This window comes from Tetragenococcus solitarius NBRC 100494, assembly GCF_001544195.1.
Lineage (GTDB): Bacteria > Bacillota > Bacilli > Lactobacillales > Enterococcaceae > Tetragenococcus > Tetragenococcus solitarius.
The window spans coordinates 1-57,671 of sequence record NZ_BCPY01000001.1; the positions used below are offsets into that span (position 1 = coordinate 1).

The window sequence follows — 57,671 nt, forward strand, 5'->3', positions numbered from 1 at the left end:
ACTAGGCCTAAACCTCGAACTTTATCAAAGTCCTCTTTTTTTGCTGAAGCAATCATAATAGGAAGTTGTTTTTTTAAACGAATTTGTTTGCATATCTCGAATCCATCCATGCTAGGTAGCATTAAATCGACAATGATCAGGTCGTACGGATAGTCTAGTGCAGATTGCAAACCCTTTTTACCATCGGTTTCAATGGTCACTTCCATTTCGTTGATTTCTAAATAATCTTTTTGTAAATTTGCGATACTTTCATCATCTTCAATAATTAATATCTTTTTCATTCGTTTTTCTCCTCCAATAAAGGTAGTGTAATCGTAATCGTTGTACCTTGTCCAAATTGACTGGCAACTTGAATCGTACCATTGTGACGTGCGACGATTTGTTTTACAATGCTTAAACCCAAGCCGCTTCCTTTAATGGTTGATGACCGTGCTTTATCTGAACGATAAAAGCGTTCAAAAATATTTGCCAAATCTTCTTTCAAAATACCTGTACCGTTATCAGAAAATATAACAACGATTTTTGATCCATTAGCAGCGACAGACACACAAAATTGTGGTGAATGTTGCGGGTGTTGGAATTTAATACTGTTCTGAATGAGGTTGCTAACGACACGGTTGAATTGGGCCGGGTCAATCTTTGCATAAATCGGTTGACTGGGGAAATTGGTAGTGACTTTAATTTCATCGGCCCATTGATATTCTTCTAATAAATGGTTTAAATAAGCTATAAAATCAATTTTTTCGAATGTAAAGGTAACCGCATTCAAATCAAGTTTAGAATATAAAAATAACTCGTCAATCAATTCATTAAGGGTCAAACTTTTCTCCTGTATCGTCTTTAAGTAGCTTAGTCTTTTTTCTTCGGTATTGGCAACCCCATCGAGTAGACCTTCTACATAGCCAGTGATGGAAGTAATCGGTGTTTTTAAATCGTGCGAAATATTGGAAATCAGTTCTCGACGATTGTCTTCGTATTTTTGTTGCTCTGCTTGTGAGAGTTGTAAATCAGTCCACATTTTAGAGAAGCTTTCTTGTAATTGTTGGACTTCTTTTGAGATTTTTTGTTCATTAGTTTCTACTATAAAAGGCGAAATTTTGTGGTTGCTTGTTAAAGTATGCGTGCTTTTCTCAAGGGCTAATAATGGTCGGATAGTTGTTTGAGAAAGCCTACGATTGATAAACCAGAAGGCAAAAATGGCGACACCTATAATCAAAAGAATGACCCAAATTCCCCATTGGAGGAAAAATTCAATTAAATTGCTTTCTCGCTTCAAGATAATAAAGCTGCCTTTTGAACCATCTGTATATTGAAAATCATTTTTTACATAATGGAAAAAATGACCGTCATTATCAATAGTTCCTGTGGGTTCAAAATTATTTAAATCGAAGTTTGGTGCATGTGCTTGTAGTGATTTTTCAACCAGTGGTGTTGAATAATAGGTAAAAGCATCGTCTTTACGAAGAACCACGTTTAAATTTTTCTCCTCGATGTCTTTAATTGTCTGCAGTATTTCTTGGTTCAAAGGCATTTCCAATTGATCCGGCGATTCTTGAAGATAAGCATTCACCGCGGCATAACTATCATTTTCGGTTTCTGTTAAAGGGCGCTGAGTCGTTAAAATACGATAAATTCTAGGAAAAGAAGGAACCTCTCCAAGCGTAGTATAAGTAATAATCGCAAAAATTAAAACAATCGAACCTAATGTAATAAGAATAGCACTCAAATAAGAAATTAAAAATCTATTTTTGATTGTCATAAATTGTCCAACTTTCATAAGCGTTTCTATATAGTAACCATACACTGTCTTTAACAAGAATGGAAGAAGAATTAATAACTATTCATATTCGTTCATTTTTTGTTTATAATTTGGCAAGTTGAAGTTTAGATTCGCTTGTTACTATAGGTGTATCAAGAAAGGAGCGAATACAATGAAAAAAAAATAAATTAATTGTATTAATGACAACAATAGCTTTAGGCGCATTTATTGCAGGGTGTGCGACAGAACAAAAAGATACAGAAGAATTATCGGCTGCACAGACAACTGAAACAAGCCAAGTAGAACAAACTGAACAAGAAGCAACAAATGCACTAGACATCCTGACAGATACAAATTGGCAAGGAACAAGTGTATATGACGCAGAAGACAATGATTTAACGGCTGAAAATCAAGAATTCATTAGTTTAGCTAAATTTGACAAAGAAACAGGATTTTACGAGTTCTTCGATCAAGAATCTGGTGAAACAAAAGAAGATGCGGGTACCTTTTTTGTGACCAACGATGGTCAAAAACGAATTTTGATTTCTGAAACACAAGATTATCAAGCAGTGGTTGACATCACGGAAATCTCAGAAGACATCTTTACTTACAAACGCATGGGAGAAGATGCAGATGGCAATGAAGTAGAAGTGTTTGTGGAACACGTTCCTTATGACACAACAGAACTTGAGTTTACGGAGAGTCGTGAAGCAATGGACGCTGAAACAGGTCTGATTGAAACAGATGTTGATGGTGATGAATTATTAGGTAAAACTTTGTGGAATGGAACAAAAGTTGTAGATAAAGAGGGTAACGATGTGACTGAAGCCAATCAAGAATTTATTAGTTTAGCTAAATTTGATGGGTAGACGAATAAATATGAATTCTTCGATTTAGAAACTGGCGAAACACGCGATGATTTTGGTTATTACAGTGTCCTATTTAATAATAAGCTTCGTGCGCATGTATCCATTGGTGAAAATGAATACGGTGCAGCTTTAGAGTTAACGGAGTTTAATGATGAACGTTTCACTTACAAACGTATGGGAGAAGATACGGATGGCGATGAAATCGAAATTTTTGTAGAGCATGAACCTTATACTGGAGAATTCACACCTGAGTTTACTTTTTAGATGAACTACTAGGTAAAAAATATTACTATAAAAGGAAAGGCTGATGGAATGAAAAATCATTTGCTGCTACTTATGAGCGTCCTCTTTTTATCTGCTTGTTCACAGCAGTCAGACACGACAGCCAGTCAATCGTCAGAAAGTGAAGCAGTTTCTGCAAGGACAAGTCAAACCGAATCTACAACTGTTGAAAGTACGGTGAAAACATCAGAAAGTGAGGGAACTAAGGTGGATTATCCATCAGGAAGTTTAATTCAAGCGGTGGAAAAAAATGACCTTGAACAAGTAGAGGCAATTGTTGAGACAGAGTACAAGCTCGATGAACAAAATGAACAAGGGGAAACACCACTGCTGATAGCAACACATAACAATCAAGTAGAGATTGCTGAGGCTTTGATTTTAGCAGGAGCAGATATTAACTTGCAAGATCATATTCAAGATAGTGCTTATTTATACGCTGCTGCGCAAGGAAAAACAGAAATTCTATCCTTAATGCTTGAATTTGGTCAACCGGACCAAGAAATTTATAATCGTTTTGGCGGCAATTCCTTAATTCCAGCTACTGAAAAAGGCCACCTTGAAAATGTTAAACTACTATTGCAAGATGGCGCAGTCGATATTAATCATCAAAATAATTCTGGTTATACAGCGCTTATTGAAGCTGTTGCTTTACGGGATGGCTCAAAAGTCTATCAAGAAATTGTCGCTGAACTATTGAAGTATGATGCGGATAAAAGTTTAAGAGACAATTCTGGTCGAACCGCAGAAGACTATGCAAGAGAACTTGGTTATCAAAACATACTGGAACAACTGCAATAACCTCCCCTCCCTTTTTACCAGTACAAAACAGAGCAAGGTTCTTATAAATTAGAACGCTGCTCTGCTTTTTGTAGGTAAAAAAATAATTAAGAAGTTTTCTTTTGTAGTAACGCAATAGTCTCCACATGATGGGTTTGCGGGAATAAATCAACAGGTTGAATACTGTCGGTAAAATAACCATTCACGGCAAATGTTTTTAAATCTCGGGCCATGGTTGCTGGATTGCAAGAAATATAGATAAATTTTTCTGGGTCCATATCACAGGCTGTCTCAATAAATGTTTGATCTAACCCTTTACGCGGTGGATCAACAAAGATGACATTAGGCTTGATTCCTTCTTCTTTCCATCGAGGCATAATATCCTCCGCTTTACCTGTGACATATTCTGCATTTTTTATACCATTCAGTTTGGCATTTTCTTGGGCATCTATTACTGCTTGTTTGATGGTCTCCATGCCATAAACATACGCTACTTGGTCTGCTAATGACAATCCAATGGTTCCGATCCCTGAATAAGCGTCAATGACAACATCTGATTTTTCTAAATTAGCTAACTCAAAGGCTTTTTGGTATAAAACTTCGGCTTGTTGCGTATTGACTTGATAAAACGATTTAGCTGAAATGCGAAAAGTTTTTCCTAATAATTGGTCGTAGATAAAACTTCGACCCAACAAGACTTTTTCTTGCTCGCCTAAGATGACGTTGGTTTGCTTGGGGTTAATGTTTTGTATGATAGAAACCACTTCTGGCAACTTTTCTTGAATTTTTTGAACAATTTTTTCACCTTGGAAAAAATGTTCTTTACGAGTGACTAAAACAACCATCATTTCATGCGTTTGATAGCCACGACGAATAACAATATGTCGTAAAAAGCCACTATTATCTTTTTCATTGTAAGCTTTTACTTCAAATTGCTGCAAAATTTCGCGGATAATCACGATAGCTGCGTCAATCTCTGGATCCTGTATAAAAAAATGGTCAAGCGGTATTAATTCATGACTATTTTTACGGTAAAAACCGGTCTGTAATACGCCATTCATTTTTCGTACCGGAATTTGTGCCTTATTACGATAACCAAAAGGTTCTTTCATGCCGATGGTATCTGTCACTTGAACCTCAGGCATTTTGGCTGTTTTTATAAGGACATTTTTCACTTGTTCTTGTTTAAATTTAAGTTGCTGTTCATATTGTAAATGACTAAGTGGTGCAATTCCCGTTCGTAATAAATCCTCATTTTCTATAGTTTGGCGATGGGGACTTGTTTTGAGAATCGAAAGCATTTTACCAAAGCCAAATTTTTTCCCTATCTTAAGAACTTTTACTTGTATTCTTTCTCCAGGTAAAGCATTTTCAATAAAAAGTGGATAGCCTTCGACTTTTGCAACCCCCATTCCTAAATATGATAAGTCAACCACTGTTACTTCTAATTCTTGATTTTTTTTAATTGGAATAATTTCCATACATTTTCTCCTTTATAAGCAAAATACCATGGAATTAAGACAAAAAAAGGTTGGAAGAAAGAATTTCAATAACGGTTCTTACTCGAATAATTAACTCCTTTTGACTTTCTAGCAGAGTTCATTGCAAAAGACGATTAGCTAAAAGTGTACAAAAGTTAACTTCTCGTGAAACGTTACTGAAACCACTGATCTTCCAGCCTCTTTTTAAAGATACTTATGAATTATTTTGATTCTCATTGTCATCATCTATTTCTTCGTCATTTAAACGTTCTACTTCCTTGATAAAACCTTCGCTAATTTCTTCTAATTCTTCTTCCGTTGAAACAGCACTATCAGGTATTTCATCTACATCAGCAAACATTTCAATATGTTGATGCAAATTTTCAAAGGTCATAGGTGCATCGCCACCATATTCGCCATCTAGATTGATCATTAATCGTTTTTGTGACCGTGGAACCAAAACTTCTAGTTTAGATGTTTTGGTATAGATAATTCGCGGATCTTCGACATGTTTCCCATTTCTAAGCATAATTGCTACCAGATGCAAGATTTCGAAGATATTTGCTGTTTTTACAATAATTAAAGAAAATTTGCCATCATCAAGTTTTGCGTCAGGAACAATTTGTTCAAATCCGCCAACAGAGTTGGTTAAACCTAAAAAAAACATAGAAGCTTTACCATCATATTCGCCATCATCAAATTTCAAGTGCATTTTAATGGGTCGGACTTGTGGGAGTAATTCTGCCCCCTTGGCTAGATAGGCCAAGTAACCAAAAACTCGTTTTAAATCGGAAGGTACTTCATAAGTTAATTCTGTTAAATGGCCTCCAGCTGCAATATTAATAAAATAGTTATTCGGCGTTTTTCCGACATCCATTTTTATGGTTTGATTTTTTAAAATAACTTCAGCTGCCGCTTTTATATTATCACGAGGAATTTTTAAAGCTCTAGCATAGTCATTGGTTGTCCCTCCAGGAATAATCGCCATTTTGGGCCGCTTTTTTAAAGGAGCTATACCATTGACAACTTCATTAATCGTACCATCACCGCCAGCTGCAACAATTAAATCAAAACCAGCTTGACCTGCTCTTCTCGCTTCATTTGTCGCAGAATAAGGAATAGAAGTTGTGGCATAAGCACTAGCTTCATATCCTGCTTTTTCTAAGACTGACAAAATGTCGGCTAAGTTTTTTTTCATAACTTCTTTTCCTGAAGTTGGATTGTAAATTACCCGCGCTCTTTCCATGATTACCTCTTATCGTTTCTCTAATTCTTCTTTTAACAATTTATTTACAACACCTGGGTTCGCTTTTCCTTTGGTGGTCTTCATTATTTGACCCACTAAAAAGCCAATCGCTTTGTCTTTACCGTTTTTGAAATCGTCGATCGATTGTTGGTTGTTATCTAAAACTTCGTTAATCATTGGCAGTAATTGCGCTGGATCTGATAATTGGATCCAACCGTTTGCTTCTACCACTTCTTTTGCGGTACCACCATTTTCAATTAATTCACGAAAAACTTTTTTTGCGATTTTTGAACTAATTGTCCCATCACTTACTAATTGTATCATGCCAGCTAAATTGCTAGCTGTCAATTTAGTATCCGCTAAATCTAATTTTTCACTATTTAAATAAGCTGAAACATCGCCCATTAACCAATTTGAGGCTTGTTTAGCATCAACACCGTAAGCAATCGTTTCTTCAAAGAAATCAGACATTTCTTTGGTTAAAGTAAGCACTTTTGCATCGTATTCAGGCAAACCAAGATCATCAATATAGCGCTGACGTCGATCTTTAGGTAACTCTGGCAATGATTCTTTTACTTTTTCAACCCATGCATCATCAATTTCAAAGTGAGGAATATCAGGTTCAGGGAAATAGCGATAATCAGAAGAGCCTTCTTTGACCCGCATCAATACCGTTTCACCTGTTGCTTCATCAAAACGACGGGTTTCTTGTTGTAAAGTCCCCCCAGATAGTAAGAGTTTTGTTTGACGTTTTTCTTCAAAAGCCAGTCCTTTTCTTACAAAGTTTAGTGAATTTAGATTTTTTAACTCTGTTTTGATACCAAATTCCTCTTGTCCTAATGGGCGTAAGGAAATATTTGCGTCACAACGTAAAGAACCTTCTTCCATTTTTACATCAGAAACGCCAGTAAATTGAATAATTGAACGTAATGCATCTAAATAAGCGTAAGCTTCCTCAGGGGAACGCATATCCGCTTCTGATACAATCTCAATTAAAGGCGTGCCTTGACGGTTTAAGTCAACATAAGAATATCCTCCGATGCCATGCATATTCTTTCCAGCATCTTCTTCTAAATGAACCCTTTCAATGCGAATTTTCTTTTTTTGTCCTTCCACATCGATTTCAATCCAACCGTCATATCCGATAGGATCATCTAATTGAGAAATTTGATAAGCTTTTGGATTATCTGGATAAAAGTAGTTTTTACGATCAAAGTGTGTTTGTTGTGAAATATTACAATTTAATGCTAAAGCAGCTTTCATCCCATATTCTAAAGCCGCTTTATTCATTACAGGCAAAACACCGGGATAACCCCAGTCGATAACATTTGTATTACTGTTTGGTTCTGCTCCAAAATGAGCAGGAGCAGGAGAAAAAATCTTCGTATTGGTTTTTAATTCTACGTGGACTTCAAGTCCAATCACTGTTTCGAAGTTCATTTATTTGCTCCTTTCAAATATTTCAGGTTTTTCATTATGAAAGTCCGTCACTTGTTCAAACGCATAAGCTGCTTTATAAATGGTTCCTTCTGCAAAGTGATTCCCAATTAATTGTAAGCCTATCGGAAGTCCATTAGAAAACCCACAAGGTAACGACATTCCTGGAAGTCCTGCTAAGTTCACCGGAATAGTTAACACATCGTTGGTGTACATCGTTACCGGATCGTCGATTTTTTCGCCTAAGCCAAAAGCAACGGTTGGTGTGGTAGGTCCAAGAATCAAATCATAATCAGCAAAGACATGAGCAAAATCTTCTCTGATCAACGTACGAACTTGTGCAGCCTTTTTAAAGAAAGCATCGTAATAACCAGCACTTAAAGAGAATGTTCCTAACATGATTCGACGTTTCACTTCATCGCCAAATCCTTCACTACGAGAATTTACATACACTTCTTCTAATGTATTGGCATTTTCACTACGGTAACCATAACGAATACCATCAAATCGTTGTAAGTTAGAGCTTGCTTCAGAAGAAGCAATAATATAATAAGCAGCAACACCATATTTAGAATGAGGTAAACTAACTTCTTCTACGGTTGCACCCAGAGAACGGAATGTATCAGCTGCTTTTAAGATAGCGTCTTTAATATCGTCATCTACGCCTTTATCTAAGTATTCTTTCGGTAAAGCGACTTTCATCCCTTTAATGTTATCACCTAAACCAGCTGTAAAATCAGGAACCGTTTGTCCAGAAGAAGTGCTATCTTTGACATCATAACCGCTAATGGCATTTAAAGCTAAGGCGTTATCTTTCACATTACGTGTAAGAGGTCCAATTTGATCTAAAGAAGAGCCAAAAGCAATTAAACCAAAACGAGACACCCGCCCGTAAGTCGGCTTCATCCCAACAATTCCATTAAAAGCGGCAGGCTGACGTATCGAACCTCCTGTATCGGTTCCCAAAGACAATGGAATTTGTCCACTAGCTACAGCCGCTGCCGAACCACCAGAAGAACCTCCAGGAACTTTACTTTGGTCCCAAGCATTTTTTGTCTTTTTAAAGTAAGAATTTTCTGTACTGCCGCCCATAGCAAATTCATCCATATTTAGTTTACCTACAGGAATCATATCTGATTGATAGACTTTTTCCATGACAGTCGCATCATAAATAGGTTCAAAATTGTATAAGATTTTTGAGGCAGCTGTTGTCAAAAGGTCTTTTGTCACAATATTATCTTTAATTCCTATAGGAATTCCGGCTAGAATGTCTTCTTCCGCTACCCCTTTTTCATCAAGTGCTTGTGCCATTTCTAGCGCTTTTTTTTCATTTAAGGTAATAAATGAATCTATGGTAGGTTCTACTTCTTTTATGCGATTGAATGTTTCTTGAATGAGCTCACTTACGGTTATTTCTTTGGAAACGAGTAAAGCATGTAATTCTTCTAATGTTTTACCATAAAGTTTCGTCATTATGCTTCACTCTCCTTGTTATCGATAATAGCGGGTACTTTTATGAAGCCATTCTCTGACTCCGGCGCATTCTTCATTAATTCGTCACGATTGGTACCATTTCGTGGCTCATCTTCTCTTATGACATTGATTTCTTGATTAACATTAGAAGTCAGCGCAATATCGGTTGTATCTACTTCTTCTAGAGTTTCCACTAGATCAATAATTTCTCCTAATTGATCAGTAAATTGGTGTAATTCATCTTCTGAAAAAGATAATTTTGCTAATTCAGCTACGTGCTTGGCTTGTTCTTCACTAATCGCCATAATATCCTCCTTAATTGTCTTTAAATATTAATTACAGATTATTTTCACTGTATTATATCACTTTATTGAAAATCATTGAACGACTTTCATGAAAGATTTACATCTTTGTTGATTTTTAAATTTATGTCGAACTATTTTCAAAAGCTCGTATCATTTGATCTTCGTCCCAAATAGTAATATCTAAATCTTGTGCTTTGGTCAATTTACTCCCAGCATCTTCACCTGCTACAACAATGTCAGTGTTTTGCGAAACACTTTCTGTTACTTTACCGCCAAGGTTCTCAATGCTTTTTTTAGCTTCTGAGCGCGTATATTGATTTAATTTTCCGGTTAAGACTACTGTCTTATCTTTAAATTCCGATTCAACTTCTGCTAACTCACTAGAAGTTTTTCCTAAATAATCAAAATTAACGCCTGCTTTTTCTAATTTATTGAGCAAGTCATCTACTTCTTTTTTGGAGAAGTAGGTAACAACGCTATCTGCAATCGTTTCTCCTAGGGTATAGAGCGAATGAATTTCATCAGCGGAAGCTTTTTCTAAATTTCGAACAGTTCTAAAGTGTTCAAGTAAAATTTTAGCAGCTTTAGCACCGACATGCCATATACCTAAGCCAAAAATTAGCCGATCACCAGAACGTCCCTTACTTTCTGAAATAGCATTTAATAGATTGTTGGCTGATTTATCTTTAATTTTATCTAAAGTCAGTAAGTCTTCTTTTTTTAGATAATACAAATCTGCGACATCTTTAACTAACCCTTTTTCATACATTTGGTTTAAAATTCGTGGGCCTAATCCTTCAATGTTCATTGCGTTTCTTGAAACAAAATGATTGAGTCCTTCTTTGATTTGCGCTGGACATTTTGGATTGATACAACGTAAAGCAACTTCCTCATCTAAATGAACGACTTTACTTCCACAAACCGGGCAATTTTCAGGAGTTTGATAAGCCTCACTATCTTTATCACGTTCTTCTTCAATAACATGAGAAACCTCAGGAATAATATCTCCAGCTTTATAGATTACGGCTTTATCGTTGATTCGAATATCTTTTTCTTTTATATAATCATCATTATGCAAACTAGCACGGCTAACAGTAGTACCAGCAACTGTTACTGGATCCATAATCGCAGTAGGTGTTAAAACTCCTGTGCGGCCTACAGTCCACTGAATATCGCGAATGATTGTCTGTGCTTCTTCTGGTGGAAACTTATAGGCAATCGCCCAACGAGGTGCTTTAACAGTGTAACCTAAATTTTCTTGCTGTTTAAAATTATTGACTTTGATGACAACGCCGTCAATTTCATATGATAAATCGCCTCTTTTTTCCTGGAATTCTTCAATATAGTCCCAGACTTCGTCGATTGAATGACACAATTTTCGCTCTTGGTTTGTCTGAAATCCTAAATCTTCTAGTTCTTGTAAAGCATCAAACTGCGAAGAAGATTTTAAAGAAGCCGTATCTGCTACAGAGTATAAAAATGTACTCAAATTACGCTTGGCAGTGATTTTCGAATCTAACTGACGCAAACTTCCAGCAGCAGCGTTTCTTGGATTGGCAAACACATCTTGTCCTTTTTCTTCTCTGTCCTGATTCAAACGTACAAAAGATTTTTTCGGCATATAACACTCACCGCGAGCTTCGATCGTAATCGATTTTTTTAAACTTAGTGGAATAGAACGGACAGTTTTGAGGTTTTCGGTAATGTCTTCGCCTACTGTTCCATCACCTCGAGTTGCCCCTTGAACTAATTTACCATTTTCATAGCGTAAAGAAACTGAAAGGCCATCGATTTTTAACTCACAAGTATAAGATACTTGTTGTCCTAAAGCCTTTTGTACTCGTTTATCAAATGCAATGATATCTTCTTTATTGAAAACATCGTTTAAACTGTACAAAGGAACATCATGGACGACTTTTTCAAATCCTTCTAATACTCTTCCACCTACACGTTGTGTAGGTGAATCCTCAGTGACTAGTTCAGGATGCTTATTTTCTATGTCTACAAGCTCTTGATATAAAGAATCATAGACAAAGTCTTCCACGCTGGGAGAATCTTTTACATAATATTCATACGAGTATTTATTCAGTTGATCTCTTAATTCTTCGGCCCTTTTTACAATGGATTTTTCGACCACCTTAACAACCTCCTTTAATTCACTTTTTCAATCGGTGCAAAAGCGGCTAATAAACGTTTAATTCCCATGTTTGGAAAAGCAATATCTAATTCCAAATCTTTTTTATCGCCGCTTACTTTGACAACCGTCCCAATGCCCCATTTTTTATGCTTAGCTTTATCCCCAATTTGCCAATCTTGGGTCTGAATAGCTGCAGGTTTTTTCGTTGAAATAGAGCTATTTCCTACTTTCTTTTTGTCAGTAAACCCACGATTATCTTCTCGGTCATTTGAAATTCGCTGATTCTTATAGACCACCGGTTGATCAGAAGTTAACAGGGCTGGATCGATTTCTTCTACAAAACGCGAAGGGCGGTTATATTGTGGTTTACCATATAACATTCTTGAAAAAGCATTAGTTAAGTACAACCTTTCTTCTGCCCGTGTAATTCCTACATAGGCTAGGCGTCGTTCTTCTTCCAATTCACTTTCTTCCATTAAGGAACGAGCTAATGGAAAAATATTTTCTTCCATTCCAATTAAAAAAACGACTGGAAATTCTAATCCCTTTGCTGCATGCAAGGTCATTAAGGTCACTTCTGAGCTTTCTTCTTCGTATTGATCTACATCGGATAGTAAAGATAGATCATTAAGAAAGACGGTTAGTTTATTTTCAGGAGCTTCTTTTTCTTCCTCAGGTAAATTCTCATACTGTTTATCAAATTCTTGTGTCACTGTGAGAAATTCTTCCAAGTTTTCTAAACGCGCTTGAGATTCTAAGGTATTTTGTGTTTTTAATTCATCATAATAACCACTTTTTTGCAGTACTTCTTCGGTTAATTCTGTGATGGACAGAAAAGGAATCATTTGAGAAAAATCAGCAATCATATCGCCAAAAGCTTTTAATTTTTTCATGACTTTACCGCTTATGTTAGACAACTCGACATTTTCGCTAGCCTCTAAAAGAGGCATGCCGTTAAAATCAGCAAAGTCAGTTAATTTTTCCAAGGTGCCAGGGCCAATTCCACGTTTTGGCACATTAATAATGCGAGCTAAACTTAGTGAATCATCAGGATTAGCAATCGCATTTAAATAAGCAAGAATATCTTTAATTTCTTTACGGTCGTAAAATTTATGTCCTCCCACCATTGTATAGGGGACGTTGGCTTTTAATAGCATTTCTTCGACGACCCGCGACTGCGCATTCGTTCGATATAATACTGCAAAATCACCGTATTTTTTTCCTTCTGTTTCAATTAACTGCTGGATGTTTTCTACGATAAATTGAGCTTCATCTCGTTCTGAATCGCCACGATAATACGTGATGGTTTCTCCACTTGCATTTTCCGTCCATAAGTTTTTGTCTTTACGGTTTTGATTATTAGTAATAACTTGATTGGCAGCTTGTAAAATATTTTGAGTGGAGCGATAATTTTGTTCTAATAAAATCGTTTGGGCATCCGGATAATCTTTTTCAAAATCTAAAATATTTTGCATATCTGCGCCGCGCCAGCCATAGATACTTTGGTCAGCATCTCCTACCACACAGAGGTTTTTCAAACGCTTGGCTAAAAGGTTTACCAAAATGTATTGCGCGTGGTTAGTGTCTTGATATTCATCTACATGAATGTATTGAAATTTGTTTTGATAAAATTGCAAAACTTCTGGATTTTTTTCAAATAACGTAATGGTATTCATAATTAAATCATCAAAATCCATACACTGGTTCTTATGTAATTCGTTTTGGTAAACTTCATAACAACGACCTACGATTTCTTCAAAATAGCTTCCTTGCATTTTTTGATATTCATCAGGAGCGAGCAAGGCATTTTTAGCATTGGAAATATTTCCTAAAATTGCACGTGGATCATATTTTTTTGGATCAATATTGAGCGTTTTTAATACATTTTTCATCAACGTTCTTTGTTCTGCTGAATCAATAATCGTAAAGTTTTTAGAATAACCAATACGCTCAACATCTCTTCTTAAAATACGCACACACATCGAATGGAAAGTGGAGACCCAAATGTCTTCTGCTTGCTTGCCAAGCAATCCTTTGACCCGTTCTTTCATCTCTTTGGCTGCTTTATTGGTAAAAGTAATCGCTAGGATGTTCCAAGGATTGACACTTTTTTCCTCAATTAAAAAAGCAATACGGTGTGTCAATACGCGGGTTTTTCCGCTACCGGCTCCGGCCATTAAAAGAAGCGGGCCTTCCGTCGTTGTAATAGCTTCTGCTTGTTTTTGATTCATATTTGCTAGTAATTCTTTTTGGGATGGCATGAAATAAACATCCTTTCTTTTTCAATCCATTTAATTATAGCATGTTCTTTTCGTTCAATAAACCGAACAACTTCAACTGTTCGACTTAAAAAATACAAGCTTTTCCATTTACAAAAAAACGATTGGAACATTCCTATATCGTAATTCACTCCCCTTTATAAATCAATTATCTAGCTGATTTTATTTGAAATTCATTCTATATAATTGTCGCTATTTTTTTAAGACTGTAATATAATTTTGTTGTTCTTTGCTGGAAATCGCGATAAGCTAATAATGAAGGTGAAAAAATGTTAAAGAAGTTATATGCAACAGATCAAACAAGACTGTTTTTTATTTTAAAAGGAGGGATCGTTGGGCTTGTTTCTGGCATTGTAGTTAGTATCTTTCGTTTAGCGATAGAAAAAATGACGGCTTATATTCAAGAGTTGTACCTTATAACTGTCGCTATTTTTTTAAGACTGTAATATAATTTTGTTGTTCTTTGCTGGAAATCGCGATAAGCTTAATAATGAAGGTGAAAAAATGTTAAAGAAGTTATATGCAACAGATCAAACAAGACTGTTTTTTATTTTAAAAGGAGGGATCGTTGGGCTTGTTTCTGGCATTGTAGTTAGTATCTTTCGTTTAGCGATAGAAAAAATGACGGCTTATATTCAAGAGTTGTACCTTTTCTTCCAAGAGGAACCTCTTTGGCTCATTGTCTGGGCGATCCTTTCTGTTCTTACCGCTATTTTTGTCGGTTATCTCATTAAAGCACAGCCACACATTTCTGGCAGTGGAATTCCACAAATCGAGGGTTTATTGCAAGAAGAAATTCATTACCGCTGGTTTCAGGTATTTTGGCGAAAATTCGTTGGCGGGATTCTTTCTATTGGTTCTGGTTTATTCTTAGGTCGCGAAGGTCCTTCTATACAGCTAGGCGCTTCTATCGGACAAGGAGCAAGTAGTTTTTATCATTCCCCTAAATACGAGCAAAAGATTTTAATTTCAAGTGGCGCAAGTGCCGGATTAGCAGCTGCTTTTAATGCACCCATCGCAGCAGTTTTGTTTGTTGTTGAAGAAATTCATCATACATTCTCCCCGCTTATGTGGCTAACTTCTCTTGTTTCAGCGATTATCGCTAATTTTGTTTCGTTATATGTTTTTGGTTTACGTCCTGTTTTATATCTTGGTCATATGCACAGTTTGCCTCTAAAATACTATAGTTTACTTCTCATTCTTGGCGTATTTTTAGGTATTTTGGGAAGATTATATCAAAAAAATCTGCTTGACTTGCCAAGATGGTTCAACAAGCTGCCCATGCCTTCTCCTTTTTACGGAGTCGTGCCTTTTTTGCTAGTGATTCCAATTGGATTTTATTTTCCGCAACTTTTAGGCGGTGGCAACCAGATTATTTTAAAATTAGAAGAAAGCGGATATTCTCTTTACCTGCTTTTACTTTTATTTTTACTCCGTTATATTTTTTCTATGATTTCTTATGGTTCTAATCTTCCTGGTGGGATTTTCCTCCCTATTTTGTCCTTAGGAGCTATTTTAGGCGCTTTATTTGGTGTGTTTGCTATGGAATATTTGGGACTTGAAGGCTATTACTTGAAAAATTTTATTATTATCGCAATGGCTGGCTATTTTACCGCAATTGGAAAAGCTCCACTTACAGCAATTATTTTAGTCACTGAGATGGTTGGTTCTATAAATCATTTGATGCCTCTAGGTTTTGTTTCATTAATCGCTTATATTGTGGTAGATTTACTGGGAGGCCATCCCATATATGAATCTTTGCTTGATCGTCTAGTCTCTTATAAAAAAGTAGCAAATAATAGTGAACAGATTATTATCGAATTTCCAGTTACTGCTGAAAGTATTTTAGACGGCATGTCTGTTCGTGATTTTATTTGGCCAAAAGAAACTTTACTTGTCACAATTAAGCGAGATCAGCAAGATATTTTGCCCCATGGAGACACTATTTTACAAATGAATGATCGACTTTTGATTTTAACAGACACAAATCATGCAAATGCCGTACGAAAAGAGTTAAGAAAGAAAACTCTAATTAAATAACTTTTTACTAGTAAGAAACACTCAACTGAAGTCAATATTGCTTTTCACAGATCACTAAAAGCAGTTTGAATCATTGGGTGTTTTTTATGTCATCGTAATTTGACAGATTATGCATGAATTTGATTGATATTGAATGAAAAACGTGCTAGAATGTCCCTGGAAGGATTGGTTGGAAATGCTTACAGAAAAGAGACAACAACTTATTTTAGATTTTCTGACTGAAAATGACGTTGTAACAGTCAACGAGTTGATGGAACCTCTTAAAGCCTCAGAATCTACCATACGACGTGACCTAAAAAATCTTGAAAAACAAGGTTTTCTTGCTCGGGTTCATGGTGGTGCTAAAAAGGTCCCTCATCTTAGTTTTGAGGCCACTATGGCAGAAAAAGAAGAGAAATTTCATCAGCAAAAAGTAGGAATTGCTAGGTTTTGCGCACAAATGTTAGATTCTGATGATGTGATTTACCTTGATGCTGGTACAACTACCATTGAAATGATTCAGTTTATTCCTCAGGATTTATCAATTAAGGTTGTTACTAATTCAGTGAAGCACGCTGCCCTTTTGATTGATCGACAAATTGAAACAATGATCTTAGGCGGTAGAATCAAATTATCAACGAATGCAACCCTAGGTTCCACTGCCATTGAACAGTTGGGTGAACTTCGTTTTAGCAAAGCCTTTTTAGGAATGAACGGCGCTGACCTAGAAGCTGGCTTTACGACACCAGACCCAGAAGAAGCAGCTGTTAAAAAGTGGGCTATAAAACAAAGTCAGCAAAATTATGTACTAGTTGACCATTCAAAGCTTCAACAAATTACTTTTGCTCAAGTCGCCCCTTTAAAAGCAGCCGAAATTATTACAGATAGTTGTCCACCGAAGTTCGTCAAGGATTTCCAAGATCAAACAATGCTAAAGGAGGTTAGATAATGATATACACGTTAACCCTAAATCCTTCAATCGATTATATCGTGCATGTAACGCAATTAAAAACCGGCGATGTCAACCGAATGACGGAAGATTTTAAACTTCCAGGAGGTAAAGGAATCAATGTTTCCCGTATTTTACAGCGAATTGGGTCCTCTTCTTATGCGCTTGGCTTTTTAGGCGGATTTACTGGCGATTTTATTGAAAAATGGTTGATTGAAGAAGGAATCCATAGTCAATTTACTAAAGTGAAACAGGATACCCGAATCAATGTTAAGTTAAAAGCTGAGGAAGAAACAGAAATTAACGGACTTGGACCAGATATAACTGAAGATGAAATCAAACGGTTGAAATTTACCTTATCTGAATTAGTTAAGGCTGGTGACATTGTTGTTTTGTCCGGAAGCACACCGGGTAGTTTGAGAAAAGGCTTTTACCAAGAATTGATCCAAATTATTAAAGAAAATGAGGCAGAATTTGTGATCGATACAACCGGTGATGACCTGCTCGCTGCTTTACCTGAAAAACCGTTATTAGTAAAACCTAATAATCATGAATTAGCTGAGCTTTATAAGACATCTTTGAACTCATTGGATGATATTATTATTTACGGTAAAAAGCTACTTGCTGATGGAGCTAAAAATGTTATTATCTCGATGGCTGGTGATGGTGCTTTGCTAATTACAGAAGATGGAACTTACCTTTCAAATGTTTTAAAACATGAAGTGAAAAATTCAGTTGGTGCAGGAGACTCTATGATTGCTGGTTTTCTTGGAGAATTTTCACAGTCCAAAGATCCATTAGAAGCTTTTAAATGGGGTGTTGCTTGTGGTAGCGCCACTACTTTTTCAGATGATTTAGCTACCGGCAACTTTATTAGAAAACTATTACCGGAAGTAACGGCAAAAAAATTATAGGAGGCTTATAAATGAATATCAATGACTTATTGATTAAAGAAGCCATGATCATGGATTTGCAAGCAACAGATAAAAAAAGCGCAATCGATGAAATGGTCCAAAAACTTTACGATATTGGTAGAATTACCGATATTGACCAATTTAAAGATGGAATTTTAGCTCGTGAAGAAGAAACTTCAACTGGCTTAGGTGATGGGATTGCTATGCCTCACGCAAAGAATAATGCTGTTAAAGAAGCAACTGTTTTATTTGCGAAAAGTAAGCAAGGTGTTGATTACGAAGCGCTTGATGGACAGCCTACTTACCTATTCTTTATGATTGCAGCTCCTGAAGGTGCAGATGACACTCATCTACAAGCTTTAGCTGCTTTATCTCGTCAGTTAGTCAACCAAGACTTTGTAGCAAACCTTAAAAACGCACAAACACCCGACGATGTCCAAGCTGCTTTTGCACAAGTCGAAAGCGAGGATGACGAAGATGAAGAGCAATCCGAAACAACGACTTCAGATACAGCTCAAACATCTGACCGTCCCTACCTCGTTGCCGTAACGGCTTGTCCAACTGGAATTGCCCATACTTATATGGCAGAAGATTCTTTAAAAAATCAAGCTAAAGACATGGGTGTAGATATTAAAGTTGAAACAAACGGTTCGGAAGGAGTTAAGCATCGTCTAACTTCAGAAGATATTGCTCGAGCAGATGGGGTCATTATTGCAGCTGATACCAATGTTGAAATGAACCGTTTCGATGGAAAACCATTAATTTCTCGTCCAGTTAGTGATGGAATCCGTAAATCAGAAGAACTAATCAATAAAGCCTTAAGTCCAGACGCTGCCATTTACCATGGAAATGATAATCAATCAAGCAGTGCAGATGACAGTTCAGAAGGAGAAAAAGTTTCTACCGGTCAAAAAATTTATAAAGACTTGATGAACGGTGTTTCTCATATGTTACCTTTTGTAGTTGCCGGCGGGATTATGGTTGCTTTATCCTTTATGATTGACCAATGGATGGGTGTTCCTCAAGATTCACTTGATCAATTAGGAAATTACAATCAAGTAGCTGATTGGTTCAATCAAATCGGTAATGCTGCATTTGGCTTTATGCTTCCTGTTTTAGCTGGATTTATCGCAATGAGTATTAGTGACCGACCAGGTCTTGTGACCGGTTTTGCTGCTGGTGCGATTGCCGAACAAGGCGGTGCTGGTTTTATCGGAGCTTTAATCGGTGGTTTTGTCGGTGGTTACGTAATTTCATTCTTACGTAAAGCCTTAAAAGGTCTGCCAAAATCATTAGATGGTATTAAAACCATTTTATTCTTCCCTCTTTTTGGTCTTTTAATTACCGGTTTTATCATGCTTTTAATTAATGTTCCAATCAAAGTCATTAATGACGGATTAAACAGTTTCTTATTAAACTTAAGCGGAGCCAACGCTGCACTATTAGGTGCATTACTAGCTGGAATGATGGCAATTGACTTAGGCGGTCCATTTAACAAAGCGGCTTATGTATTCGGAACAAGTACTGTTGCTACCACAGTTGCCGAAGGCGGAAGCCCAGTTATGGCAGCAGTAATGGCCGGCGGTATGGTTCCACCATTGGCAATCTTTGTAGCAACTCGTCTATTTAAAAATAAATTTACCGAACAAGAAAATCAAGCTGGCTTGACTAACGTAATTATGGGGGCTTCTTTTGTAACTGAGGGTGCTATCCCATTTACGGCAGCTGACCCATTGCGCGTGATTCCAAGTTTTGTTATTGGGTCTGCAGTGACTGGTGGTTTAGTCGGGGCTTTAGGTATTCGACTAATGGCGCCTCATGGTGGTATTTTCGTGGTTGCCTTAATTAACCGTCCATTCTTATTCTTGCTATTTGTTATTATAGGCTCCATCGTTTCTGGTGTTATGATGGGATTATTGAAAAACAAGGTGAAAGAATAAAATAATATTTATAAAAAAAGGATTCAAGTATTAACTGCTTGATTCCTTTTTTATAATCAAATCAAAAACATTGTTTATTTTTAAAATAGTTATTAAAATGATACAGTTTGCATGAAGTCTAGAAATATTCATGATAAACTATCTTTTAGTGGAGGTGGTATTATGGGCTTAAAATTTAAACAAGATAATATTTTAGAACAAAAATTCAATGATTTTGCCTTTCTACCCGATGAAGATAAAAAGAAAAAAGATGAAAAACAAGATTTAGAACGCTTCTTGGAGCCAGAACCTAAAGAAGAAAAAGACAAAACCGTTAAAAAAAGTACAGATTAAGAAAACTCCGAGTAACGTTGTATCAATCAACGTTACTCAGAGTTTTTTTTGTATCGTTTTACCTGTTAAATAAATGCTTCAATCGCATGCCAAGCTTCTTCTTTTCCCTCTTTTGTCACTGTTGAAAAAACAACAAAAGAGTCATTGTCATCAAAATCCAGCAGTTCTTTAATTCGACTTATTTGTTGATTTTTTTTATTTTTTGCTAATTTATCAGCTTTAGTTGCCACTAAAATAACTGGAAAATTATAGTATTTCAAAAAATCATACATTTGTATGTCCCTTTCTGTAGGATCATGGCGCATATCAATTAAAGAGACGACAGCTTGAAGTTGTTTACGGTTAGCAAAGTATTCATCAATCATCTCGCCCCACTTGGCCCGTTCTTGTTTAGAAACTTTAGCGTAACCATAACCTGGTAAATCTACAAAATGAAATTTATTTTCAATCAAATAAAAATTAAGGGTTTGGGTTCTTCCTGGTTTAGAAGAAGTCCGTGCTAATTTTTTACGATCAATTAAGGTATTGATAAAGGATGATTTACCAACATTTGAACGCCCAGCTAAAGCAATTTCGGGTAAGGCAGATTTAGGATACTGTTTTTTTGCGACAGCACTAATCACAATTTCTGCTGAATGAACTTTCATAAGGTCCTCCTGAATATAATTTTAGAAACAAAACCGGATAGAAAAGAACTCTATCCGGTTAATTATTTCAGCCTGCTTTTTTCTCTTTTTCGTAGGTAATTTCTGGTGCGCTGGTTCCGTTGACTGCACCTTCAGTAATATCTACTTTTCTAATCGACTCTTTTGAAGGCACATCAAACATTGTATCCATCATAATTTCTTCAATGATAGAACGTAATCCTCGTGCGCCTGTGCCACGTTCAATCGCTTTGTTAGCAATTGCTCGCAGGCTTCCTTCGTCAAATTCAAGTTCTGTATCATCTAGTGCTAATAATTTTTTGTATTGTTTTACTAAAGCATTTTTTGGTTCAGTTAAAATATGCACTAAATCTGTTTGTGTTAGTTTTTCTAGCGCAGCTGTCACAGGTAAGCGTCCAATGAATTCAGGGATTAACCCGAATTTCAATAAATCTTCAGGAATGATATATTGCATGACACTTTCTTCTTCTGAAATCTTTTGGTTATTTGCACCAAAGCCAATCGTTTTTTCCCCTAATCGGTTTTTAACAATAGCTTCGATTCCATCAAAGGCTCCACCAACAATAAACAAGATATTACTTGTGTCAATTTGGATCATTTCTTGTTGCGGATGCTTACGTCCTCCTTGTGGTGGAATACTTGCTGTCGTACCTTCTAAAATTTTCAGTAAGGCTTGTTGTACACCTTCACCGGAAACATCGCGCGTAATAGAAACATTTTCACTTTTACGAGCAATTTTATCAATTTCATCGATGTAAATGATTCCTTTTTCAGCTTTTTCAACGTTATTATCAGCAGCTTGTAAAAGCTTCAATAAAATATTTTCTACATCTTCGCCAACATAACCCGCTTCAGTGAGACTAGTTGCATCAGCGATAGCAAAGGGAACATTCAATGTTCTTGCTAGTGTTTGAGCTAAGAAAGTTTTACCAGAACCTGTAGGACCGATTAAACAAATATTACTCTTTTGTAATTCTACATCGTCTCCTTCTTCATCATCGGAGGCAACTTCTGCATTTACTCGTTTATAATGATTGTATACCGCAACAGATAATGCTTTTTTCGCTTCATCTTGACCGATCACATATTCATTTAGCGCGTCTAAAATTTCTTGCGGTTTGGGTACTTCTGTCAGTTCTTGATCTGTATCTTCGTAGAATTCTTCATCAATGATATCTTTACATAAATTAATACATTCATCACAAATGTAAACACCCGGACCGGCAACAATTTTTCTTACTTCTTCCTGAGTTTTTCCACAAAAAGAACAGCGAACCGGTTGATTTGTATTTGTGTTGTCCATCGTGTTCACTCCTTGTACAGCGATAACTTTATCTTTTCATTTGAAAGTTGTAAAAAATCGCTTAAGTTCAGCTGTTTTCTTTTGCACAGCCTTTAACCATTTTATCATAACTAATATAAAAGAAAAAGCTTTTCAGGCTTGATAGTTAAGGTTTCTTAAAGAAAAACGGTCTGCAAACATTCTGCAGACCGTTTGTTTTAGTTCACTTATTTTTATTCTTCAACAGCTGAAGAAGTGATTAAATCTACTGCTTTTTTCATATTAATATCATGTTCAAGCATGTCTTCTGACAAGACAGAACGAACTTGTGCTTCAGGCATGTTATAATTTTCTGCTAAATCTTTAATTTCAGAAGAAACTTCTTCTTCTGTTGCTTGGAAGTTCTCTGCATCTACAATAGCTTCAATCACTAAGTTTGTTTTTACCCGAGTATCCGCTTCGCCTTCAAATTGTTTATCCAAATCTTCTTCTGAAGTTCCAGTGATTTGATAATACATTTCTGGACTAATCCCTTGTTGTTGCATGTTATTCAAGAATTCATCTTTAGCACGTTTAATTTCATCTTGAATCATGACATCTGGTAATTCCACAACTTCTGCGTTATCAACGGCTTGTTTGATTGCAGATTCTTCTACAGCATCTTGAGCTGCTTTTTCTTTGCTTTCTTTAATTTCTTTACGATATTTTTCTCTTAATTCATCCAGAGTTTCAACTTCATCGTCTAAGTCTTTTGCTAGTTCATCATCTAGTTCTGGGAGTTCTTTTTCTTTGACTTCGTGAACTTTGACTTTAAAAATAGCTTCTTTTCCTGCAAGATCTTCTGCTTGGTAGTCTTCAGGGAAAGTAACCGTTACGTCCAAGTCATCGCCGGCTTTAGCGCCTACTAGTTGTTCTTCGAACCCTGGGATAAACGAATTAGAACCTAATTCAAGCGAATGATTTTCGGCTTTTCCGCCTTCAAAAGATTCACCATCAATAAACCCTTCGAAATCAATAACAACTGTATCGCCATCTGCTGCTGGTTCGTCTTCTTTAATGACCATTTCAGCGTGTTGTTCTTGTTCGCGTTTCAAACGATCTTCTACATCTTGATCTGTTACTTCACGATCTTGTTTTTCAACTTTTAAGTCTTTATATTGCCCAAGTTTCACTTCTGGTTTTACTGTTACTTCGGCTTTGATTACCCAGTCTTCATCTTTTTCCATGCTTTCAACATCTACTTTAGGCTGAGAAACTGGTTCGATACCCGTTTCTTGTACAGCTGCTTCGTAGTTACTTGGTAAAAGATCATTGATTGTATCTTCATACAAAGCTTCTTCACCATACATGCGGTCAAATACTTTACGAGAGACTTTTCCTTTACGGAAGCCTGGAACGTTAAGATCTTTTTTTACTTTATTAAATGTTTTTGTCAAACCTTTTTGAATTTCGCTTTGTGGAATCGAAAAAGTCAATACACCTTCGTTGGTGCCTGTTTTTTCCCAATTTGCAGTCATGTAATTCCCTCCGAGTTGATTAATAAATTTACATATGAAATAGTTTCATGCATACCTTTAAATAGTACACTAACGTTTTTAAATTGTAAACATTTTAAAAGCAAACTTCCTTAATTTCTGTCTGCTTTACTTAAACTTTCATAAATTTGACGAATTTTTCGCTTTTTATCTTGTATTTGTTGGTAGTTATCCAGCTGTTTAGCAGAAATATCTTCTCCAAACATTGCTCTATATTCTAAAAGATAACTTTGCGCCCAATCTTCTGCTTTACTTGCATCTGGTAAAAAAGGATACATCAAAGCAAAATGAGCTTTAATTTCTGGAAGAATCAACATTTGCAGTTGTGGATTATCCTGCGTTTTTTCCTCAATTGCTGTAATTGTTTTGACAAGTACCTCAGCATCTTCTGGCAAAGGCAAACCAGCTAAGTTAACCTTTTTACCATGGACATTAATCGTTTCCTTAGCACCGTCTTTGACTAATTCTTCAACAAGCTTAGGCGGTATAAATGGGTTTTTAGCATGAATTAAATACTCTTGGCAAAGAATGATAAAATCCTTTAAAGAAATGTCTTTAATGAATGACTGCCAATCTCTTGGGTTAAAGGGTTGCTTTGTCTTATCTAATTCTTCAAGTTGCCTTTTTTTGGCAGTCTTAAGATCAGCTGACAATAAAGAATGAGTCTTTTCTACTTGCTGTAATTCCTCTTCTAGTTTACCAAGCTTCTTTGCTGTCTTTATATAAGACAGCAACTTATGAGCTGTTAAAAATTGTGCATCTAAAAGCAGTAAGTGAAAATAAATAGTAAATCCTTCAGAATCATTCATAAACGCAGTGAAGTGGTCATCTGCTAATTGTAAAGCTCCGCTATAATCGCCTAAATTCTGCATTGCTAAAATCAATTTTTTGGCGTAAGAGAATGTAGGGGATAATTGATATAATGTTTTAAAATCCTTTTTAGCTGCTAGAAAATCCTGATTATTCATATTCTGATTTCCGCTTTTTAGTAATCGTTTGTTTCCATCAGGAAAATGAATGATATCTGCCATAATACCCTCTTCCTTTTACCTAAGCATTAGCTTTTTGATTAAATGCTTGGATTAAATTAATTGTTACAACGCTAGTGTCTGCAAAATAGTCTGCTAGATGCTGCTTTTTATGCGTGAAAACTGTGGGTAAATACCCTAAGTACAACAGCGGATTGAATTGTAAAATGAAACGAGCAAATGTTTCTCTAATAAAAACTGTTTTCCAACTCAAACTTTTTTCAGTTAAACAGATGACACGAATACCAAAAATCATTTTCCCGACAGTCTGACCTCTGTTTAATTTAGTCAATAAAGTAAAATAAGCTAGATAAATAAATAGAGAAAGCAAGCTATAAACGCTAAAAAATTCTGTCGAACGTGTCATTTCTAACCAACTAAAAGTGGTATCTAGAACAACAGTGGTAATCGCATGAATACAAAGTAAATCTATGACAAAAGAAAATAACCGAATCCAAAAGCCGGCAAAAAAATAATTAGGAAAATCATTGGCATAGTGTTTTTTGTCTGCTCTTTCTTCGTATTGTTTCCATTCAGACTTTTTTTGGGCAATTTCATCTTCCGTATATTCTTCTGCTTTAAAGGAAGTTAACACTTTTTGATAAAAGTTCTTTTGCTTTTTTCCGTTTTCGCCTTTGGCCATCTTATTCACCTCCATAGTAATACATCGGTTTAGGTGCTTCCGGTGTACCAATACGGTCAATTATATTGAGCATCCGTTCACTTTCTGATTGTTTGAACCCTTGTGTTTGGGCAATTTTAGCTCCTAACCAAGTACGATCAAAACCAGTACTAGCAACATCATATTCAAAAACTTGCGCGTTTTTCAGCTGTTCGTCTTTTTTTAACGCTGTTAAAGCATCTTCTGGAAAACCAATCTCATCGACTAAATGATTCTCTTTGGCTTGCTGACCATCGTAAATTCGACCATCGGCAAGCTTACGTACTTGATCTTGTGTCATATCTCGTCCATTAGCTACGATTTCAACAAAACGATCATAAGAATTATCGACATATTCTTGCATTACCTTGTCATCTTCTTCAGTTGGTTCTCTTACAGCTGAACCCATGTCTTTTAAAGGGCCACTTTTATAAGTTTGGTCTTCAATTCCTAAATTTTCCATCAGTTCAGAAAAATTCATGCCAAACATAATTACACCAATCGATCCGGTCAACGTTTCTGAAGTAGCAAAAATTTTATCTGCAGAAGCTGAAACATAGTAGCCTCCGCTTGCGCCCATATTTTTCATACTAACATAAACAGGAACATCATCAGATTGGATTGCTTGTATTTCCTTAGCAATTTCAGCACTTTCGTATACTCCGCCTCCGGGCGTATTAACTTCTAATAAAACAGCTGCTACTGTTGGGTCTTCTTGTACCTCTTTTAATTGGTCTAAGAAGAACTGATGATTGTATTCTTCTCCTGAGAAAAAGCTGTTTTCTCCTGTATCAGCAATTGTCCCATCAATGGACAACTGCGCAATCCTTTTTTCTTCATTTCCTTTTTCTACAATTTTTTCTTCTATTTCATTAGAACCAAACAATACCGCGTCCATCCCACTTAACGTCTCTTCATCTGAATCTTTACTCATAAATGAAGCAATTGTTGCAAATATAAACAATCCTGCAGCGATGAAGATGGCAACCCACCGTCTTTTATTCATTTAATCCCTCCTCATTTCCTTTTACAACAAAAAATAATACTTTCTTTATTCTAACGAAAATTTTCTGATTCGTATAGAAAAAACAAAAATTTATCTTTTTATCATCTAGACCAATTTTATTTCTATAAAACTTCTTGACTTAAAAACAATTTATGTATATCATTACCACTGTATTTCTAATTAATATACAACAAGGAGGATAGCTATACCATTATTGAACAGCGCCAGTTCTGTTTTTGACAGAAGACGAGGAAAGAGCTTATCGAAATATTCGGCGGGTGGCTCTAGGGTCTGCACTCTAAAGGTAAGAACAAATGCAAACTGCAAAGTTTGTCACAAAAAACTTACCAAGCAGTTAGAAATACGTAATGATTAAAGAAAGTAGGAATCTCATTATGTGTGGAATTGTAGGAATTGTAGGAAAAGAACATTCAGAACAAATTATAATCAACGGATTACAACGTTTAGAATACCGTGGTTATGATTCGGCGGGCTTATTTGTATCAGATGGAAAACAGGAACATCTGATCAAATCGCAAGGTCGAATTAAAAATTTACAAGAAAAAGTATCAGATGACGTCAATGGAACTATAGGGATTGGTCATACCCGTTGGGCAACACACGGCAAACCTTCAGAAGAAAATGCACATCCCCATACTTCACAAAATGGCAAGCTGCTTTTAGTTCACAACGGAGTTATCGAAAATTTTGATGAACTTTCACAAGACTATTTAGCAGATGAAACATTTTATGGCCAAACAGATACAGAAATTGTAGTAAATTTGATTGCTTCTTTTATGGAAAACGATAGTTTATCTACTAAAGCCGCATTTCAAAAGGCTCTTACAGTCATTCATGGCTCCTATGCTTTTGCTTTGGTCAATCAAGAAGACCCAGAAACGATTTACGTAGCTAAAAACAAAAGTCCTTTGTTAATTGGTTTAGGTGACGGTTTCAATGTGATTGCAAGTGATGCTTTAGCAGTTTTAGATCAAACACATGAATTTGTTGAAATTGCAGATAACGAATTAGTTACTGTGACTGCTGATAATGTCATCATTGAAAATCAAGCAGGCCAAACAGTTCAACGTGATTCATATAAAGCACAATTAGACGCTTCTGATATCGAAAAGGGAACCTACCCTTTTTATATGTTAAAAGAGATTGACGAACAACCCACTGTCATGCGGAAATTGACACAAGAATATCGTGATGACCATGGAAAAGTAAATATTGACTTAAATCTAGTGAATGAAATGGCAGACAGTGATCGGATTTATATTGTCGCTTGCGGAACGAGTTACAATGCGGGTTGGGCAGCTAAGAGCTTAATTGAAACAGTCACTCAAATTCCAGTTGAGGTACAACTTTCCAGCGAATTCGGCTATAACATGCCGCTTCTTTCTAAAAAGCCTTTCTTCATTTTCTTGACACAAAGCGGAGAGACGGCCGATAGCAGACAAGTATTGGTACAAATCAATCAACTGGGCTTTCCTTCACTAACAATTACAAACGTTGCGGGTTCGACATTATCGAGGGAAGCTAAATATACTTTATTGCTTCATGCTGGACCAGAAATCGCAGTTGCCTCAACCAAAGCTTATACAGCACAAATTGCTATGCTGGCTATTTTGACTCAAGCAATTGGAGAAAGAAATAAAACGAATACTTCTTTCGATGCTTTTTATGAGTTGTCCATTGCCGCAGCCGGAATGGAAGCGATGGTTGATGAAAAAGAACGTCTTTCAAGTTTAGTTGAGCAATATTTAAGTACCACACGCAATGCCTTTTATATCGGACGTGGAAATGATTATCATGTTGCTTCAGAAGCAGCATTGAAATTAAAAGAAATTTCATATGTACAAGCAGAAGGTTTTGCTGCAGGTGAGTTAAAACATGGAACGATCGCTTTAATTGAAGAAGGTACACCAGTCTTAGGGATTATCACTGACGCGAAAACGGGCCCTCATACGCGCGGGAACTTAAAAGAAGTTGAAAGCCGCGGAGCTAATACTATCGTCATTGCTTCAGAAGATTTAGCTCGAGAAGATGATCAGGTTATATTGCCTAAGGTTCACCCACTACTGACAAGTTTAGTTGCTGTTGTACCCACGCAGCTAATTGCTTATTATGTGTCAATGCAGCGCGGCTATGATGTGGATAAACCAAGAAACTTAGCGAAATCAGTAACAGTAGAATAAAATAAAAAAATCTTGCAATGATCTTTTTGACCTTGCAAGATTTTTTTCTGCTCAGTTAATCAAGAATAAAAGCGAAAGCACTCTCCTTTTGCAAGTGAGTAAGAATTTTGTTGACAACGCTAAAAAGTGTTCCCATTTTGTTTTTAAAACTTTAATCTTCTGTTGTAATAATTGAACTAGCCCTTAGCTACTCAACGGACTTTAAGATTATTGTAATATGAATTGAATTAACTTATTTGGCATAAGGAACGACAACATACGAAGCGTATGGGTAATCTCCGATAATTTTTGATACAGGGCAGCGCTTAGTAGCTATATCAATATAACTTCTTGCTTCTTCAAGACCTAAAGCATCAATAGCTGCGTATGCTCTCAGTTCGAAAAAATGTTCTTTAGTATTTTCATCTTCACAATAATTGATATGAACCTCTACCCGACTCTTTTTCTCAATACCTTTGTTTTTCAAAAGTAATTCAATAGTGGAATTAAAACAAGTTGCCCATGAAAGTCCGATAAGTTGTTCTGGGTTTGTGCCAGCTTCGGTGCTTGTTGGACTTGAGGTAACAACGGTTAGTTCGTGTTCACCTTTGACATAAGCTGTTCCTTTTAACCCTTGGTCGTTGACCACTTCGGTATGATAGATCTTTTTCATTCAAATCAGCCCCCTATGATTTATTATACCCCTATCTTAATTTTTAGAACATGAGAAATTAATATTTACTAAAATGCCTCGATTTATGATAAAATAGCCATGTCGACCAAATGTAGAAAGGAAATGTTATGAATACTATTACAAACTTTAGAGACCTAGGTGGCATTAAAAATCGCGATGGCCAAGTGATTGCCGCAAAAAAATTATTACGCTCAGGAGAACTTAGTCATGTCTCTTTGCAGGACCAAAAAGAACTTTTGGAAAACTATCATTTAGGGAAGATTGTCGATTTGCGTTCGACACAAGAAATTGAAAAACGTCCAGATGAAGAGTTTAAAAATGCGAATTATGTACATATTGATATTTTTAAAAATGTTGAAGGACAAGGAACGGGACTGGATGACTTCAAAGAGATCGAATCCCCTGAAGTAGCTCGTAATTATATGCACGAAACATATCGTACAATGGCAGTCAATCCTAGCGCACAGCGTGGTTTTCGTAAAATGATTGAATCTGCGCTAAGTATTGATTCTGATAAAAGCTTTCTCTTTCATTGTTTTGCCGGAAAAGATCGTACAGGAGTTTCAGCTGCATTATTACTAGAAATTTTAAGAGTGCCAAGAGAAACAATTTACAAAGATTATTTGGCAACAAATGCTATGCGAGTGCAAGAAAATGATGAAGTAATTGCTCAATTGATTAAAAACGGTACAGACAGTAAAACAGTGGATGCTTTAAAAATTGCCCTAACTGTTGAACCTTCTTTCTTAGATACCTTTTACCAAATGGTAAATGAAGAATTTGACGGTATCAAAAATTATTTATCAGATGAATTAGGCGTTACTTCTTCTATGCAAAAAGATCTCCGCTCCTTATATTTAGCAAATAATAAATAGTGGAGTATTGGAGGAATAAATATGTCTATTAAACGCTTTGTACAATTATTTATTTGTTATTTTATTTCGATTGTAATCGCAACATTCATTATACGATTATTTTCAATTTCAAATATCTGGTTAGCTACAACAATGATAGCAATTGTAGGCTATATTGTTTTAGTCATTCCCTTAACCATAATGACAATCTTAAAAAATAAACATTGACTATAAGTCAAAACAAGACGAAAATCCTCGAACTATAGAAAGATAGTTTTGCGAATACTTGTCATAAAAGAATGACAGTTCACAATTTCTATCAAACATAGTTCGGGGGTTTTATTATCAAAAAAAATTATATCACAAACTTTTTGATTTTATCTTCTATCATTTTGTGAAGAAAATACAGTATTTCCTTGGTAAAAGCTTGCGCAGACTTCTGATTGACGCGCTACAAATTCCGCACTACAAGAACTGTCAGCAAGGATAAAAGTCGCTTCATCGCCTTCTTGTAACCACAGTTTCTCTCCTACGGTCTTTTTCCCTGTTACAAGTTCCAAACAATCAGTTAAGCCGTCTTGTGTTGTTATCTTGAAGATTTCAGCATATCGACTTAATTTTTCTAGAATATTTCCATTGCCAAATGGTGACCAAGAATCATAGACGTTATCACAACCTAAAGAAACATTTACCCCATATTGCCGCAATTCTTCCAAAGGAGGAATAACACCATCTAACGGAACACTTGAAATGATGGAAATCTGTTGGTCAGCTAATTCTTGGAAAAATTCCTTGCGCTCTTTTCCAATAAAATCATTTAAACCAAAAGCATGACTAATAGCGACCTTGTTTTGCCATTTACTTTCTTTGGTTAACTTGAGCAATTCATAAAAAGTTTTTTTGCCATCTTCTCCTTGTTCATGGATATGAATGTCAATAGGAGCATTAAATTGAGTCGCTAAATCAAATGTTTGGTTTAAGGATTTTTCGGTATCGCCATCGAGCACTGTTGGATCCACGCCCCCGATAAGATCTGCTCCATTAGCTAACGCCGTTTTGATGTCTTGGTAAGCATTTGACAACAACATTCCATGCTGGGGAAAAGCTACCAACTGACAGGCAAACTTTCCTTGGTATTCTTTCAAGGTTTCAATGGTTTGTTGTAAAAAGCTCTGACCCACTTTAGGATGCACATCAATATGAGAACGGAAAAAGCTAACGCCATGTTGTCTTTCTTTTTCAATCAAATTTTTCATACGTTCTGAAAGAGAAAGATTTAGTGAATTTAATTGTGGAATTTCATTTGTAAAACGCTCAATAATTGAAGGAGCTGGAGTGATAGGTTCCCAAGGGACCCCTAATTTGCTTTTATCAAAATGACAATGTTTTTCTTGAATGCCTGGTAAAATTAGATAACCTTGTCCGTCGATTTTTTCATTAGAGTCATCAATTGTTTGATGTTTTTGTATCTTGCTTACTTTATCTTCTTCGATAAATAGATCTACCGCTTGTGTTTTCGTCCCTGAAACAAAATCACCCTTTTTTATATAAGCAGTTTCAATACGTACATTTTGCAACCATTTTCCCATTTACTAATCCCCTCTTATTTTAAATTTAATACTTGTTCTACATAGTTTGTCATTTGGTCAACTGAAATTTTATCCCGATGCTTAATTTCAGCCTTCTTTAACTCTTGTATACTTGCAGGTATTGGCTTTTTAGCAAGTTCGTAAAGCCTATTGATCATTTTGTATTCTTCACTAGATTGCGTTTCTTTAGTGATGGCTTGAAGTACTGCTTGCGGAAATTTATAAGGACTGGCTGTTGAAAGTACAACTGTTGGCAAGGACGATCCTTTTTTGTCCTGATATTTTTTAGCCACACAACTAGCGACTGCTGTATGTGGATCGATAACGTAGTTAGCTTGTTCATAAACAGTATGAATTGTCTTTTCCGTTTCATTTTCAGAAGCAAAATCAGCAAAAAAGCCAGACAAACCTTCTTTCATTTCAGAAGTAATCGTATATTCTCCTTTTTGAGTCAATTCATCCATTCGCTTCTTTGTTTGCTGACTATTTTCTTTTGTTAAATAAAATAGCAGACGTTCTAAATTACTAGAAATCAGAATATCCATCGAAGGCGAAGAAGTCACATAAAAAGGTCGGTTTCGGTCGTAATTTCCTGTTTGAAAAAAATCAGTTAATACATTATTTTGATTGGATGCGCAAATCAATCGTTGGATAGGGACGCCTATCTTTTTAGCATAAAAACCTGCCAAAATATTGCCAAAATTACCGGTCGGAACAGAAACATTTATTTTTTCTCCGTTTTTAATTTCACCCATTTTTACCAGCCGTGAATAGGCATAAACATAATAAACAATTTGCGGCACTAAACGACCGATGTTAATCGAATTTGCGGAAGAAAATATCTTTTTGTTTTCAGCCATTTTTTTACGCAAGTTTTCGTCATTAAAAAGTTGTTTTACCTTGGTTTGCGCATCATCAAAATTTCCTTTAACAGCCGCAACAAAAGTATTTTCTCCTTTTTGAGTTATCATTTGTCTTTTTTGGATGGGACTTACGCCATTTTCTGGATAAAAAACGATAATTTGAGTATCCTTCACATCGGCAAAACCTTCCATGGCAGATTTTCCAGTGTCACCAGAAGTCGCTGTAAGAATAACAATTTCTTTATCCATAGTATTTTTTTGTGCTGCTTTTTTCATTAAATGCGGTAATATTGATAAAGCTAAGTCCTTAAATGCTAAGGTTGGTCCGTGAAATAACTCTAAATAATACTGCTTCTTCTTTTTTACTAAAGGAGTAATTTCTTTATCATCAAATTTTTGGTCGTAAGCTTTATTTACGCATTCTTGTAATTCTTCTTGAGTAAAATCCGGCAAAAATAACTGCATTATTTGTACAGCTATTTCTTGATAACTTTGCTGTGCTAGTTTACTAAAATCTAATTTTGCCTTAGGAATTTCTGTCGGTACATATAATCCACCATCTACTGCTAAACCTTGTAAAATAGCTTGGGAAGCAGAAACCACATTTTTAGAATCCCTAGTGCTTTTATAAAGTAAGGTCATTGTTTATCTCCTCTATTATATTATTTCCTTTAAATATATCATAAAGCGGTGAAGTTAAACATATGTATTCCGATTTTTTAAAGTATGGTATAGTAATAAAAGAATAGAAGTTATGTGGATGAGGTGACAGGATTGTCAAGCTTAAAAGAAAAAATCATCACTGAAAGTAAACGATTAGGTATCGATAAAATAGGCTTTACCACCGCTGAACCATTTGATGAACTGAAAGAGTCTCTAGTGGCCCAAAAAGCGGCTGGCCATACTTCTGGTTTTGAACATCCAAATATTGATGAGCGTCTTTATCCGGAGTTAACTTTTGAAAACCCACAAAGTATTATCGCAATAGCGTTAGCCTATCCTACTAAAATTCATGAAAAAGTGCCTAGAGATGAAAAACGCGGACAATTTGCACGGGCTTCCTGGGGCGTTGATTATCACCATATCTTAAAAGATCGTTTAACTAAGTTGATCCATTTTATTGAAGGCTCAGCTGAAAGTAAAAAAGAAGCCGAAAACTGGCGTTTTGCGCCACAAGTTGATACTGGGGAACTCGTAGACGTAGCCGTGGCTCAACGCGCGGGTTTAGGTTTTATTGGAAGAAATGGTTTACTGATCACAGAAGAATATGGTTCTTTTGTTTATTTGGGCGAAATTATTACCAATATTCAATTTGAGCCTGATGAGCCTAAGCCTTTTGGCTGTGGAGATTGTACTCGTTGTATTACCCACTGTCCTACCGGAGCTTTACTAGGTGATGGTAGAATGGATGCACAAAAATGTCTATCCTATCAGACTCAAACCAAAAAAATGATGCCTCGAAAATATCGAAAACAAATTCATAATGTCATTTATGGATGCGACATTTGTCAATTAGTCTGTCCTTATAACCAAGGCAAAGACTTTCACTTCCACCAGGAAATGGCGCCTGCAATGGACGAAGTACGCCCGAAATTAGCGCCGATGTTATCAATGTCTAATAAAGAATTTAAAGAAAAATTCGGGCATTTAGCGGGATTCTGGCGCGGTAAAAAACCTTTACAACGAAATGCTTTAATCGCTTTAGCCAATTTAGGCGGACGTGAAAGTTTAGTAAAAATTTTTAAGTGCTTAGAAGATCCACGCCCCGTTATCCGAGGAACAGCAGTGTGGTCAATTGGTGAGTTAACCAAAAAACACCCGGAGCAGGCAATCGATTTGCTTTATGAATTACAAGAAAAAGAAACGGATGAGGCAGTCTTACAAGAACTGTCAGAAACTTTAACCATGCTTGAAGAACGAAAAAAACAGGCTTAGTCACTAAGCCTGTTTTTTTACTGTTTTTATAAACAACCGTTGAAAAATAGGACTTAAAATTAAATAAAAGACACCATTTCCTATAGCATGTAATAAATCAAAAGAGAAACCGACCAGATAATAAGGCCAAAACTGCGGCATACCATATACTTTCACATCGATAAGAGCAAAAATAAAGCCATACAAAAAACCTGCAAAAACACTAAAAAGAGCTTGTAATAATCGACTTTTTCTAAAAAGCATCGACTGACAGAACAAGCCCATCAAACAAATAATAAGCGAAAAAGCAAGAATCTGGGAAATTGTCCAAACGCCCATCCCTAAATAGATATTAGTAATAAGTACCGATAAGATATTAACTAAAAGGCCACGAAAAACGCCAAGTTGCAATGTAATAATCAAAAAAATGGCAGTCATAGGTTGAATGTTGGGTAAAAATTGAAATAAGAGTCTTCCTACCGTGCAGGTAGCAACTGTCATTGCTAGATAAGCTAATTCGTAAGTAGAAAAAAAGGAAAAAGTTTGCTTTTGTTTCATAGTATAGCTCCTTTAACTACGCAAAAAATCGATTTGGAACTGGGCAAAATACATAGGGTTATTACGGCTTTTATACCAAGCAAAAAGATTAAAAAGAAATGAGCCAACCAAATTGATCAACAGATCTCCCATGGTATCTTGTAGGGCTTTTTGGCCTGTAAAAATAGTTGCACCACTTCTATAGCGTTGTAAATTCATATCCAAAAGCGTATCCCAGCTCCATTCCCAAAATTCCCAGAAAATACCGCATACCCCAGCAAAAGAAAAGCCAAAGATCAGAAACAACCAAGGCGATAATTCTTCTAAATTTGGAACTTTTAAAAATTCAACTAAAATACCAAAACCTATCATCGTTAAAATCATCGGGCTTATCAAATGCAGTAATTTATCCCATAAAGGAATCAATGTCATAAAATGTAAACAAGTCCCTAAAAATACTGCTAGCCAGATAAAAAACCAGAAAAAATAAACAATAAAATTAGCAAATTTCAGATTAAATAGTTTATTTAAAATTTCTGGTGCATAAATCAGCAAAATTCCAGCAGCACATTCAATAATTTTGGTAAAAGTTGTGGCAGCTGCAGCAAGACCTATAAAGTATTCCCAGATAATAACAAGTAGGGTTAAAAATCCAAACAAAACCAATAGCCGCTGTCTTCTTATATAGACACTCATTTCAATTTTCCTTGAGCAACAAAATCATTGATTCCAGTTAAAAGTGCTTCTTCAGAAGAAAAGATGTTTCCGTTTAATTTAATTAAACCAACTGTATATAAATTTAAATAATGAAACTGGTTTTCAGCCACTGTTGTAAGTGCGTCTAATTTTTGCTGGTTGTCTGCCCCTTGTTGGCGAGAATCCGTATATAAACCAAGTATCGGAATGTTATTTGCATAAGCAATACCGATTTCAGAAGCAACACCATTATCAATGGTAATTCCATCCAACAGAGCAATCATCAGCTGACTTTCTTCTACCTTCTTTGTATCAGCCAAAGCGATCATTTTACTGTCGGCATAAGCTGTTTTATCATTAATTGCATCATTTTCTTGTGGCAAATAAACAGCGAACTTGGGATATTTTTGTCGTATTTTTTCGACTAAATAAGAATTATAAATTAACTCGCTTTTAGCAAACATAGGCGCAGCGAAATAAACTTTCATATTGACCCCTCCAATATATTGATAATGATACAAATAACCCTCCCTACTTTATCAAATTCATAAAGTAAATACTAGCTAAAATTCGTCTGCTCTTTTAAGCGAATCTTACAAAAAGCTTTTATTCTCTTATTGGGATTGGTATAATTAATAAGCTGAAGGAAAAGAAATGAGGAATGATTCCATGAAGAATTTAGAAGAAATGCAACAGCGACAAAAGATGATTCGGAATTTTTCAATCATCGCTCATATTGATCACGGAAAATCCACTTTAGCTGATCGTATTTTAGAACAAACACATACAGTAACTTCTAGAGAAATGCAAAACCAGTTACTAGATTCTATGGACTTAGAAAGAGAACGCGGCATTACCATCAAACTAAACACTGTTGAATTAAATTATAAGGCCAAAGATGGCCAGACTTATATCTTTCATTTAATTGATACTCCTGGACACGTCGATTTTTCTTATGAAGTTTCCCGTAGTTTAGCGGCTTGCGAAGGAGCGATTTTAGTCGTTGATGCAGCACAAGGCATCGAAGCTCAAACTTTAGCTAATGTGTATTTGGCAGTTGATAATGATTTAGAAATTCTGCCGGTTATTAATAAAATTGACTTACCTGCTGCCGACCCTGAACGTGTCAGAGGAGAAATTGAAGATGTGATAGGAATTGATGCCAGTCAAGCAGTACTAGCTAGTGCCAAGTCTGGTTTAGGAATTGAAGAAATTTTAGAACAAGTTGTACAGACCGTCCCTGCTCCAGCTGGTGATATCAATGCTCCTTTAAAAGCTTTAATTTTTGATTCAGTATACGATGCTTACCGTGGTGTTGTTTTAAGTATTCGTATTATCGATGGTGTCGTTCGTCCAGGAGATAAAATTCAGCTAATGAATACGGGCAAAGTATTTGAAGTAACCGAAGTTGGCGTCTTCTCTCCTAAGGCCATCCCAAGGGATTACTTAATGGTTGGTGATGTGGGTTATCTAACTGCTTCGATTAAAACGATTCAAGACACTCGTGTTGGTGATACAATTACACTAGCCAAACGTCCAGCTGAAAAAGCATTTCCTGGTTACAAACAAAAAAATCCAATGGTATTTTGCGGCATGTATCCAGTCGATAACTCACGCTATAATGATTTACGTGAAGCGTTAGAAAAATTACAGTTAAATGACTCTGCCTTACAATTTGAAACTGAGACTTCACAAGCTTTAGGCTTTGGTTTTCGTTGCGGATTTTTAGGTATGCTGCATATGGATGTTGTCCAAGAGCGTTTAGAGCGCGAGGCAAACTTAGAATTAATTACAACAGCACCCTCTGTTGTTTATCATGTGAAAAAAACAGATGGAACAGAAATCGATATAGATAATCCGGCTGATTTCCCTGAAACTTCCTCTATCGACAGTGTAGAAGAGCCTTTTGTGAAAGCAGAAATCATGGTTCCTAATGATTTTGTCGGACCAGTAATGGAATTGTGTCAACGAAAACGTGGAGGTTTTGTCACCATGGACTATCTAGACGATTATCGTGTAAATGTGGTTTATAACATCCCTCTTTCAGAAATTGTCTTTGATTTTTTTGATAAATTAAAATCAAATACCAAAGGCTATGCTTCCCTAGATTATGAAATGTCTGGTTATCGTACCAGCAAGCTTGTAAAAATGGATATTTTATTAAATGGGGATAAAGTGGACGCTCTAAGTTTTATTGTTCACCGCGAATTTGCTTATGAACGTGGCAAAGCCATTGTTGAGAAACTGAAAAGCTTGATTCCAAGACAACAATATGAAGTTCCGGTGCAAGCAACTATTGGTCAAAAAGTCGTTGCTCGTTCTGATATTAAAGCCTTACGCAAAAATGTATTAGCTAAATGTTACGGAGGAGATGTTTCTCGTAAACGTAAATTGCTGGAAAAACAAAAAGAAGGAAAAAAACGAATGAAGCAAATCGGTTCAATTGAAGTGCCTCAGGAAGCTTTCCTTGCTGTTTTGAAAATGGACGATGAAGATAATTAAATATAACAATAGAAGTCATTTTTTAAAAGCGGATCTTAAATGATCCGTTTTTTTTTATCAAATTTAAAAAAATGTTCGCTTTACTTTAAGAACGTTTGTTCGTATATTAAAAGTATACTTAAAGTTTTTAGAAGGTGAAAAAATGAGTACACTACATGATTATGTTGACCGTAAAAGATTAAAATGGATGGGATTTTATTTATCTGAACATACCGCCCAAATGGATCGTAGTTTTCAAGAAGAACATACGATAATCAAAGAAAAAAGTACTATGAACAACCAAGCAATCACAGAAATAATGGAAGAAGCCTTATTGAAAGAAAAAATGATTGCTGTACAAACCAATGAGCTTGTAGATCATAGTTACCGCCCTGATATCGTTGGGAAAATAAGAGGCTACAACGAGCAAGGAATTTTTGTTGGAGAAGCTTTTATAGCTTATGAAGCCATAAAACATGTTGAGTTTTATCACTATCACAAGTGGTCCGAAATTGATTAAAAAGACAACTTCTAAAAATTTACCATTTTTCAAAGAAAATAAACTCTTTAATTTGGACATAGACTTCACTTTCGTATGTCCTCGGCTTTATCTTAATGGCTAATGACCTGTAAATTAATGTAGGACAGAAGTCTGCATAAAACTTATCTCCTGTGCTTAATGACTATAAAATGAATTAACTACCAAATCGATTTTTTAAGATTATTTCCGTTTCGTTGTTTCCTTTTTTTGTACTTTCGTTTATGATATTAAGAGACATCATAATATCAGCTATGTTTCAAGCGAGGTGCATGCATTGCAAAAAATAAAGATTGACTGGAATTATTGGCTTACGCGTTTTTTATTTGTAATGGCAATAGTCGTCGGTTATAAACTCATTACAAACTATCAAATTTTAATGGATAGTTTATCCAATCTGATAAGTGTTTTATCTCCTTTTATTATTGGATTTATTTTTGCTTATCTTTTAAATGGCGCGCAAAAACGTTTGGAATTGCTTTTTCAAAATATCAAGCTCTCCTTTATAAAAAATCATAGTCGCGGGATAAGTGTTTTAGTTTTATATTTGATTATTTTCTATTTATTCTTTCTAGCTTTAAACTATGTTATTCCCCTAATGATTGATAATATTGTCGACTTACTTGGTCTGTTACCTCAATTTTACGACTACCTAATGGGAATTATTGCAAAGCTAGAGTCTGAAGGCGTATTTGAATCGTTAAACTTGGAAGAATTCTTACAAAGTTTAACTTCTGATTATTCACCTGAGAACTTATTACAACAATGGTCGCAAGCTCTTACCTCTTTAGGGGCAATTACAAGAGGACTCTCTTCTTTTGTATTTAATGGCTTTTTAGCTTTGATTATTTCAATCTATACTTTAGTTTTCAAAGATTCTATCTTGTCATTTATCGATAAATTAGGTAAAAAAACTTTGTCAGATAAAATTTATCAAAATAGTAAGATATGGTTACAAACAACCAATACCATCTTTTATAAATTTATCAGCTCACAATTTCTCGATGCCTGTATAATAGGTGTTTTTGCGACGATTATCCTTTATCTTTTAAATGTGCCGTTTGCATTGACCTTAGGTATTCTTCTAGGTATCTGTAACATGATTCCTTACTTTGGTTCCATTTTCGCTTCAGTTGTCACGACAATCATCACTTTCTTTAGTGCGGATTTACAATTGGCGATAACTGTTTTAATTTCTTTGCTTATTTTGCAACAAATTGATGGTAATGTGATTGGACCGCGGATTATGAGCGGTGCGTTAAACTTAAACCCGATCATTATTATTATCTCTATTACCGTAGGCGGTGCCTACTTTGGTGTCTTAGGGATGTTTTTAGCTGTTCCAATTGCTGCCATTTTAAAGATTGTTACTATGAATTGGTTAGATGATTTCAAAAAAGATACACTTTAATTCTTAAAAAAAAGCATCCGGAAGCACAGTTTTGTAAACTGCCTTCCGAATGCTTTTTTATTACTCTTCTTCCATTGGTTCGTTTTGGAATACCAAGTGATTATCGAGTAATTCAATAATTACTTTTGTTTTAGGCATTACACGACCAGAAACAATTTCTTTTGCTAAGGGTGTTTCTACTTCTCGTGTAATAAAACGACGGAGTGGTCTTGCTCCATATGCTGGTTCATAAGCATTTTTGGCAATCCAATCTTTGGCTTCGTCTGATATTTCAAGGAAAATTTCTTGTTCTACTAATCGCTGAGAAAGTTCATCGATGATTTTTTCAACAATTCCTTTCATATCATTTATGCTTAACGGTGTAAAAAGAATCGTGTCATCAATTCGGTTGAGAAATTCAGGTTTAAATTCAGCTTTTAATAAGTTCATAACTTGTTCTTTAGCTTGTTCCGAAATTTCTCCTTGCTCCGAAACGCCTTCGAGTAATGTTTGCGACCCAATATTACTTGTCATAATCAAAACCGTATTTTTAAAGTTGACTATACGTCCCTTAGAATCAGTCAGACGCCCATCATCTAAAACTTGCAATAAAATATTGAAAACATCTGGGTGTGCTTTTTCGATTTCATCGAGCAAAATAATTGTGTAAGGATTACGCCGCACAGCTTCTGTTAATTGCCCTCCTTCTTCATAACCTACATATCCAGGAGGTGCTCCCACTAAACGAGAAACCGTATATTTTTCCATATATTCACTCATATCAATACGAACCATGTGATCTTCTGAATCAAAAAGATTTTCAGCTAAGGCTTTTGCTAATTCAGTTTTTCCGACACCGGTAGGTCCAAGAAACAGAAAAGAACCTAATGGACGGTTAGGATTTTGTAATCCTGCACGTGAACGAATCACAGCGTCACTTACTGCATTAACGGCTTCATCTTGTCCAATCACTCGTTTATGCAGAGTATCGTTTAAATTAAGTAGTTTTTCTCTTTCACCTTCTACTAATTTTGTTACAGGAATCCCAGTCAAACGACCGACCACTACTGCAATTTCATTGGCAGTCACAGATTCTTGTACCATTTTTAAAACCACTTGGTCATCTTTATCTTCCAAAGCTTTTAAGTCTTTTTCTAATTGCGGAATCGTTCCATGTCTTAACACCGCTGCACGCTCTAAGTCATAGTTGTTTTCTGCATCTTCTAGTTCGTGTCTTGCTTTATCGATTTCTGCCCGTTTGTTCGAAACAGCGTTTACTTCCTCTTTTTCTGTTTCCCATTGTAACTTCATAGAATTAACTTCTTCGCGTAGGTCAGCAAGCTCTTCTTGTAAAGATTCTAACCGTTTCTTAGAAGCATCATCGGTTTCTTTTTTTAGAGCAGCTTCTTCAATTTCCAACTGCATTAGACGTCTTGTAACTTGGTCTAATTCAGTTGGCATAGAATTCATCTCAACTCGGATATTGGCACAAGCCTCGTCAACTAAGTCAATGGCTTTATCTGGTAAATAACGATCTGTTATATATCGATCAGACAGAGTAGCTGCTGCAACTAGTGCATTATCATGAATGTTAACCCCATGATGAATTTCAAAACGTTCTTTTAACCCTCTTAAAATAGAAATTGTATCTTCTACTGTTGGCTCTTGCACAATAACCTTTTGAAAACGACGTTCTAAAGCTTTGTCCTTTTCCAAATTTTCACGGTATTCGTCTAAAGTTGTTGCCCCAATGGCATGTAGTTCACCACGAGCTAGCATCGGTTTTAATAGATTACCAGCATCCATGCTGCCTTCAGTTTTACCAGCACCAACAATATTATGGATTTCATCTATAAATAAGATGATACGTCCTTCGGATTTTTTTACTTCTTTTAAGACAGCTTTCAACCGCTCTTCGAATTCCCCACGATACTTCGCACCAGCAACTAATGCTCCCATATCTAATGAGAAAACCGTCTTATCTTTTAAGTTTTCAGGAACATCTTTTTTTACAATACGTTGGGCCAACCCCTCAACGATTGCGGTTTTTCCAACACCTGGTTCCCCAATTAATACTGGATTATTCTTCGTTTTACGCGATAATATACGTATAACATCACGGATCTCTTCATCGCGTCCAATAATTGGATCCATTTCGCCATTTTTTACTTCTTGAACTAAGTCTACGCCGTATTTTTCTAGTGCCTCATATTGTTCTTCTTGGTTTTGTGAGGTGACACGTTCACCTTGTCGCATGTTTTCAATCGCTTGTTTTACTTGTTTTTCATTAACACCTTGGTTTTTCAAAAACTTTGTTAAGCGATGATTTTTTAATTTCATTAATGCAAGTAATACAATTTCAGTGGATAGGAATTCATCTTTAAAATCTTCGGCTAATTTATTCGCTTCAGTTAATAAGTGATATAAGTTTTGGCTAATACTTTGACCATACTGTACATTCCCACCTTCAACACTTGGCAAAGAGTCCATTGCTTGATCGATTTCACGTTCAAATGCCTGCAGATCAACCCCTAAATCTTTATAAAAGTTTCTAGCGAATTGATTTGGTTGTAAAAATATTTTCCATAAATGAGCAATATCAATTTCTTGTTGTCGTCTTGTGATCGCAACTCGTTGCGCTTCAGCTATAGCATTTTGTAAAGTTGTGGTCATTTTTTCATTATTCATTTGTTTTCCCCCAATCAGGTAAATTTGAGATTTATATCTCCATTAATAAGTATATCCTATTGGTCAAAATTGGTCAAAAGATAACTATTGAATATTTTCATTTTCAATAAAAAACGCATGAAACGATAAAGACTGTTTCGTGCGCTTATTATAATTATTAAGGGGCCTCTTCAAGTTCCTGCCTAATTGCTTTTCTACGTTCTGTAAGAAAGACCAGAAAGCCTAATAAAAACGGCAAAACAAAACTAGCAAAACGATATAAAAGCAACGAAGAGACCGTATTAACGGTGCCAGTTAAAGGCTGAAACATAAATAAATAGACAAAATCAAAAGAACCAATACCAGCAGGCGAAGGAATAATGCCCGACAAAACTAAAGTAAAACTAATCAGTGCAAACGTTAAGAAAAAGTTGAGATGATCAGTTTCCTCCTGCAAACAAATATATGGAATTGCATACCAAGCACCTACTTTTAATAAATTAAATAGATAAATCTTTAAAATAGTCATTTTGTTTTTAAAAACTGTCTGCATAGCTTCATGGAGTGCGTTAATTTGTAAATTTGCTCGATCAATGTGATTGCGTAGTTGTTGATTATGAACAAATCGATTACAAAATAGCAATACCCCTACTTGAAGGTTTAAACTTAAGGATAGTATGACTAAGCTAATAATCAGTAATAAAGTTAGAAGAATCCCTATGATAATTAAACTAATTAATCTCGGGCGCTGAACTAATAATAAAGAGAAGTAAAGTATCAAGTTCAATACAGCATAAGTGACAATCGCCGTTTTATAAGCAATCATATGCAAGGCAGAAGCCCCTATTCCATGACTAATTTTAATTCCTTTTTTCTTATAAAAAGCCAGCTCGGCCAATAATGTGCCCGCTCCAAAAGTAATGATTCGATAAAAAGCACTATAAAAAGAAGTCATCATGCCATCAAAAATTGTAAAATTAGGAGAAAAACCATGTACTGTTTCTTTGATACCACAACCTTCAAAAAATTGATGCAGTAACCCTAGAAAAAGAACACTAACTAAAACTTTCAGTTGAGTTTCTTTTAGTTCTCTGAAAATATCACGCATTGAATTTTGGATAAAATAAAACATGATACCCAAAATGACTAAAAGTAAAATCAAGTTCAGCACGATTTTCCATTTTGCGTTTTTTTTCATTCATTTCTCCTTACTTTAACAATGAACTAGAAGAACAAAAAAGCAGCTTTCTTACAATTTTCCTTTATTTTGCATTTAATTCAGCAATTTTTACAATTAATGCTGCGGCTTTTTCCATCGTCTGTAATGAGACATACTCAAAACGTCCATGCATATTTTCGGCTCCAGCAAAGATATTAGGGGTAGGCAAACCCATATAAGAAATCTTAGAGCCATCCGTTCCACCTCGTACGGGTTCAATAATAGGTTCGATGGCTAGTTCAAGCATAGCATTTTTAGCTAACTCAACAATACTCATATCTTTTTCGATAATTTCTTTCATATTGTAATATTGGTCGTACATATCAACAAATATACGTTGTTGTGAGAACTGCGCATTCATCTTTTTTTGAATATCATAAATATTTGCTTTACGATTTTCGAATTTCTGACGATCATGGTCACGGATAATATAAGTCATTTTTGCTTCTTCAGGCGTTCCGCTCAAACTCATTAAATGGAAGAAGCCTTGTCTGCCCCCAGTCTTTTCTGGAACTTCATCTTGGGGAAGTTGATTTTGAAAATCAACGGCCAATTGCAAAGCGTTGATCATCATATCTTTGGCTGTCCCTGGATGAACATTTTTTCCTTTAATGTTAATTTCTGCTTGAGCCGCATTAAATGTTTCGTACTCTAATTCACCAAGAGGACCGCCATCCATTGTATAAGCAAAATCAACATTGAAGTCTTCTATATCAAATTTATCAGCTCCAACACCAATCTCTTCATCTGGGCCAAAAGCGACCTTAATTTCGCCATGCGAAATTTCAGGATGGTTTAGTAATATTTCCATTGCGGTCATAATTTCTGCAATTCCAGCTTTATCATCCGCACCTAAAAGCGTAGAGCCGTCTGTTGTAATTAATGTTTGCCCCTGATATTTCTTTAAACTAGGAAAATCTTTAGGATCTAAGCTATATTCTCCTTTTTCATCCAATGGAATTACAGAAGAGCCATCGTACTCTTCAATCACTTGAGGCTGCACATTTTCCGCGTTGAAATCAGCTGTATCCATATGCGCTATAAATCCAATGCTAGCTACCTTCTTTTCAATATTGCTTGGTAACGTCGCAATAACATAACCATTATTAACGTTGTAATGGACGTCAGATAAACCTAAATCTTCAAGTTCTTGCTGTAAAGACTCAGCAAAAGCAACCTGTGTTTGAGTTGAAGGCGTCGTATTACTTTCAGGATTGGAACGCGTTTGAGTTTTAACATAACGCAAAAAGCGTGGTAATAAATTTTTGTACATATTTTCTCTCCTCTATCTAAATTGGAACGGATTGGTATTTGTAGTAGAAGGAAGAAAGTCAATTGACCAATTCTCTTCTTTTTTCCATTGTTCCATTTTTTCTATAAATTTGTTCACACAAACTACTTCAATATTATGCCCAGGATCGATTGCCGTCAAGCCGCTAGCCTGCATGTCGTGTGCTGTATGATAATAGATATCTCCAGTAATATAAACATCTGCTTGCTTTTTTAAAGCATCCGGATAAAATTTACCACCAGACCCGCCACAAATTGCGACTGTTTGTATCATATGCTTTGCATCTTTTGGCTGGATTAAGCGTAGACCTTCTAATTGAAAAGTCGTTTTTACTTTTTGTACAAAGTTTTCTATTTCCATCGGTGCTCTTAACTGACCAATACGTCCAATACCAAAGGTTTGCGGCAGATTTTCTAAAGGCAAAAGATCGTACGCTGGTTCTTCATAGGGATGAACCTGATACATTGCTTGTAATACATCCGCTTGTAAATTTTCTGGGAAAATTACTTCAATTCGCACTTCTTGGACCTGCTCTTCTCGATTGCTAGAACCGATGGTTGGGTGTGCCTTTTCATTAGGTGTAAACCTTCCTGTTCCTACCATCGAATAGCTAGTATTGCGATAATTTCCTTGTGTTCCTGCACCAACAGCTCCTAAGGCTTGTCGCATTTTTTTCCCATCTGCTATCGGAACATAGACGGCTAGTTTTTTTAAAGGTATTTCATGCGTTTTAACTAAATAGTCGCTTACATTTACATCTAGCATTTCACAAAACCAGTCATTTAGCCCGCCCCACATAATATCCATATTTGTATGGGCAGCATACACCGCAATATCATGCTTTAACAAATCGATATACATCTTAGTTTGTGGATCATCTGCGTTTAAACGCTCAATGGGTTTAAAAATAGGAGGGTGTTTGGCAACGATTAAATCGATATCTTTTTTAATGGCTTCTTCCACCACTTCGGGTCGAACATCTAAGGTCATCATCACTCGATCGATTTTTTTGTCTAAAGTACCAATATGTAACCCGCAAGGATCGCCTTCTTCAGCTAACCAAAGGGGACAAAAGGTTTCAAATTTTGTAATAAATTCTTTTGCAGTAAGACTCATTTTAGTACCTCCTTGATCCACGCGATTTGTTGTTGAACTTCCTCTATTTTACTTTTTTGGGCTGTACGTGCATTTTGTAAGTTACTTAGTACTTTCTGTTTTGTCTGCAGTTCTTTTTGCCATTTCTTTTTAAAGGCGAGATTTTTTTGCTGTATTAGAACCGGTCCAAAATAGATTTCCTTTTTCGTATAATGGCAATCTGTTTTGTAATAAGCCACAATGATTTCATAAAATTTTCCATGTTCCTCGACAATCTGCTCCTCATAAATTTTATAGTGCTGAGTCGCAAGCCAATGGCGAACACTTTGTTCATGATTATTTGGTTGCAAGATTAACCGTTGTTCTTTTGTCAAACGTCCTTCTTCTTTTCCCTTGGTTAAAATAGTCGTCGTTAAAATTCCTCCCATACCGGCAATAACGACAGTATCGATTCGATCTTCTGGTTGAATAGCCATTAGTCCATCTGCTAAACGAGGAATAATTTCGTTGGTGTAACCATACCTTTTAATTTGTTTACTGGCTGCTTTTAGCGGCCCTTGCGCAATTTCTCCGGCAACAGCATAATTTATGCTTTTATTTGCGACTAAATAAATGGGTAAATAAGCGTGATCAGAACCAATATCTGCCAGACGAGCATATTTGGGAACAAAAGCAGCAACTTGAGCTAATCGTTTAGATAAAATTTGACTGTTCAAAACAAGAATCCTTTCTTACAAATTGAAAAACGTTGTAAAAAACAAAGAGTGTAGATTCGTCTTTTACAACGTCGTTTTACTTAAGTGTTTCGTCGATTTCTACCCGTCATCTCGATTTCTTGAGATAAGTAACGGATGCGCTCCATTAAGCGTTTAGCTTTTAGCGGCTCTTCTTCTCCACGTTGGGTTACTGATAGGTGCTGTTCTAATTCATTCATCGTAAAATTAGAACTAAAGAAGGTCGGTAATTGTTCTTGCATGCGATATTGTAAGATAACACCAAAGATATCATCTCGAATCCAGCTGCTCATAGCATCTGCTCCTACATCGTCTAACATTAAAATAGAAGCACTTTTAACCGCATCTAATTTTTCTCCCACTTCGTCTTTTTTTATGGACTGCTTCATGTCTACTGCAAAAGAAGGAAAATGAAGTAAAGTCGACGTATAACCTGCTTCAGCTAAATCTCTAGCGATCGCTCCTAATAAATAGGTTTTTCCGACGCCAAAACTACCGACTAAATAAAGGCCCTTATGAAAAGACCTAGGCGCATCCTTGTAAGCATTGATAAAATCAATGGCTCCCATAAATGCTTTAGCCCGTCCAGTTGTTCCTTCATAATTGGCCATCTGGGCTTCTTGAATATCTTTTGGCATGTTCAACGCTTGAATCCGATGGCGAATTTCTTCTTGCTCTTGTTTTTTAATCAATTCTTCTGTTGGAATATAGGTAACATCCACAGAATGATAGTTCAGCGCTAACTGAGGCTCGTATCCTGGAGCAATCATTGTCGGGTCGTTCAATTCAAATTTACGTTTTTCTTGGACAAATTCATATAACTTCGCATAACTACGCTCGATATCTTCTTCTGATAGTTCTTCTTTATGCTCATCCAAAAAATTTTTTACATCTTGGTCCTTTAATACTTCAGCCATCATTTCAGAAAAACGCGTCCGGTAGTTTTTTTGATTCATTAATTTATTTAAATTCTTTCCGACATCTTCCATTAGTTTTCACCTTCTTTGCGTTTCAAGTAATCTTGCAGTTTTTTATTAATTTCTTCTTGGACCGCTGGATCTTCAACTTCTTCGCTAGGATTATCCACCCAGTCTGGTAATTTTTCTTTGCGTATAGGTCGTTGTTTTTTCGATGCAGCATTCGACTTGTTGTTTGTCCGATTTTTAGCGTCTTTGACTAAATCACGTACGTGCTTAATCGCCTGTTCAGGGCTATTAATCTCTAATTCTGACCAATTTGTCGCAATTTGGTTGACAAAATTCGCTTGCAAAAAACTATTTTTCTTAATTACCAAAATATAATGAACCAACACATTAATGACACTATTCGGTAGAGGACTACGTTCTACTAATGTTTTTAAAACCCAAGCTTCTGGGTCAGCTACATAGCTATGCTTTTCATTTTTAATCGCTTGTAAAAAATCCATAGGCGCTGAGTTTTGGGCAATTTTTATTAACTGGATATCATTTTCAGAAAATCCTGTCTGTCTTAAGGTGTTAAAACGACGCGTCTGTGCATCAGACTGTTCTTCATAATTAGCGGGCTGTTTTTTACTTTTTACATTTGTCTGTTTTCTAATCGTTTTATCTAATTCTTTTCGGTCCACTACCCCATCAGATAAAGAAACAGCTTCAGCCATTAAATCTACCAGTTTCATTTCATCAAAACCGTATAAATTCGCATATAAAGTCAATTGTTGTTTAAAGGTTTCATCAAAATTTTCTTTAGCGATAAATTTGCGCTGGGCTAATTCGTATAAAAAAGGCCAATCGATTTGCTCTTCATCTAACTGAATTTTATTTGTTGCATTTTGCTGATAATCTTTCGAAATTTTTTCTAAATTTTGCGCATTACGGCTAAATAAACGTTCATCTAAAGCACCGTAAACTTCACGAAACGTACTTGTTACTTCTTTGTAGCCAGATAAGTCAGGCTTTTCTGGCAGAAAGCGTCGTACCATTTGCCGAAATTTTCGTTCACCTACCGTATTTAATAGTAAGAAGCTGTATGTTTCGTCTTGAAAAAAAGCTTCTGGATGAATAGGTTCTTCTAGTCGATAAAGAAACATTTTTCCAAAGTCTGTATCTTCTTTAGTAAATACCGACAGTAGCCCCATACCTTCTAATTGTTTACGCGCCTGTAAAAAATCTGGTAATCCAATATTTAAAGCATCCAGCATATCAATATGAGCAAATTCATTCTCGAAAGGATCGTCCTTGTCTCCTATGAAACCATAGTATAAAGCCAAGGCTGTTTGACCAATAATAGGAAGATAAAGATAAACAAGTCCATTGTTTCCTTCTTCAGTTAGAGGAAAGCTTTTAGTCACTTGATAAATTTGATTTGGTTGTACTTCATCCCAAGCGCTATGCAAAAGAGTTCCTCCTTGTCTTTTTTATTATTTTGAATCGTTGGCTTTGCCAACAATGTCTTCTAATTCTTTTAAAAATACAGACATGTCTTTAAACTGACGATAGACACTTGCAAAACGGATATAAGCAATTTCATCTACATCTTTTAAGTCTTCCATAACATACTCGCCAATTACATTCGATGAAATTTCACTTTCTCCTGATTCACGTATCCGTTTTTCGACGTGGTCAACGATTTGTTCCATCTGCTCCATTGCGACAGGGCGCTTTTCCGCTGAACGAATTAAACCGCGCAATATTTTTTCTCGGTTAAATTCTTCACGCGCACCATTTTTCTTAATCACTAAAAGCGGAGCTTCTTCAATGCGCTCGAAAGTTGTAAATCGGTAACCGCAGTTTTCACATTCTCTTCTTCTTCTGATCGCTCGACCGTCATCTGTCTGACGACTATCAATAACACGCGAGTTATTATGATGACATTTTGGACAATGCATGTTTTTCACCTCATTTGTGTTTATTCCAATAAAATTTCAATTACTTTTGTAAAATACTTATGAATATTATAACACGAAATCTCCCTATTCTAATAGTTTAAGGACGAAAAAACTCTAGAAAACTCTAGAGTTTTAAGGTTTTATAGGAATTGATTTTCTTTTAACCAGGAAGTGACTTGCTGGAAAATAGATGTCAGATCCTTTTGATTATCAAAAATAATATCAGCACGTTGCTTTTTTTCTTCAATCGAAAGCTGACTAGCTATTTTTTGTCGAGCTTCCTGTTTTGTAATCTGGTCTCTTTTAGTCAATCTTTGTAGCTGTACGTCCTCAGGGATATAAACCACCGCTACTTGATTTACATCTTTATCATACCCGGCTTCATAAAGCAGTGGAATGTCTGCAATCACTAAAGAAGATTCTTTGGCTTTTTTTTCAATTTGTTTGATAATAGCTTCTTGTAAAAATGGCGCAAGTAGTTGATCAAGCACTTGTTTATTTCTAGGATTAGAAAATATTAATTTTCCTAATTTAGAACGGTTCAATGCCCCATCTGTTTGTAAGATATCTTTTCCAAATATTTCGGTGATTTTTTTTAAAGCAGGGGTATTAGGCTCAACCACTTGTCTTGCAATAACATCTGCATCTACCACCGGAAAACCGTAATGTCTAAATACATCAACCACTGTGCTTTTTCCTGTAGCAATCCCACCAGTAATACCAAGAATAAAACTCATGACTGTCTCCTCCTTAGCTTTTGGCAATGGGGACAAAGATGAGTGCCTCTTTGTGCAACTTTTATTTTCTCAATCGGAGTTTGACACCTTGGACATGGTTCATTGGTTTTGCCATAAACTTTTAACTCGATTTGAAAATTTCCTGCTTTTCCTAGGGCATTTTTATAAGTACGTACAGTTGTGCCGCCAGCTCGAACAGCTTTTGCTAAAACATCAATAATTGCCTGATATAAACGTTTGCTTTCTTTTTTATTTAAGGTTTGAGCAGGTTGTTGCGGATGAATTTTGGCTAACCAAAGTACTTCATCTGTATAGATATTTCCTAAGCCCGCGACAACCTTTTGGTTTAACAACAAGGGTTTGATAAAAGAAGAAGAATGTTGCAGCTTTTCTTCGAAATTACTCAAGGAAAACTCTTCTTCTATCGGCTCTGGCCCCAATTGTTGAATTCCCTTATAAAGTAGACCCTGGTCTTTTTTTACTAAAACCATACGGCCAAATTTACGTACATCATTATAATGTAGTTGACTGCCATCTGAAAAATTAAAAATAACGTGAGTATGCTTATCCGGCTGTACACTAACATTTTCTGGAAAGAACTCATACTTTCCTTCCATACGTAAGTGAGAAATTAAATCAAAATCCGTTAATTTAAAAAGTAAAAATTTCCCTCTACGTTCAATTGTTTCGATACGCTGACCAGTCAAATCCTGGCAAAAAATGTCAGCTGCCGGGTACTCAATAATCTTAGGCCATCTAACCACAACTTCAGCGATGGTCTTATGTTGGACCAAGCGAATAAGCCCACTTCTCACTGTTTCAACTTCAGGTAATTCCGGCAACTGTCTTCACCTCTTTATTTTGCATCATACCAAGTTTTTCCCCAGCTGCTCTCAGTAATCAAAGGCACATCTAATTTTACTGCTTTTTCCATGACGTCTTTTACTAATTTGTCTAATGTTTCCAATTCGCTTTGCGGGACTTCAAAAACTAACTCATCGTGGACTTGTAAGAGCATCGCTGCTTCTAATTGTTTTTCCTTTAGTTGTTTATCTAATTCGATCATCGCAATTTTTAAAATATCAGCTGCACTACCTTGTATCGGTGAATTAATCGCGGTACGTTCTGCAAACGATCGTAAGTTGAAATTACTAGAATTGATATTTTCAAGATAACGACGACGGTTATATAAAGTCTGTGCATATCCTTTTTCTTTTGCTTGTGCTACAGAGTCATTCATATATTTTTTTACCCCAGGATATCGCTCAAAATAAGTATCAATATAGTTTTTAGCCTCTTTACGAGAAATACCCAAGTTTTGTGATAAACCATAATCAGAAATCCCATAGACGATGCCGAAATTTACTGCTTTTGCTTGACGGCGTATATTTGGTGTGACGTCTTCTGGTTTGCTAATATCAAATACCCGCATTGCTGTACTGGCATGAATGTCTTGGTTTTCATTAAAAGCTTGTTGTAAGTGCTCGTCTTTTGAAACATGAGCGAGTACACGTAACTCAATTTGTGAGTAATCCGAAGAATAAATTACCCAATCTTTTTGTCTAGGCACAAAGGCTTGACGAATTTTTCGTCCTTCTTCTAAACGAATAGGAATATTTTGTAAATTCGGATCAACAGAACTTAAACGCCCAGTTTGTGTCAAAGTCTGTAAGTAACGAGTATGCACTTTTCCATCTTGTAAAATCACTTTTAACAAGCCTTCAACATAGGTGGATTGAATCTTGGCAATTTGACGGTATTGTAAAATGTTTTCAACAATCGGAGACTTATCTTTTAACTGTTCTAACACATCAACTGCTGTTGAATAACCTGTTTTTGTTTTTTTAATTACGGGTAAATTCATTTTCTCGAATAAAATATGCCCTAACTGTTTAGGAGAATTGATATTAAATTCTTCGCCTGCTTGTTCATAAATCTTTTCTTCAATTTCGTTTAAACGCTGAGCAAATTCATCTTTCATTTCTGTAAGTCGTTGTGAGTCCACTGTAATTCCTGTGATTTCCATTTCTGCTAGAATAGAAGATATGGGTGCCTCTAATTTTTCATACAAATCAAGCTGATCTTTTTCTTTCAATTCGCCATGTAATTTGGGCGTGAGCCACTGTATTGCTTTGATTTTCCGAGCTAGATGAGCAAAAAATACTTCGTCATCCTCAGGGAGACCTTTTTTAGCTCCTTTACCATATACTGCCGTGTCCGTTTGTATATCTTGATAATCGTAATGGGCACAAATTCCGGCAATGTCATCTGTATTATCCGTATTATCAAGTAAATATGCAGCAACTAAAATATCAAAAGAAAAACCTTGAGGCATACCTACGTAACGGTTTAATGCTACCTGTGTTTTTTTGGCATTGTAAACTCTTTTATTAGTATTTTTATCCATCAGCCAGTTCTTAAACGTCTCATTTTCGAAGATATTCTCATTTTTTGAGACATAAATCTTCTTCTCATTTCCCCAGGCAACGCCAACAATATCTTCTACATGATAATTTTCACCCAGCATTTCCACATATAAAGCCATATTGTCAGTAAACATTTCTTGGGTAGGTTCATCTACAGCTTCAAACAAGATGTCGTCCATTTGATTGTCTTGTTCTTCACCGTCTAGATTTTCTAAAAACGAGCGAAAGTTCATTTCTTTGTAAAATGGAATTAATTTTTCCAGATTATTCCCTTCATATTTTAATGAATCAATCGATACGTCAATAGGAGCAGAAGTGTTAATTGTAGCTAATTTTTTTGAAAGCAAAGCTGTATCTTTATCGTTAATCAGATTTTCTTTCATTTTACTTTGCTTCATTTCATCAATATGTTCATAAATCCCTTCAACAGAACCATACTGCTTCAGTAATTTAATAGCAGTTTTGTCGCCTACTTTAGTGACTCCTGGAATGTTATCTGAGGCATCTCCTGCTAAACCTTTCATATCAATAATTTGTTTAGGTTTTAATCCATCATACTTTTCAGCAATATGTGCTGGTGTATAGTCTTCAGTATCACTGACGCCCTTTTTAGTGATTGCTACTTTAACCTCTTGTGTAGCTAATTGAGTCAAATCTCGGTCACCTGTAAGTATGGTTACATCAAATTTCTCTTTATCTACTTGTTCAGCCAGCGTCCCAATAATGTCATCTGCCTCATAATTTTTTAATTCATAATAAGAGATACCTAAGCCGTTGATTAATTCGCGGATATAAGGAAGCTGCTCATTCAATTCTCCGGGCGTTTTGGCGCGACCGCCTTTATAATTTTCATACATTTCATTACGAAAGGTCGTTTTTCCCGCATCAAAAGCCACTAAAACATGAGTGGGTTTTTCTTTTTCCATCACATTGTCAAACATTAAATTAAAGGCATAAATTGCGTTTGTATGAAGTCCGCTTGGATTTTTAAAACGTTCTAGCGAGCTATGTAAGGCATAGAATGCACGAAATGCCACGCTATTACCGTCCACTAGTAATAATTTATTTTTGGCCATTTTTAATCTCCTCACTCAGATTCTATGTTTCTATTTTAACAAAGTATACGCACGAAAGCGATCATTTATATTTTATAAATTGGAAGATAGATAATACAACCATTTAGTTAAAAAACAACAAAAAAGCTGCAAACAAGTAAACTTTTGTTCACTCTGTTTGCAACCCTTTATTATTACATAATTGATGATATCTAATTTCTGGAAAAGATACGTAAAAACGACAAGAATAAATTCACAAAGTCTAGATAAAGTTGTAAGGCCATAAAAGCCGCAAATCCGGTGTTATCTTGCCCCAATGTTGCAAAATATAAATTGCGAATTTGCTGATTATCATAAGCAGTCAATCCCAAAAAGATCGCCACTGTTAAATAAGATAACAGGTAATCAACAGCTGAACTTTGTAAAAAGAAATTGATGAGTGTAGCTACGATAACTCCGATTAACAAACCAATTCCTGCCCGTCCAATACCGCTCAAATCACGTTTTGTCATTGCACCATATAAAGCTAATGCCAAGAAAGTAACTGTGGCAGTTGTAAATGCCCTCCCTACTAATGCTGGCGTATATAGCGATAAAGTAATCGACAAAACAAGACCATTCAATAACGAGTAGACAATAAAACCGGCGACCGTTAACGACGGATTTTTTTGAGCTTTTGCACTAAGCAAAACAACTAAAATAATTTCAGCTAACCATATACCGGTTAATCCTAATGGGAATCGATCGATAAAAGAAATCGTTTGTTCAAAAAACATCGTCATTGCAAGATAAGCTGAAACAGCACTAATTCCAAGTCCTAAAGCAAAAATACCATAGACTTTGGCATAAAAATGATTAACGCCCTTGGCTTCAATTACTGGGTTATTATTCATTATTTTCCTCACTTTCTTCATATAACATAGGGGGCTGAACCATTACCACTGCGTCTAACACCCTTTTTTCTTTGATATTAACAGCTTCCACTGAAAGAGTTACAATATCTTTGTGTTTATCTACTTTAATAACCTCAAACAAAAAGGTCAAAGTCTCATAATGATAGACAGGCTCGACAAAATTCACTGAAAAATTGACAACATGCGAACCAGGTCCTGGAAAATGTTTGGAAATCGTACTTGTAACAATCCCCATTAATAACACAGAAGGAACGATTGGCTTTTTATAAATGGTCTTTTGTGCATAATCATGTTGGATATACAATGGATTCGCATCATTCGTCAACCCTAGATACAACAATATCTGGTTGTCTTCAATCGCTTCAGTCACAGACATCGACTGTCCTTCTTCAATTTCATCGATCGCTTTTCCTAATTTATTTAACTTTCCTATATCCAATCAACTAGCCTCCATGTTTATGTCTTTTTATTATTTTATCAGATATACAAAAAAGTAGAAACAAGATACAGTGTTTTTACAATACACTACGTGTTGTATTACTTAATAGATTTTCATAGCTTTGTTCAAACTTTTGAACATCTCCAGCGCCCATAAAAATAACTACACCGTCTTTGTGGTTTAAAAGCGGAGACAAGTTATCTTCCTGCAGGACTTCGCCGCCTTTATCAATTTTTGCACCAAGATCTTCAATTTTTACATTGCCGCTTTGTTCCCGCGCAGAACTAAATATGTCACATAGATAAACGCTATCGGCCAAATTAAGTGCTTCAGCAAAATCGTCCATTAAAGCGATAGTACGTGAAAAGGTATGTGGTTGAAAAACAGCTACAATTTCTTTATCAGGATATTTTTGACGAGCACCATCAATCGTCGCTTTGATTTCTGCAGGATGATGAGCGTAATCATCTACAATAACCATGTCAGAAACTTTCTTTTCACTAAAACGGCGCTTAACTCCTGAAAATGAATTCATTTCTTCGGCAACTTTTTCCATATCAAAATTTTCTAGATAGGATGCCGCAATGACACCTAGAGCATTATTGATGTTGTGTTGCCCAAATGCAGGCAAATTAAAATGCCCAATAAATTCCTCATGGAAATAAACATCAAAAGCAGAACCCTCGGTGGTACGTGTGATATTTTCAGCACGAATGTCATCTTCTTGGTTAACACCATAATAATAAATAGGAACATCAGCTTCTAACTTACGCAAATAAGGATCATCGCCAAAAGCTAAGATTCCTTTTTTCACTTGTTGAGCCATGGTTTGAAAAGCAGAAAATACGTCCTCAATACTCTTATAATAATCTGGGTGATCAAAATCAATATTTGTCATAATCACATAGTCTGGGCTATAAGCTAGAAAATGGCGTTGATATTCGCAAGCCTCAAAAGCAAAAAACTCTGCATCAGGACGTCCATGTCCGGTACCATCGCCAATTAAATAACTTGTAGGCACAATCCCGCTTAGTACATGAGCCAATAAGCCGGTTGTACTTGTTTTCCCGTGAGAACCAGTCACAGCAAAACTGGTAAAGCGCTGAATGAAGTGTCCGATAAAATCATGGTAACGAATCACTTTTAAGCCTAACGCCCGTGCTTGTACTAATTCCTCATGATCATCTGGAAAAGCATTCCCAGCGATGATAGTTAAACCTTCTGTAATATTATCTGCATCAAAAGTATAAATAGGTATCCCTGCTTTTTCTAAACCCATTTGAGTAAAAAAGTACTTTTCTACATCTGAACCTTGAACTTGTTCTCCTTGTTCATGCAATATTAATGCTAAGGAACTCATTCCTGAACCTTTGATTCCTACAAAATGATAGATTGGTTTATTTTGATTTGTCATTATTTAAAATCCTCTTTTCTCGGAAAAATTGGTAATAATCCGAAAAGACCACTACCAAACTGTAATACATTATCTAATAAAAGAGAAAAAATAGCAAAAGTTTTATTTTTTACTTCTTTTAGTATATGTATACTCGTAAAATAACTTTCCTCCGCAATGTCCACAAACAAAACGCTTTGTGTTAATCCTTTTTCGTCTAGTGATTGACAATTGACATTTTTGACATTTGTATACATGAAGGTTACGATTTTTTTGAATATCTGGAGCATAGCGCAAACCACCTGTTCTTGTCAACAATTCTTTAAAATCAGCGTCCTTGTGACGATAACCCTTATTTTCAATATGCAAATGGTAATGGCATAACTCATGTTTGATAATTCCGATAAAAGTTTCACGACTCAAAGCAGCCATTTTGGGATTAAAATCCAAGTGATGATCTGTAAGATGATATCTGCCAGCTGTTGTTTTTAAACGAGAATTAAAAAAAGCTTGATGCTTAAATGGTTTATTGAAAAAATTCCAAGAAGTTGTCTCAACTAATAGTTGCAATTGTTCTTCGGTCATTTTGCCTCTCCTGGATCAACCATAGTTAAACTAATGCGTCCTTTGTTTAGATCCACTTGTTCAACCCAAACGGTCACAACATCTCCGACTGATACGACATCATTCGGATGTTTGACAAATTTGCTGCTTAACTTTGA

51 protein-coding genes and 1 pseudogene (1 of these 52 running past the window's edge) are annotated in these 57,671 nt (G+C 35.8%); 15 read left to right on the forward strand and 37 right to left on the reverse strand.

The window, feature by feature from the left end:
• Together TS1_RS00005 and TS1_RS00010 are read right to left on the reverse strand one after the other, a co-directional pair.
• Positions 1 to 281, reverse strand: a 281-nt coding sequence (locus TS1_RS00005; protein WP_157061619.1) for a response regulator transcription factor, incomplete at its 3' end; no start/stop codon positions are given.
• Positions 278 to 1,759, reverse strand: a complete 1,482-nt coding sequence (locus tag TS1_RS00010; RefSeq protein ID WP_083498210.1) for a sensor histidine kinase — start codon at positions 1,757 to 1,759, stop codon at positions 278 to 280. The genes TS1_RS00005 and TS1_RS00010, both read right to left, overlap by 4 nt.
• Before the next feature lie 200 nt (positions 1,760 to 1,959).
• On the opposite strand from TS1_RS00010, the pseudogene TS1_RS00015 reads away from it, so the two are divergent.
• Together TS1_RS00015 and TS1_RS00020 are read left to right on the forward strand one after the other, a co-directional pair.
• Positions 1,960 to 2,892 (forward strand): annotated as a pseudogene (locus tag TS1_RS00015) (DUF4822 domain-containing protein).
• Between the two features lie 48 nt (positions 2,893 to 2,940).
• The gene (locus TS1_RS00020) at positions 2,941 to 3,708 is read left to right on the forward strand and encodes an ankyrin repeat domain-containing protein (protein ID WP_068706546.1); all 768 of its coding nucleotides are present in this window, start codon (positions 2,941 to 2,943) and stop codon (positions 3,706 to 3,708) included.
• Between the two features lie 86 nt (positions 3,709 to 3,794).
• On the opposite strand, the gene rlmD is transcribed toward TS1_RS00020, so the two are convergent.
• From rlmD to pcrA, 7 genes are all read right to left on the reverse strand, one after another.
• The gene (gene rlmD / locus TS1_RS00025) at positions 3,795 to 5,168 is read right to left on the reverse strand and encodes a 23S rRNA (uracil(1939)-C(5))-methyltransferase RlmD (protein WP_068706547.1); all 1,374 of its coding nucleotides are present in this window, start codon (positions 5,166 to 5,168) and stop codon (positions 3,795 to 3,797) included.
• A gap of 214 nt (positions 5,169 to 5,382) precedes the next feature.
• Complete coding sequence (locus TS1_RS00030; protein WP_068706548.1) at positions 5,383 to 6,414, reverse strand: diacylglycerol kinase; 1,032 nt, start codon at positions 6,412 to 6,414, stop codon at positions 5,383 to 5,385.
• 9 nt (positions 6,415 to 6,423) lie between these two features.
• Positions 6,424 to 7,854, reverse strand: a complete 1,431-nt coding sequence (gene gatB, locus TS1_RS00035) for an Asp-tRNA(Asn)/Glu-tRNA(Gln) amidotransferase subunit GatB (RefSeq protein ID WP_068706549.1) — start codon at positions 7,852 to 7,854, stop codon at positions 6,424 to 6,426.
• A complete protein-coding gene (gene gatA / locus TS1_RS00040; protein ID WP_068706550.1) occupies positions 7,855 to 9,324 on the reverse strand; it encodes an Asp-tRNA(Asn)/Glu-tRNA(Gln) amidotransferase subunit GatA in 1,470 nt (489 codons plus the stop codon).
• Positions 9,324 to 9,629 (reverse strand): Asp-tRNA(Asn)/Glu-tRNA(Gln) amidotransferase subunit GatC, encoded by a 306-nt coding sequence (gatC, locus tag TS1_RS00045; RefSeq protein ID WP_068706551.1) that lies wholly within the window; start codon positions 9,627 to 9,629, stop codon positions 9,324 to 9,326. Before gatC ends, gatA begins: the two co-directional genes overlap by 1 nt.
• 121 nt (positions 9,630 to 9,750) lie before the next feature.
• Positions 9,751 to 11,766 carry an NAD-dependent DNA ligase LigA gene (ligA, locus tag TS1_RS00050; protein ID WP_068706552.1) on the reverse strand — a complete coding sequence of 672 codons (2,016 nt, stop codon included), beginning with the start codon at positions 11,764 to 11,766 and terminating at the stop codon, positions 9,751 to 9,753.
• Positions 11,767 to 11,780: 14 nt separating this feature from the next.
• Complete coding sequence (gene pcrA / locus TS1_RS00055; RefSeq protein ID WP_068706553.1) at positions 11,781 to 14,027, reverse strand: DNA helicase PcrA; 2,247 nt, start codon at positions 14,025 to 14,027, stop codon at positions 11,781 to 11,783.
• A gap of 287 nt (positions 14,028 to 14,314) precedes the next feature.
• On the opposite strand from pcrA, the gene TS1_RS12490 reads away from it, so the two are divergent.
• From TS1_RS12490 to TS1_RS12570, 6 genes are all read left to right on the forward strand, one after another.
• Entirely contained in the window at positions 14,315 to 14,491 is a 177-nt protein-coding gene (locus TS1_RS12490; RefSeq protein WP_157061620.1) for a hypothetical protein, read from the forward strand.
• Between the two features lie 58 nt (positions 14,492 to 14,549).
• Positions 14,550 to 16,085: a ClC family H(+)/Cl(-) exchange transporter gene (locus tag TS1_RS00060; protein WP_068706554.1), complete on the forward strand. Its 1,536-nt coding sequence runs from the start codon at positions 14,550 to 14,552 to the stop codon at positions 16,083 to 16,085.
• Positions 16,086 to 16,260: 175 nt separating this feature from the next.
• Positions 16,261 to 17,013 carry a DeoR/GlpR family DNA-binding transcription regulator gene (locus TS1_RS00065; protein ID WP_068706794.1) on the forward strand — a complete coding sequence of 251 codons (753 nt, stop codon included), beginning with the start codon at positions 16,261 to 16,263 and terminating at the stop codon, positions 17,011 to 17,013.
• On the forward strand, positions 17,013 to 17,927 hold the full coding sequence (pfkB, locus tag TS1_RS00070) for a 1-phosphofructokinase (RefSeq protein WP_068706555.1): 915 nt from the start codon (positions 17,013 to 17,015) through the stop codon (positions 17,925 to 17,927). Before TS1_RS00065 ends, pfkB begins: the two co-directional genes overlap by 1 nt.
• Before the next feature lie 11 nt (positions 17,928 to 17,938).
• Positions 17,939 to 19,867 carry a PTS fructose transporter subunit IIABC gene (locus TS1_RS00075; protein ID WP_068706556.1) on the forward strand — a complete coding sequence of 643 codons (1,929 nt, stop codon included), beginning with the start codon at positions 17,939 to 17,941 and terminating at the stop codon, positions 19,865 to 19,867.
• Between the two features lie 162 nt (positions 19,868 to 20,029).
• A complete protein-coding gene (locus tag TS1_RS12570; protein ID WP_169792353.1) occupies positions 20,030 to 20,200 on the forward strand; it encodes an SPJ_0845 family protein in 171 nt (56 codons plus the stop codon).
• Between the two features lie 65 nt (positions 20,201 to 20,265).
• Here TS1_RS12570 and yihA read toward each other — a convergent pair whose 3' ends face one another.
• From yihA to sppA, 6 genes are all read right to left on the reverse strand, one after another.
• Positions 20,266 to 20,847: a ribosome biogenesis GTP-binding protein YihA/YsxC gene (gene yihA / locus TS1_RS00080; protein WP_068706557.1), complete on the reverse strand. Its 582-nt coding sequence runs from the start codon at positions 20,845 to 20,847 to the stop codon at positions 20,266 to 20,268.
• Between the two features lie 67 nt (positions 20,848 to 20,914).
• Entirely contained in the window at positions 20,915 to 22,168 is a 1,254-nt protein-coding gene (gene clpX, locus TS1_RS00085) for an ATP-dependent Clp protease ATP-binding subunit ClpX (protein WP_068706558.1), read from the reverse strand.
• Positions 22,169 to 22,380: 212 nt separating this feature from the next.
• On the reverse strand, positions 22,381 to 23,664 hold the full coding sequence (gene tig, locus TS1_RS00090) for a trigger factor (protein WP_068706559.1): 1,284 nt from the start codon (positions 23,662 to 23,664) through the stop codon (positions 22,381 to 22,383).
• Between the two features lie 110 nt (positions 23,665 to 23,774).
• Positions 23,775 to 24,713 carry a hypothetical protein gene (locus TS1_RS00095; RefSeq protein ID WP_068706560.1) on the reverse strand — a complete coding sequence of 313 codons (939 nt, stop codon included), beginning with the start codon at positions 24,711 to 24,713 and terminating at the stop codon, positions 23,775 to 23,777.
• Between the two features lie 19 nt (positions 24,714 to 24,732).
• On the reverse strand, positions 24,733 to 25,368 hold the full coding sequence (locus TS1_RS00100; RefSeq protein WP_068706561.1) for an RDD family protein: 636 nt from the start codon (positions 25,366 to 25,368) through the stop codon (positions 24,733 to 24,735).
• On the reverse strand, positions 25,355 to 26,377 hold the full coding sequence (gene sppA / locus TS1_RS00105) for a signal peptide peptidase SppA (RefSeq protein WP_068706562.1): 1,023 nt from the start codon (positions 26,375 to 26,377) through the stop codon (positions 25,355 to 25,357). The genes TS1_RS00100 and sppA overlap by 14 nt, the downstream gene beginning before the upstream one ends.
• A 395-nt stretch (positions 26,378 to 26,772) precedes the next feature.
• Here sppA and glmS point away from each other — a divergent pair, with 395 nt between their 5' ends.
• Positions 26,773 to 28,578 (forward strand): glutamine--fructose-6-phosphate transaminase (isomerizing), encoded by a 1,806-nt coding sequence (gene glmS, locus TS1_RS00110; protein ID WP_068706564.1) that lies wholly within the window; start codon positions 26,773 to 26,775, stop codon positions 28,576 to 28,578.
• A gap of 232 nt (positions 28,579 to 28,810) precedes the next feature.
• On the opposite strand, the gene TS1_RS00115 is transcribed toward glmS, so the two are convergent.
• Complete coding sequence (locus TS1_RS00115; RefSeq protein ID WP_068706566.1) at positions 28,811 to 29,230, reverse strand: OsmC family protein; 420 nt, start codon at positions 29,228 to 29,230, stop codon at positions 28,811 to 28,813.
• Between the two features lie 128 nt (positions 29,231 to 29,358).
• Here TS1_RS00115 and TS1_RS00120 point away from each other — a divergent pair, with 128 nt between their 5' ends.
• On the forward strand, positions 29,359 to 30,126 hold the full coding sequence (locus TS1_RS00120; RefSeq protein WP_083498209.1) for a tyrosine-protein phosphatase: 768 nt from the start codon (positions 29,359 to 29,361) through the stop codon (positions 30,124 to 30,126).
• Between the two features lie 21 nt (positions 30,127 to 30,147).
• On the forward strand, positions 30,148 to 30,333 hold the full coding sequence (locus tag TS1_RS00125; RefSeq protein WP_068706568.1) for a hypothetical protein: 186 nt from the start codon (positions 30,148 to 30,150) through the stop codon (positions 30,331 to 30,333).
• A 149-nt stretch (positions 30,334 to 30,482) separates the two neighbouring features.
• On the opposite strand, the gene TS1_RS00130 is transcribed toward TS1_RS00125, so the two are convergent.
• Positions 30,483 to 31,694, reverse strand: a complete 1,212-nt coding sequence (locus tag TS1_RS00130; protein ID WP_068706570.1) for an amidohydrolase — start codon at positions 31,692 to 31,694, stop codon at positions 30,483 to 30,485.
• A 14-nt stretch (positions 31,695 to 31,708) separates the two neighbouring features.
• Entirely contained in the window at positions 31,709 to 33,199 is a 1,491-nt protein-coding gene (gene thrC / locus TS1_RS00135; protein ID WP_068706572.1) for a threonine synthase, read from the reverse strand.
• A gap of 132 nt (positions 33,200 to 33,331) precedes the next feature.
• Between thrC and queG the strand changes: the two genes are divergently transcribed.
• A complete protein-coding gene (queG, locus tag TS1_RS00140; protein WP_068706574.1) occupies positions 33,332 to 34,492 on the forward strand; it encodes a tRNA epoxyqueuosine(34) reductase QueG in 1,161 nt (386 codons plus the stop codon).
• 3 nt (positions 34,493 to 34,495) lie between these two features.
• Here queG and TS1_RS00145 read toward each other — a convergent pair whose 3' ends face one another.
• From TS1_RS00145 to TS1_RS00155, 3 genes are read right to left on the reverse strand one after another with little or no spacing between them, the layout of a single operon-like run.
• Complete coding sequence (locus TS1_RS00145) at positions 34,496 to 35,029, reverse strand: metal ABC transporter permease (RefSeq protein WP_068706576.1); 534 nt, start codon at positions 35,027 to 35,029, stop codon at positions 34,496 to 34,498.
• 12 nt (positions 35,030 to 35,041) lie between these two features.
• Positions 35,042 to 35,704, reverse strand: coding sequence for a hypothetical protein (locus TS1_RS00150; RefSeq protein ID WP_068706578.1), 663 nt, complete (start codon positions 35,702 to 35,704; stop codon positions 35,042 to 35,044).
• Positions 35,701 to 36,192 carry a nucleoside 2-deoxyribosyltransferase gene (locus tag TS1_RS00155; RefSeq protein WP_068706580.1) on the reverse strand — a complete coding sequence of 164 codons (492 nt, stop codon included), beginning with the start codon at positions 36,190 to 36,192 and terminating at the stop codon, positions 35,701 to 35,703. Before TS1_RS00155 ends, TS1_RS00150 begins: the two co-directional genes overlap by 4 nt.
• Before the next feature lie 181 nt (positions 36,193 to 36,373).
• Here TS1_RS00155 and lepA point away from each other — a divergent pair, with 181 nt between their 5' ends.
• The 3 genes from lepA to TS1_RS00170 all read left to right on the forward strand — a co-directional run bounded on the left by lepA (position 36,374) and on the right by TS1_RS00170 (position 40,134).
• Positions 36,374 to 38,206, forward strand: a complete 1,833-nt coding sequence (gene lepA, locus TS1_RS00160) for a translation elongation factor 4 (protein ID WP_068706582.1) — start codon at positions 36,374 to 36,376, stop codon at positions 38,204 to 38,206.
• Positions 38,207 to 38,348: 142 nt separating this feature from the next.
• On the forward strand, positions 38,349 to 38,705 hold the full coding sequence (locus tag TS1_RS00165) for a hypothetical protein (RefSeq protein ID WP_068706586.1): 357 nt from the start codon (positions 38,349 to 38,351) through the stop codon (positions 38,703 to 38,705).
• Positions 38,706 to 39,000: 295 nt separating this feature from the next.
• The gene (locus TS1_RS00170) at positions 39,001 to 40,134 is read left to right on the forward strand and encodes an AI-2E family transporter (RefSeq protein ID WP_068706589.1); all 1,134 of its coding nucleotides are present in this window, start codon (positions 39,001 to 39,003) and stop codon (positions 40,132 to 40,134) included.
• 60 nt (positions 40,135 to 40,194) lie between these two features.
• On the opposite strand, the gene clpB is transcribed toward TS1_RS00170, so the two are convergent.
• From clpB to TS1_RS00250, 16 genes are all read right to left on the reverse strand, one after another.
• Positions 40,195 to 42,801, reverse strand: coding sequence for an ATP-dependent chaperone ClpB (gene clpB, locus TS1_RS00175; RefSeq protein ID WP_068706592.1), 2,607 nt, complete (start codon positions 42,799 to 42,801; stop codon positions 40,195 to 40,197).
• Positions 42,802 to 42,958: 157 nt separating this feature from the next.
• Positions 42,959 to 43,978 carry a lysylphosphatidylglycerol synthase transmembrane domain-containing protein gene (locus TS1_RS00180; protein ID WP_068706593.1) on the reverse strand — a complete coding sequence of 340 codons (1,020 nt, stop codon included), beginning with the start codon at positions 43,976 to 43,978 and terminating at the stop codon, positions 42,959 to 42,961.
• A 64-nt stretch (positions 43,979 to 44,042) separates the two neighbouring features.
• Positions 44,043 to 45,272, reverse strand: coding sequence for a peptidase T (gene pepT / locus TS1_RS00185; protein ID WP_068706594.1), 1,230 nt, complete (start codon positions 45,270 to 45,272; stop codon positions 44,043 to 44,045).
• Between the two features lie 12 nt (positions 45,273 to 45,284).
• On the reverse strand, positions 45,285 to 46,406 hold the full coding sequence (locus TS1_RS00190) for a Nif3-like dinuclear metal center hexameric protein (protein WP_068706596.1): 1,122 nt from the start codon (positions 46,404 to 46,406) through the stop codon (positions 45,285 to 45,287).
• Complete coding sequence (locus TS1_RS00195; RefSeq protein ID WP_068706598.1) at positions 46,403 to 47,101, reverse strand: tRNA (adenine(22)-N(1))-methyltransferase; 699 nt, start codon at positions 47,099 to 47,101, stop codon at positions 46,403 to 46,405. The genes TS1_RS00190 and TS1_RS00195 overlap by 4 nt, the downstream gene beginning before the upstream one ends.
• 80 nt (positions 47,102 to 47,181) lie before the next feature.
• Positions 47,182 to 48,108 carry a primosomal protein DnaI gene (gene dnaI, locus TS1_RS00200; protein ID WP_068706600.1) on the reverse strand — a complete coding sequence of 309 codons (927 nt, stop codon included), beginning with the start codon at positions 48,106 to 48,108 and terminating at the stop codon, positions 47,182 to 47,184.
• Positions 48,108 to 49,493: a replication initiation and membrane attachment family protein gene (locus TS1_RS00205; RefSeq protein WP_068706602.1), complete on the reverse strand. Its 1,386-nt coding sequence runs from the start codon at positions 49,491 to 49,493 to the stop codon at positions 48,108 to 48,110. Before TS1_RS00205 ends, dnaI begins: the two co-directional genes overlap by 1 nt.
• A 24-nt stretch (positions 49,494 to 49,517) precedes the next feature.
• Complete coding sequence (gene nrdR, locus TS1_RS00210; RefSeq protein ID WP_068706604.1) at positions 49,518 to 49,985, reverse strand: transcriptional regulator NrdR; 468 nt, start codon at positions 49,983 to 49,985, stop codon at positions 49,518 to 49,520.
• A 140-nt stretch (positions 49,986 to 50,125) separates the two neighbouring features.
• Complete coding sequence (coaE, locus tag TS1_RS00215) at positions 50,126 to 50,722, reverse strand: dephospho-CoA kinase (RefSeq protein WP_068706606.1); 597 nt, start codon at positions 50,720 to 50,722, stop codon at positions 50,126 to 50,128.
• Positions 50,719 to 51,564 (reverse strand): DNA-formamidopyrimidine glycosylase, encoded by an 846-nt coding sequence (mutM, locus tag TS1_RS00220; protein ID WP_068706609.1) that lies wholly within the window; start codon positions 51,562 to 51,564, stop codon positions 50,719 to 50,721. Before mutM ends, coaE begins: the two co-directional genes overlap by 4 nt.
• A 14-nt stretch (positions 51,565 to 51,578) precedes the next feature.
• Positions 51,579 to 54,224: a DNA polymerase I gene (gene polA / locus TS1_RS00225; RefSeq protein ID WP_068706611.1), complete on the reverse strand. Its 2,646-nt coding sequence runs from the start codon at positions 54,222 to 54,224 to the stop codon at positions 51,579 to 51,581.
• A 191-nt stretch (positions 54,225 to 54,415) separates the two neighbouring features.
• Complete coding sequence (locus TS1_RS00230; protein ID WP_068706613.1) at positions 54,416 to 55,096, reverse strand: Bax inhibitor-1/YccA family protein; 681 nt, start codon at positions 55,094 to 55,096, stop codon at positions 54,416 to 54,418.
• Positions 55,089 to 55,556: a MaoC/PaaZ C-terminal domain-containing protein gene (locus TS1_RS00235; protein WP_068706615.1), complete on the reverse strand. Its 468-nt coding sequence runs from the start codon at positions 55,554 to 55,556 to the stop codon at positions 55,089 to 55,091. The genes TS1_RS00230 and TS1_RS00235 overlap by 8 nt, the downstream gene beginning before the upstream one ends.
• 76 nt (positions 55,557 to 55,632) lie before the next feature.
• Entirely contained in the window at positions 55,633 to 56,970 is a 1,338-nt protein-coding gene (gene murC, locus TS1_RS00240) for a UDP-N-acetylmuramate--L-alanine ligase (protein ID WP_068706617.1), read from the reverse strand.
• Between the two features lie 102 nt (positions 56,971 to 57,072).
• Positions 57,073 to 57,534 carry a SprT family protein gene (locus tag TS1_RS00245; protein ID WP_068706618.1) on the reverse strand — a complete coding sequence of 154 codons (462 nt, stop codon included), beginning with the start codon at positions 57,532 to 57,534 and terminating at the stop codon, positions 57,073 to 57,075.
• On the reverse strand, positions 57,531 to 57,671 hold the 3' end of the coding sequence (locus tag TS1_RS00250; RefSeq protein WP_068706620.1) for a Tex family protein. It continues 2,037 nt past the right edge of the window; the window shows 141 of its 2,178 coding nt (coding positions 2,038–2,178); its start codon lies off the right edge, out of view; the stop codon is at positions 57,531 to 57,533. Before TS1_RS00250 ends, TS1_RS00245 begins: the two co-directional genes overlap by 4 nt.

What these genes read in the sequence shown, in the direction of transcription:
- TS1_RS00010 (WP_083498210.1), bottom strand. Translation starts at nt 1,759, where the DNA reads ATGACAATCAAAAATAGATTTTTAATTTCTTATTTGAGTGCTATTCTT.
- TS1_RS00020 (WP_068706546.1), top strand. Translation starts at nt 2,941, where the DNA reads ATGAAAAATCATTTGCTGCTACTTATGAGCGTCCTCTTTTTATCTGCT.
- rlmD (WP_068706547.1), bottom strand. Translation starts at nt 5,168, where the DNA reads ATGGAAATTATTCCAATTAAAAAAAATCAAGAATTAGAAGTAACAGTG.
- TS1_RS00030 (WP_068706548.1), bottom strand. Translation starts at nt 6,414, where the DNA reads ATGGAAAGAGCGCGGGTAATTTACAATCCAACTTCAGGAAAAGAAGTT.
- gatB (WP_068706549.1), bottom strand. Translation starts at nt 7,854, where the DNA reads ATGAACTTCGAAACAGTGATTGGACTTGAAGTCCACGTAGAATTAAAA.
- gatA (WP_068706550.1), bottom strand. Translation starts at nt 9,324, where the DNA reads ATGACGAAACTTTATGGTAAAACATTAGAAGAATTACATGCTTTACTC.
- gatC (WP_068706551.1), bottom strand. Translation starts at nt 9,629, where the DNA reads ATGGCGATTAGTGAAGAACAAGCCAAGCACGTAGCTGAATTAGCAAAA.
- pcrA (WP_068706553.1), bottom strand. Translation starts at nt 14,027, where the DNA reads ATGCCATCCCAAAAAGAATTACTAGCAAATATGAATCAAAAACAAGCA.
- TS1_RS12490 (WP_157061620.1), top strand. Translation starts at nt 14,315, where the DNA reads ATGTTAAAGAAGTTATATGCAACAGATCAAACAAGACTGTTTTTTATT.
- TS1_RS00060 (WP_068706554.1), top strand. Translation starts at nt 14,550, where the DNA reads ATGTTAAAGAAGTTATATGCAACAGATCAAACAAGACTGTTTTTTATT.
- TS1_RS00065 (WP_068706794.1), top strand. Translation starts at nt 16,261, where the DNA reads ATGCTTACAGAAAAGAGACAACAACTTATTTTAGATTTTCTGACTGAA.
- pfkB (WP_068706555.1), top strand. Translation starts at nt 17,013, where the DNA reads ATGATATACACGTTAACCCTAAATCCTTCAATCGATTATATCGTGCAT.
- TS1_RS00075 (WP_068706556.1), top strand. Translation starts at nt 17,939, where the DNA reads ATGAATATCAATGACTTATTGATTAAAGAAGCCATGATCATGGATTTG.
- TS1_RS12570 (WP_169792353.1), top strand. Translation starts at nt 20,030, where the DNA reads ATGGGCTTAAAATTTAAACAAGATAATATTTTAGAACAAAAATTCAAT.
- yihA (WP_068706557.1), bottom strand. Translation starts at nt 20,847, where the DNA reads ATGAAAGTTCATTCAGCAGAAATTGTGATTAGTGCTGTCGCAAAAAAA.
- clpX (WP_068706558.1), bottom strand. Translation starts at nt 22,168, where the DNA reads ATGGACAACACAAATACAAATCAACCGGTTCGCTGTTCTTTTTGTGGA.
- tig (WP_068706559.1), bottom strand. Translation starts at nt 23,664, where the DNA reads ATGACTGCAAATTGGGAAAAAACAGGCACCAACGAAGGTGTATTGACT.
- TS1_RS00095 (WP_068706560.1), bottom strand. Translation starts at nt 24,713, where the DNA reads ATGGCAGATATCATTCATTTTCCTGATGGAAACAAACGATTACTAAAA.
- TS1_RS00100 (WP_068706561.1), bottom strand. Translation starts at nt 25,368, where the DNA reads ATGGAGGTGAATAAGATGGCCAAAGGCGAAAACGGAAAAAAGCAAAAG.
- sppA (WP_068706562.1), bottom strand. Translation starts at nt 26,377, where the DNA reads ATGAATAAAAGACGGTGGGTTGCCATCTTCATCGCTGCAGGATTGTTT.
- glmS (WP_068706564.1), top strand. Translation starts at nt 26,773, where the DNA reads ATGTGTGGAATTGTAGGAATTGTAGGAAAAGAACATTCAGAACAAATT.
- TS1_RS00115 (WP_068706566.1), bottom strand. Translation starts at nt 29,230, where the DNA reads ATGAAAAAGATCTATCATACCGAAGTGGTCAACGACCAAGGGTTAAAA.
- TS1_RS00120 (WP_083498209.1), top strand. Translation starts at nt 29,359, where the DNA reads ATGAATACTATTACAAACTTTAGAGACCTAGGTGGCATTAAAAATCGC.
- TS1_RS00125 (WP_068706568.1), top strand. Translation starts at nt 30,148, where the DNA reads ATGTCTATTAAACGCTTTGTACAATTATTTATTTGTTATTTTATTTCG.
- TS1_RS00130 (WP_068706570.1), bottom strand. Translation starts at nt 31,694, where the DNA reads ATGGGAAAATGGTTGCAAAATGTACGTATTGAAACTGCTTATATAAAA.
- thrC (WP_068706572.1), bottom strand. Translation starts at nt 33,199, where the DNA reads ATGACCTTACTTTATAAAAGCACTAGGGATTCTAAAAATGTGGTTTCT.
- TS1_RS00145 (WP_068706576.1), bottom strand. Translation starts at nt 35,029, where the DNA reads ATGAAACAAAAGCAAACTTTTTCCTTTTTTTCTACTTACGAATTAGCT.
- TS1_RS00150 (WP_068706578.1), bottom strand. Translation starts at nt 35,704, where the DNA reads ATGAGTGTCTATATAAGAAGACAGCGGCTATTGGTTTTGTTTGGATTT.
- TS1_RS00155 (WP_068706580.1), bottom strand. Translation starts at nt 36,192, where the DNA reads ATGAAAGTTTATTTCGCTGCGCCTATGTTTGCTAAAAGCGAGTTAATT.
- lepA (WP_068706582.1), top strand. Translation starts at nt 36,374, where the DNA reads ATGAAGAATTTAGAAGAAATGCAACAGCGACAAAAGATGATTCGGAAT.
- TS1_RS00165 (WP_068706586.1), top strand. Translation starts at nt 38,349, where the DNA reads ATGAGTACACTACATGATTATGTTGACCGTAAAAGATTAAAATGGATG.
- clpB (WP_068706592.1), bottom strand. Translation starts at nt 42,801, where the DNA reads ATGAATAATGAAAAAATGACCACAACTTTACAAAATGCTATAGCTGAA.
- TS1_RS00180 (WP_068706593.1), bottom strand. Translation starts at nt 43,978, where the DNA reads ATGAAAAAAAACGCAAAATGGAAAATCGTGCTGAACTTGATTTTACTT.
- pepT (WP_068706594.1), bottom strand. Translation starts at nt 45,272, where the DNA reads ATGTACAAAAATTTATTACCACGCTTTTTGCGTTATGTTAAAACTCAA.
- TS1_RS00190 (WP_068706596.1), bottom strand. Translation starts at nt 46,406, where the DNA reads ATGAGTCTTACTGCAAAAGAATTTATTACAAAATTTGAAACCTTTTGT.
- dnaI (WP_068706600.1), bottom strand. Translation starts at nt 48,108, where the DNA reads ATGGAAGATGTCGGAAAGAATTTAAATAAATTAATGAATCAAAAAAAC.
- nrdR (WP_068706604.1), bottom strand. Translation starts at nt 49,985, where the DNA reads ATGCATTGTCCAAAATGTCATCATAATAACTCGCGTGTTATTGATAGT.
- coaE (WP_068706606.1), bottom strand. Translation starts at nt 50,722, where the DNA reads ATGAGTTTTATTCTTGGTATTACTGGTGGGATTGCTACAGGAAAAAGC.
- polA (WP_068706611.1), bottom strand. Translation starts at nt 54,224, where the DNA reads ATGGCCAAAAATAAATTATTACTAGTGGACGGTAATAGCGTGGCATTT.
- TS1_RS00230 (WP_068706613.1), bottom strand. Translation starts at nt 55,096, where the DNA reads ATGAATAATAACCCAGTAATTGAAGCCAAGGGCGTTAATCATTTTTAT.
- murC (WP_068706617.1), bottom strand. Translation starts at nt 56,970, where the DNA reads ATGACAAATCAAAATAAACCAATCTATCATTTTGTAGGAATCAAAGGT.
- TS1_RS00245 (WP_068706618.1), bottom strand. Translation starts at nt 57,534, where the DNA reads ATGACCGAAGAACAATTGCAACTATTAGTTGAGACAACTTCTTGGAAT.